The organism is Salinicola sp. RZ23 (genome assembly GCF_003206675.1).
Classification (GTDB): domain Bacteria; phylum Pseudomonadota; class Gammaproteobacteria; order Pseudomonadales; family Halomonadaceae; genus Salinicola; species Salinicola endophyticus.
On sequence record NZ_PZJK01000016.1, the window covers coordinates 1 to 45,097 of the forward strand.

General features: G+C 67.2%; 42 protein-coding genes, 1 pseudogene and 1 riboswitch. Of the genes and pseudogenes, 35 read left to right on the forward strand and 8 right to left on the reverse strand.

The window, feature by feature from the left end; all coding sequences use genetic code 11:
- Positions 1-237 precede the first annotated feature (237 nt).
- Positions 238-1,017 carry a DUF481 domain-containing protein gene (locus DOM67_RS16750; RefSeq protein WP_157958891.1) on the forward strand — a complete coding sequence of 260 codons (780 nt, stop codon included), beginning with the start codon at positions 238-240 and terminating at the stop codon, positions 1,015-1,017.
- 101 nt (positions 1,018-1,118) lie between these two features.
- On the opposite strand, the gene DOM67_RS16755 is transcribed toward DOM67_RS16750, so the two are convergent.
- Entirely contained in the window at positions 1,119-1,916 is a 798-nt protein-coding gene (locus tag DOM67_RS16755) for an SDR family oxidoreductase (RefSeq protein WP_110678028.1), read from the reverse strand.
- A 379-nt stretch (positions 1,917-2,295) separates the two neighbouring features.
- Between DOM67_RS16755 and DOM67_RS16760 the strand changes: the two genes are divergently transcribed.
- The 6 genes from DOM67_RS16760 (at position 2,296) to DOM67_RS16785 (ending at position 9,267) form a co-directional block, all read left to right on the forward strand.
- A complete protein-coding gene (locus DOM67_RS16760) occupies positions 2,296-4,362 on the forward strand; it encodes a TonB-dependent receptor (RefSeq protein WP_110678031.1) in 2,067 nt (688 codons plus the stop codon).
- Positions 4,363-4,475: 113 nt separating this feature from the next.
- Positions 4,476-4,655 (forward strand): hypothetical protein, encoded by a 180-nt coding sequence (locus tag DOM67_RS16765; protein ID WP_106418905.1) that lies wholly within the window; start codon positions 4,476-4,478, stop codon positions 4,653-4,655.
- Between the two features lie 152 nt (positions 4,656-4,807).
- Positions 4,808-5,497, forward strand: coding sequence for a Cupredoxin (locus DOM67_RS16770; RefSeq protein ID WP_110678098.1), 690 nt, complete (start codon positions 4,808-4,810; stop codon positions 5,495-5,497).
- On the forward strand, positions 5,498-7,918 hold the full coding sequence (locus DOM67_RS16775; protein WP_110678033.1) for an EAL domain-containing protein: 2,421 nt from the start codon (positions 5,498-5,500) through the stop codon (positions 7,916-7,918).
- A 19-nt stretch (positions 7,919-7,937) separates the two neighbouring features.
- On the forward strand, positions 7,938-8,807 hold the full coding sequence (locus tag DOM67_RS16780; RefSeq protein WP_110678035.1) for a DUF3034 family protein: 870 nt from the start codon (positions 7,938-7,940) through the stop codon (positions 8,805-8,807).
- A 13-nt stretch (positions 8,808-8,820) separates the two neighbouring features.
- The gene (locus DOM67_RS16785) at positions 8,821-9,267 is read left to right on the forward strand and encodes a group 1 truncated hemoglobin (RefSeq protein WP_110678036.1); all 447 of its coding nucleotides are present in this window, start codon (positions 8,821-8,823) and stop codon (positions 9,265-9,267) included.
- 118 nt (positions 9,268-9,385) lie between these two features.
- On the opposite strand, the gene serA is transcribed toward DOM67_RS16785, so the two are convergent.
- A complete protein-coding gene (gene serA / locus DOM67_RS16790; RefSeq protein ID WP_110678039.1) occupies positions 9,386-10,636 on the reverse strand; it encodes a phosphoglycerate dehydrogenase in 1,251 nt (416 codons plus the stop codon).
- A 430-nt stretch (positions 10,637-11,066) separates the two neighbouring features.
- Between serA and DOM67_RS16795 the strand changes: the two genes are divergently transcribed.
- From DOM67_RS16795 to DOM67_RS16815, 5 genes are all read left to right on the forward strand, one after another.
- Entirely contained in the window at positions 11,067-11,336 is a 270-nt protein-coding gene (locus DOM67_RS16795) for an exodeoxyribonuclease VII small subunit (RefSeq protein ID WP_110678041.1), read from the forward strand.
- Positions 11,326-12,228 (forward strand): farnesyl diphosphate synthase, encoded by a 903-nt coding sequence (locus DOM67_RS16800; protein WP_110678043.1) that lies wholly within the window; start codon positions 11,326-11,328, stop codon positions 12,226-12,228. Before DOM67_RS16795 ends, DOM67_RS16800 begins: the two co-directional genes overlap by 11 nt.
- Positions 12,229-12,246: 18 nt before the next feature.
- Entirely contained in the window at positions 12,247-14,265 is a 2,019-nt protein-coding gene (locus DOM67_RS16805) for a 1-deoxy-D-xylulose-5-phosphate synthase (RefSeq protein ID WP_110678045.1), read from the forward strand.
- A 10-nt stretch (positions 14,266-14,275) separates the two neighbouring features.
- On the forward strand, positions 14,276-15,052 hold the full coding sequence (gene djlA, locus DOM67_RS16810) for a co-chaperone DjlA (RefSeq protein WP_110678047.1): 777 nt from the start codon (positions 14,276-14,278) through the stop codon (positions 15,050-15,052).
- Positions 15,053-15,136: 84 nt separating this feature from the next.
- Positions 15,137-15,736 (forward strand): class I SAM-dependent methyltransferase, encoded by a 600-nt coding sequence (locus tag DOM67_RS16815; RefSeq protein ID WP_110678049.1) that lies wholly within the window; start codon positions 15,137-15,139, stop codon positions 15,734-15,736.
- Positions 15,737-15,746: 10 nt separating this feature from the next.
- Here DOM67_RS16815 and DOM67_RS16820 read toward each other — a convergent pair whose 3' ends face one another.
- The gene (locus tag DOM67_RS16820) at positions 15,747-16,331 is read right to left on the reverse strand and encodes a TetR/AcrR family transcriptional regulator (protein WP_110678051.1); all 585 of its coding nucleotides are present in this window, start codon (positions 16,329-16,331) and stop codon (positions 15,747-15,749) included.
- Positions 16,332-16,571: 240 nt separating this feature from the next.
- On the opposite strand from DOM67_RS16820, the gene DOM67_RS16825 reads away from it, so the two are divergent.
- From DOM67_RS16825 to DOM67_RS16870, 10 genes are all read left to right on the forward strand, one after another.
- A complete protein-coding gene (locus tag DOM67_RS16825) occupies positions 16,572-16,919 on the forward strand; it encodes an SMR family transporter (protein WP_110678053.1) in 348 nt (115 codons plus the stop codon).
- A complete protein-coding gene (locus DOM67_RS16830; RefSeq protein WP_110678055.1) occupies positions 16,916-17,251 on the forward strand; it encodes a multidrug efflux SMR transporter in 336 nt (111 codons plus the stop codon). The genes DOM67_RS16825 and DOM67_RS16830 overlap by 4 nt, the downstream gene beginning before the upstream one ends.
- Positions 17,252-17,476: 225 nt before the next feature.
- Positions 17,477-17,613, forward strand: a riboswitch (guanidine-I (ykkC/yxkD leader).
- A gap of 69 nt (positions 17,614-17,682) precedes the next feature.
- Positions 17,683-18,735 (forward strand): putative urea ABC transporter substrate-binding protein, encoded by a 1,053-nt coding sequence (locus tag DOM67_RS16835; RefSeq protein ID WP_110678057.1) that lies wholly within the window; start codon positions 17,683-17,685, stop codon positions 18,733-18,735.
- Positions 18,736-18,771: 36 nt separating this feature from the next.
- Positions 18,772-19,599: an ABC transporter permease gene (locus tag DOM67_RS16840; protein ID WP_110678059.1), complete on the forward strand. Its 828-nt coding sequence runs from the start codon at positions 18,772-18,774 to the stop codon at positions 19,597-19,599.
- Positions 19,596-20,417 carry an ATP-binding cassette domain-containing protein gene (locus DOM67_RS16845; RefSeq protein ID WP_110678061.1) on the forward strand — a complete coding sequence of 274 codons (822 nt, stop codon included), beginning with the start codon at positions 19,596-19,598 and terminating at the stop codon, positions 20,415-20,417. The genes DOM67_RS16840 and DOM67_RS16845 overlap by 4 nt, the downstream gene beginning before the upstream one ends.
- Entirely contained in the window at positions 20,414-21,148 is a 735-nt protein-coding gene (locus DOM67_RS16850) for an urea amidolyase associated protein UAAP1 (protein ID WP_110678063.1), read from the forward strand. Before DOM67_RS16845 ends, DOM67_RS16850 begins: the two co-directional genes overlap by 4 nt.
- A 14-nt stretch (positions 21,149-21,162) precedes the next feature.
- Positions 21,163-21,801 carry an urea amidolyase associated protein UAAP2 gene (locus DOM67_RS16855; RefSeq protein WP_110678065.1) on the forward strand — a complete coding sequence of 213 codons (639 nt, stop codon included), beginning with the start codon at positions 21,163-21,165 and terminating at the stop codon, positions 21,799-21,801.
- Positions 21,802-21,931: 130 nt separating this feature from the next.
- Entirely contained in the window at positions 21,932-25,549 is a 3,618-nt protein-coding gene (uca, locus tag DOM67_RS16860) for an urea carboxylase (protein ID WP_110678067.1), read from the forward strand.
- A complete protein-coding gene (gene atzF, locus DOM67_RS16865; RefSeq protein WP_110678070.1) occupies positions 25,546-27,363 on the forward strand; it encodes an allophanate hydrolase in 1,818 nt (605 codons plus the stop codon). The genes uca and atzF overlap by 4 nt, the downstream gene beginning before the upstream one ends.
- 148 nt (positions 27,364-27,511) lie before the next feature.
- Positions 27,512-28,012, forward strand: coding sequence for a YetF domain-containing protein (locus tag DOM67_RS16870; RefSeq protein ID WP_110678072.1), 501 nt, complete (start codon positions 27,512-27,514; stop codon positions 28,010-28,012).
- Between the two features lie 7 nt (positions 28,013-28,019).
- Here DOM67_RS16870 and DOM67_RS16875 read toward each other — a convergent pair whose 3' ends face one another.
- Positions 28,020-29,867, reverse strand: coding sequence for an ABC transporter ATP-binding protein (locus tag DOM67_RS16875; RefSeq protein WP_110678074.1), 1,848 nt, complete (start codon positions 29,865-29,867; stop codon positions 28,020-28,022).
- A 90-nt stretch (positions 29,868-29,957) separates the two neighbouring features.
- On the opposite strand from DOM67_RS16875, the pseudogene DOM67_RS16880 reads away from it, so the two are divergent.
- Positions 29,958-30,107 (forward strand): annotated as a pseudogene (locus tag DOM67_RS16880) (redox-sensitive transcriptional activator SoxR); the annotation flags it as partial.
- 68 nt (positions 30,108-30,175) lie between these two features.
- On the opposite strand, the gene DOM67_RS16885 reads toward DOM67_RS16880, so the two are convergent.
- The gene (locus DOM67_RS16885; RefSeq protein ID WP_110678100.1) at positions 30,176-30,661 is read right to left on the reverse strand and encodes a MarR family transcriptional regulator; all 486 of its coding nucleotides are present in this window, start codon (positions 30,659-30,661) and stop codon (positions 30,176-30,178) included.
- 109 nt (positions 30,662-30,770) lie between these two features.
- On the opposite strand from DOM67_RS16885, the gene DOM67_RS16890 reads away from it, so the two are divergent.
- Positions 30,771-31,658: an EamA family transporter gene (locus DOM67_RS16890; protein WP_110678076.1), complete on the forward strand. Its 888-nt coding sequence runs from the start codon at positions 30,771-30,773 to the stop codon at positions 31,656-31,658.
- Between the two features lie 192 nt (positions 31,659-31,850).
- Here the strand turns inward: DOM67_RS16890 and DOM67_RS16895 are convergent, their stop codons facing one another.
- Together DOM67_RS16895 and ribA are read right to left on the reverse strand one after the other, a co-directional pair.
- Positions 31,851-32,579: a hemolysin III family protein gene (locus DOM67_RS16895; protein ID WP_110678078.1), complete on the reverse strand. Its 729-nt coding sequence runs from the start codon at positions 32,577-32,579 to the stop codon at positions 31,851-31,853.
- Between the two features lie 138 nt (positions 32,580-32,717).
- Positions 32,718-33,353, reverse strand: a complete 636-nt coding sequence (ribA, locus tag DOM67_RS16900; RefSeq protein ID WP_110678080.1) for a GTP cyclohydrolase II — start codon at positions 33,351-33,353, stop codon at positions 32,718-32,720.
- A gap of 127 nt (positions 33,354-33,480) precedes the next feature.
- Here ribA and hemE point away from each other — a divergent pair, with 127 nt between their 5' ends.
- From hemE to DOM67_RS16950, 10 genes are all read left to right on the forward strand, one after another.
- Entirely contained in the window at positions 33,481-34,542 is a 1,062-nt protein-coding gene (gene hemE, locus DOM67_RS16905) for a uroporphyrinogen decarboxylase (protein ID WP_110678082.1), read from the forward strand.
- Positions 34,514-35,011 carry a DCC1-like thiol-disulfide oxidoreductase family protein gene (locus DOM67_RS16910; RefSeq protein WP_157958892.1) on the forward strand — a complete coding sequence of 166 codons (498 nt, stop codon included), beginning with the start codon at positions 34,514-34,516 and terminating at the stop codon, positions 35,009-35,011. The genes hemE and DOM67_RS16910 overlap by 29 nt, the downstream gene beginning before the upstream one ends.
- Complete coding sequence (locus DOM67_RS16915) at positions 35,008-35,403, forward strand: VanZ family protein (RefSeq protein WP_110678086.1); 396 nt, start codon at positions 35,008-35,010, stop codon at positions 35,401-35,403. The genes DOM67_RS16910 and DOM67_RS16915 overlap by 4 nt, the downstream gene beginning before the upstream one ends.
- A 384-nt stretch (positions 35,404-35,787) precedes the next feature.
- The gene (locus DOM67_RS16920) at positions 35,788-36,816 is read left to right on the forward strand and encodes an amino acid ABC transporter substrate-binding protein (RefSeq protein WP_110678088.1); all 1,029 of its coding nucleotides are present in this window, start codon (positions 35,788-35,790) and stop codon (positions 36,814-36,816) included.
- Positions 36,817-36,949: 133 nt separating this feature from the next.
- Positions 36,950-38,140: an amino acid ABC transporter permease gene (locus tag DOM67_RS16925; RefSeq protein ID WP_110678090.1), complete on the forward strand. Its 1,191-nt coding sequence runs from the start codon at positions 36,950-36,952 to the stop codon at positions 38,138-38,140.
- A gap of 28 nt (positions 38,141-38,168) precedes the next feature.
- Positions 38,169-39,251, forward strand: coding sequence for an amino acid ABC transporter permease (locus tag DOM67_RS16930; RefSeq protein ID WP_110678102.1), 1,083 nt, complete (start codon positions 38,169-38,171; stop codon positions 39,249-39,251).
- Positions 39,252-39,349: 98 nt separating this feature from the next.
- Positions 39,350-40,126, forward strand: a complete 777-nt coding sequence (locus tag DOM67_RS16935; RefSeq protein WP_280951075.1) for an amino acid ABC transporter ATP-binding protein — start codon at positions 39,350-39,352, stop codon at positions 40,124-40,126.
- A gap of 1 nt (position 40,127) precedes the next feature.
- A complete protein-coding gene (locus DOM67_RS16940; RefSeq protein WP_232825295.1) occupies positions 40,128-40,523 on the forward strand; it encodes a Rid family detoxifying hydrolase in 396 nt (131 codons plus the stop codon).
- Between the two features lie 183 nt (positions 40,524-40,706).
- A complete protein-coding gene (locus DOM67_RS16945) occupies positions 40,707-42,539 on the forward strand; it encodes a methyl-accepting chemotaxis protein (RefSeq protein WP_110678091.1) in 1,833 nt (610 codons plus the stop codon).
- 94 nt (positions 42,540-42,633) lie between these two features.
- Positions 42,634-43,056, forward strand: coding sequence for a host attachment protein (locus tag DOM67_RS16950; protein ID WP_110678093.1), 423 nt, complete (start codon positions 42,634-42,636; stop codon positions 43,054-43,056).
- Positions 43,057-43,189: 133 nt separating this feature from the next.
- Here DOM67_RS16950 and DOM67_RS16955 read toward each other — a convergent pair whose 3' ends face one another.
- Positions 43,190-44,116, reverse strand: coding sequence for a LysR family transcriptional regulator (locus tag DOM67_RS16955; RefSeq protein ID WP_035476357.1), 927 nt, complete (start codon positions 44,114-44,116; stop codon positions 43,190-43,192).
- A gap of 154 nt (positions 44,117-44,270) precedes the next feature.
- Here DOM67_RS16955 and DOM67_RS16960 point away from each other — a divergent pair, with 154 nt between their 5' ends.
- Entirely contained in the window at positions 44,271-45,047 is a 777-nt protein-coding gene (locus DOM67_RS16960) for a ferredoxin--NADP reductase (RefSeq protein ID WP_110678096.1), read from the forward strand.
- Positions 45,048-45,097: the final 50 nt, after the last annotated feature.

The following is a 45,097-nucleotide window of genomic DNA, read 5'->3' on the forward strand; positions in this document are numbered from 1 at the left end:
ATGAACCTTTTTTTTGCCCCAACGGCACTGCCGGCTCGCCACGACGCTCACGCTCGCCGACTTTTCGTAGGCCCCTGGGCGCTGTTGCACCTTCTAAAGCTTTGGTTGTCTATACCTCTCGTTTTCGCCTGTCCGCCCTCGCCGCCACCGGGCGAGCGCGGGTCGCGGCGATCTTCATGCCGGGCAGCCACGTGCCTGCCGGCATGAGCGTTCATGGCAGTCAGAAAGGAGGCGTACGTGATTCATCAAGGACGACCGAAGACGCGGAAGCGGGCTCGGCAGTGGCTGCTGGGCGCCGGGTTGCTGGCACTGGCCGGCGGCGCCCAGGCCCAGCTCGAGGATTTCGAGGCGCTGGGCAATCCGGCCGAGGCCGAGAACCCGTTCGAGGGGCAGGCCGAGCTGGGCTACAACAAGATCAGCGGCAACAGCCATAGTGAAAGCCTGCGCGCCGCCGCCGACATGACCTGGTTCGATGCGCCCTGGTCCTACAACCTCAAGCTGGGGGCCAAGAGCGCCAGCGACGAGGACGAGACCTCCGCCGAGGAGTACTTCGTTCAGGGGCGCACGCGCTACAACCTCTCCCGTGCCAACTACCTGTTCGGGCTGGCGCGCTGGGACAAGGATCGTTTCTCCGGCTACGACTCCCAGAGCACGCTGATCGGTGGCTACGGCCGCCAGATCCTGGAGGGGCCGCCGCATTCGCTCTCGGTCGAGGTCGGCCCCGGGGTACGTCACGACGAGTACACCGGTGACGGCAGTGACGACCTGGCGCTGTTCTACGCCGGGCTGGACTACGGCTGGCAGTTCTCCGAGAACTCGCGCTTCAGCCAGACCCTGGCCACCGAGTCGTCGCGGGAGAACATCATCGGGCGTTCCGAGACGGCGCTGATCGTGTCGATGAACGACGCCCTGGCGCTCAAGCTCTCCTACGAGGCCGATTTCAACGACAACCCGCCGCCGGGGGCCTCCAGCCAGACCGATACCACTACCGGAGTGTCGCTGGTCTATCACCTGTGAGCACCCGCACTGACATGTGAGCACCCGCACTGTCGGCATCGCCCGCGCTGGTGTGACCATCGGTGCGGGCTCTGGTGTCAGTGCTGGCTTCGGCTCCGGCGTCAGTTCTGGACCGACATCACCGCCCCGCCATCGACGCGCAGATTGCTGCCGTTGACGAAGGAGGCGTGGGGAGAGAGCAGCATGGCGATGATGTAGGCGACCTCGTCCGCTTCGCCGCGGCGCTTGGCGACGATGCCCGGGCGCTCCTCGTCGAGAAAGCTCTCCACCGCCTCGTCGAATGAGCAGTTCAGCGCTTCGGCGCGCTGGTGCATCATGCCGTCGGTCATCGGCGAGGCGATGAAGGCCGGTGCCACGGTGTTGCACAGCACCCCGTGCGCCGCTTCGCGGTAGGAGAGGTTCTTGATGAAGGCGCTCAGCGCGGCCTTGGCAGTGTTGTAGACCGCCTCCTCCCAGTAGGGCTGCACGGTGTTCTCCGAGGTGAGGCAGACGAAGCGCCCCCAGCCCTGCTCGCGCATGGCGGGGATGGTCGCCCGCGCCAGTCGCACGGCGGAGAAGAAGTCGATCTGCCATGCCTCTTCGTAATCGGCGTCCGTCAGTGTCAGCGGGTCGCCCTTGGCGCCGGTGATGCCGGCGGCGTGGACCACCATGTCGATATGGCCGAAGCGTTCGCGGCCGCGGGCGACGAGCGCGTCGACCTGCGCCTGATCGGTGACGTCGGCGGTGACGCAGAGCGTCGCGGCATCGAGGTCGGCGGCGGCTGCCTCGAGCGCCTCGGCGTCGATGTCGCTGAGGACGAGATTGACGCCCTCGGCGGCCAGCCGCCGCGCGGTCGCCAGACCGATACCGCCCTGGGCGCCGGTGACCAGGGCGGTCTTGCCGCTGATGGCGAGATCCATGCTATGCCTCCTTGCAGACGATTGAGATGCCGTCGCGCAGGCGACGACACCAGCTCTGTACGAAAACTGCCTGCGCTCGGCAATACGGTGTTAAAAATCGGCTCAAAATGCTCATTTACACCCCGTAAACTCCGCGTTTTCACCGATTTTTGCCTTGTCTTGCCTTCGCTCGCTGACTTTTCGTACAAACCCTAGAGCCTTGAGCATGGCCACGATTGGCGTGCGGCGCCAACCCGGCTTTGTCAGCCCGGACAGGCTGCGGCATAGTGGGCGCTTCTCGCCATCATCACCAGACAACCCCGCACAGCGGACGCCGCCAGGCATCGTCTGCAGGCCGCGCCGTCGTCGCGCCAGAACGGGGGATATCGCAGGGAACGCCATGACAATCCGAATTCTCTCCCCGGCGCTCGGCGCCGGGGTGCTGCTCGCGCCTTTGAGTGCGCTGGCCCAGGCCGGCAGTGCCGCGCCCATGGCTCAGCCGGTCATCGAGGTGACCGCGCCACGCCTGGCGCGGGAACTCTACGCGACGCCGGCGGCCGTCTCCGTGGTCGACCGCGAAGCGATCCAGCAGGGCCAGCAGCGGGTCAGGCTGGACGAGTCGCTCGATCTCGTCCCCGGCTTCTATCTGCAAAACCGCAACAACTTCGCCCAGGGGCAGCGTATCGCCATCCGCGGTTTCGGCGCGCGGGCGCCGTTCGGTGTGCGCGGTATCACCGTGATGGTCGACGGTATCCCCTATACGCTGCCCGACGGCCAGGCTCAGCTCGACGCCATCGATCTCGACAGCGCCGAACGCATCGAGGTGATCCGCGGGCCGGCCGCGGTGCAGTACGGCAATGCTGCCGGTGGGGTGATCAGCGTGACCACGGCGAATGGGCGCGACGATCCGGGTAGCCATATTCGTATGGAGGGGGGCAGTCACGGTTATCGCAAGTTCGCGGTGAGCAACGGCGGGGTCAATGGCCCCTGGTCGCACCATGTCAGCCTCTCCGCCCTCGACTATTCGGGCTACCGCGACCACAGTGCCACCGAGAAGTACCTGCTCAACGCCAAACTGCGCCGGGAGCTGGGCAGCGACCGTGCGCTCACCGCCATCGTCAATCTGCTCGACAATCCCGAGTCCGAGGATCCGGGCGGGCTGACCCGGGCGCAGGTGCATGCCGACCGCGATCAGGCCGGGGCCTTCACCGAGAAGTACGACACCGGCCAGAACGTCGATCAGCAGGTGTTCGGCCTGCAGTACGAGGATCTCTCGGCGGGGCCCGGCGCGCTCTATCTCAAGGGCTTCTATCTGCGCCGCGACTTCGAGCAGCAGCTGCCCTATCCCGGCGACAGCCTGATCGACTATCAGCGTGACTACTATGGCGGCAGCGCCGAGTATCACCAGACCGTGCACCTGGGGCAGATGCCGCTGCGCTATGTCGCCGGGGTCGATATCGCCCGCCAGCGCGATGATCGCGGACGCAAGAACGTCGCCTTCAGTGGCGCGGTCACCGGCACGGCGGCCGACGAGACGCAGACCGCAACCTCGCTGGGGACCTTCGTGCAGGGCGATCTCGATCTCGACGAGCGCTGGACGCTCTCCCTTGGCGGGCGCTACGACCGGGTCAGGATGAAGATCGACGACGCCTATATCGACTCCGCCAACGGTGACGGCGACGACAGCGGCGAGCGCACCTTCGATCAGTGGAGCGGCAGTGCCGGCATCAGCTATCGCTACCGTGCCAACCATCAGCTCTACGCCAACACCGGTACCGCCTACGAGACGCCGACCTTCTCCGAGTTCGCCAACCCCAGCGGGGCCGGCGGCTTCAATGGCGATATCGAGCCGCAGAAGGCGTGGAACCGCGAGCTGGGCGCGCGCGGCAGCTTCGCCAACGGCTTCGACTACGACGTCGCGCTGTTCTCGGTGCGGGTGCGCGACGAGCTGGTGCCCTACGAGGGTGAGTCCGGGCGCACCTTCTACCAGAACGCCGGCGACAGCGAGCGCGATGGCCTCGAGGTCGCGCTCGGCTGGCAGTTCACCCCCAGCTGGCGCCTCGACAGCGCCCTGACGCTGGCGCGCTACCACTTCGACCACTTCTCCGATACCCAGGGTCGCTACGACGGCAAGCGCATCCCCGGCCTGCCGCAGCAGACCTGGGTCAACCGCCTGGGCTGGCAGGGGGTAGGCAAGCGTTTCGCCAGCATCGAGACCCAGTACGTGGGCGATATGGTGGCGGACAACGCCGGCGAGGTAACGGTCGGCGACTACTGGCTGGTCAATCTGCGCGGTGGCGACGGCTGGCATCTCGGCGGCGATACCTGGCTGAAGACCTATGTCGGTATCCGCAATCTGTTCGCGGTGGAGCACTATGCCAACGTGCGCATCAACGCCAGCAATGCGCGCTACTTCGAGCCAGCGCCGGGCCGAACGGTCTATGCTGGTATAGGTCTGGACTTCTAGGCTTTGTCCGAAAACGGCCTGTGCTCGCCGGCTGTTCGTACACCCCCTAGGCATCAAGCATAACGACACCGGGCTACCCGAGGGGTGCCCGACGGGATCACGAGGAACCTAACATGCGTCATCTGCTCTCTTTTGCCCTGGCTGCGCTGCTGCTGTCACTGCTGGCCGGCTGTACCGTCAACACTTACGCCGATGGCCAGCGCGAGGTCCAGCCCGGCGTGCCCCAGGACGGCCCCACCGCCAATCCGGCGGATGCCACGCGGGGTCAGGAGGGGAGTGGCGAGCTGCCCTGATGAGCGCTGGAGTCTAAGTCAAGTTTGGGGCCGGGCGGCCGATATCGTGCTATGTATCTGCCACCCCTTGAGGCGAGCGGTGCGCGGAGCGTGATCGGCGGTTGGTCGCGCTCGCCGCTCGCCGCGCGCCGCCGCCGAGCGAGAGCGCCGAGATGTGCCTGACCTCTTCCCACCGATGGACCCTGAGCGCGCCGCTGGCGTCGCTGATGCTGCTGGCGTGGGCGACCCCCGCGGCCAGCGCGCAGCTACAGATCACCGATGTCGCCACCGGCACGCCGCTCGGCGACGCGGTGGTCGAGGTCTATGCGCCATCCACGGCGGGCTCGGTCAGCGCCGCCGACCATTACCAGATCGTGCAGCGCCAGGCCACGTTCATCCCGCACGTACTGCTGGTGCCGGTGGGTGCCGAGGTCAGCTTTCCCAATCGTGACACCACGCGCCATCACGTCTACTCCTTCTCGCCGGTGCACCCGTTCAGCCTCGATCTCTATCTTCAGGAGACGCCGCCGCCGGAGCGCTTCGACCACGCCGGCGTGGTCGTGCTCGGTTGCAATATCCATGATGCGATGGAAGCGTTCATCGTGGTCAGCGATGCGCCCTATCGCACGCTCACAGGTGACGATGGTCGCGCCGTCTTCGATCTGCCGCCGGGCCAGCATCGGCTGCGCGTGTGGCACCCCCGCCTGGAGGATACGCATCTCGAGTGGTGGGAGGGGGAGATCGTGGCCGGTCAGTCCCGCGAGGTGGCGCTCACCCTCGCGGCGAGTCTGCCCCCGGTACCCGCGCCCTCGGCGCTGCAGCAGCGCTTCCAGCGCGCGCTCGAACAGACGCAGGCCAACTGAGTGTCGTTTCGCCGACGCTTGCTGCTGATCATGCTGGCGGTGATGGCCGTGGCCCAGCTGGTCGCCGCCATCGCCACCCTGGGCACGATCCATCGCGACATCATGCAGAAGGGGGGGCGCGAGCTGGAGGTGGGGCTCGGGGTGATGCGCCAACTGCTCGACGAGCGCGGCAAGCAGCTGCGCAACAGCGTCGGCATCCTGACCTCGGACTTCGGCTTCAAGAGCGCGATCGCCTCTCTGGACCTGAACACGCTGGCCAGCGTGCTGGCCAATCAGGGCGAACGGGTGGGAGCCGATATGGCGCTGCTGGCGGCGCCGGATGGCACCATCGTGGCCAGCAGCCACCATGCCCCGGGTACGCCGATGCCATTCCCGCGACTGTGGCAGCAGGTGCGCCAGTCCGGCGAGGCGACCGGCGTGGTGCTGCAGGACCAGCGCCCCTATCAGTTCGTCATGCTGCCGGTGCGGGCGCCCAATCTGATCGGCTGGGTCGGCATGGGGTTCCTGCTCGACACGCCGCTGGCCGAGGAGATTGCCCAGTTGACCCGGCTGCAGGTCAGTTTTCTGGTGAGTGATGCAGAGCCGGCATCCGGTGCGTCGGGCGAACGTGCTGCGGGCTATGTCGCCGGCGCGCTGGCGCAGGCGCCGCCCGAGGCGGTGAGCGCGCTGCGCGTGGATCTGACGCGGGGTGACTATCTGCATCACAGCGGCGTCGACGCCAGGCTGGACGCCCTGGTGCTCGCCTCGCCGCTGATGGTCTCTGGGATCACCCCCGGTGCCGGTCAGGGCAAGGTGCCGGGTCAAGGCCAGGGCCAGGTCTATGCGGTGGTGGAGCACCCTCGTGCGGATCTGCTGGTGGTGTTCCAGGCACTCGGCTGGCGGCTGGCAACGATCTTTGCGCTGACCCTGGCGCTGACCGCGCTGGTGGCCGCCTTCAGCGCCCGCGGCATGTCGCAGCCGCTGATCCAGCTGGCCCGGGTCGCCCAGCGTATCGGACGCGGCGAGCGGGTCACCGAGGTGCCGACCGGCAGCGGCGGCGAGATCGGGCTGCTCGGCCGCACGCTGGTGGCGATGCAGAACGATATCGAGACCCGCGAGCGGCAGCAGCGTCATCAGACGCGGCACGATCAACTCACTGCGCTGGCCAACCGCCACTCGGCGCAGCAGGACATTGCCGAAGCGGTCGCGGCGGGGCAGCCGTTCACGCTGCTGCGGCTATCGATCTACGGCTTCCGCCATATCAACGACACCTTCGGCTACGCCGTCGGCGACCAGGCGTTGCGCCAGTTGGCGAAGCGCCTCGCCAGCTGCCCGGCACCGGTGCATCACGCCTACCGCCTGGGCGGCGACGAGTTCCTGCTGCTGGTCGACTCAGCGGCCGTCGATGCCCGCTGGCTGGCATCGCTGCGCGAGGGGTTGGCGCGGCCGATCGAGCTCGACCACTCGCCGCTGCGCCTGCAGCTCGTCTATGGCGAGGTCAATTTCCCTGAACACGGGCGTGAGGCGCCGCTGCTGCTGCGCCGGGCCGAGATCGCCATGGCCATGGCCAAGCAGCAGCGGCTCGGCTATCTGCGCTACGTGGAGGGGCAGGATGAGAAGCGCCTGCGCGAGATGACGCTGGTACGCGATCTGCAACTGGCGGCCGAGCGCGGGCAGCTGAGCATGGTCTACCAGCCCAAGATCGCCGCCGCCGACGGGGCGCTGGTCGAGCTCGAGGCGCTGATGCGCTGGCAGCATCCGGAGTTCGGTTTCATCCCGCCGGACGAGTTCATCACCCTGGCCGAGAGCGCCGGCCTCATGTCCCAACTGACCGGCTGGATGCTGACCACGGTGTGCCGGCAACTGGCCGCCTGGGAGGCCGAGGAGGGGCTGTGTCTGGCCGTGGCGGTGAATCTGTCGGCGCAGGATGTGATCGATCCGGCCCTGCCGCAGCAGCTCGCGCAGGTACTGGCGACCCACGGCCTGGAACCGGCCCGGCTGGGGCTGGAGGTGACCGAGAGTGCGATCATGTCCGATCCGGAGACATCCCGCCGGGTGCTGGCCGACCTGTCGCAGCGCGGTGCCAGCACCGCGATCGACGATTTCGGCACCGGCTACTCCTCGCTGGCCCAGCTCAAGCGGCTGGCGGTACGCCAGCTCAAGATCGACAAATCCTTCATTCTCAAGCTCGAGCAGCAGTCCGACGACCGCATCATCGTGCACTCGACGATCGAACTCGGTCACAACCTGGGGCTCGAGGTGGTCGCCGAGGGCGTCGAGACCGAGGCCGCGCGGGCGCTGCTGGTCGAGCTCGGCTGCGATTATCTGCAGGGCTATGGCATCTCGCGCCCTTTACCCGCGGCCGCCGTGGTCGGGTGGATCGCTGCCTATACCCCCGGCGTGCGCCAACCCCTGCGGGCCACCCCGGAGTCGACACCATGATCCTGCGAGGCACCGTCTGATGGCGAGACGCATATCCCGCTGGGGCCGGCGCCTGGCCCTGGGTGCCGCTGCGCTGCTGGCCGCCGACGCGCTGGTCACCCCGGTACAGGCGGGGAGCCGCCTGCTGGGCACCGGCGGCGTGACCCAGATCGAGGGCGCCGCCGGTGGCGGGCTATCACCCTGGGGCGTGCTCGCCGGTACCGCCAGCGATACCGAGGTGGCGGTGACCGTGGCCGCCAGCGAGGCGTGGCTGGACGACTACGGCCTGCGCGTGCGCGGGGTGGGGGTCAACTGGCACGACCGGGTGGAGCTCTCCTACGCCCGCCAGCGGCTGGCGCTCGACACCCTGGGCGGCGTGCTGGCGCAGGATATCTATGGGGTCAAGCTGCGCCTGTTCGGCGACCCGCTCTACCACCCCTGGGGTAGCTGGAGTCTCGGCGTGCAGCACAAGCGGCTCGATCAGGGGCAGGCGCTGGCGCGGGCCGTGGGCGCCAAGTCGACCCAGGGCAACGATCTCTATCTGGCCGGCAGCAAGCTGTTCTTCGACGCGGTGGCCGGACGCAACCTGCTGGCCAACCTGACGCTGCGCTCGACCCGCGCCAATCAGGGTGGGCTGCTCGGCTTCGGTGGCGATCGCGACAGCGGCCGTTCGCTGGTGGCCGAGGGCTCACTGGGGCTGTTCCTGACCCCGGCCTGGGTGGTCGGGGTGGAGTATCGACAGAAGCCGGACAATCTCGGCTTTGCCCAGGAGCAGGCGTGGCAGGACCTGTTCACCGCACTGTTCCTGACTCGCCACCTCTCGCTGACCGGTGCCTGGCTCGATCTTGGTGATATCGCCGGGCTCGAGAACCAGCGTGGCGGCTATCTGTCGCTGCAACTGGCGCTTTGACGGGGGGCTTGTGATGTATCCGATCTTGACGCGTGGGTACCTGGCCGCGCTACTGCTGGCGTGGGCCCTGAGCGGCTGTGCCGGGGCGAAGCCGCAGCCCGCGCCGACCCTCTATCAGCAACTCGGCGGCGAGCAGGGCATTCACGCCATCGTCGAGGACTTCGCCTATCGTCTCGCCGATGACCCCGAGCTGGTGGGTTTCTTCGCCAACACCAATATCGACTACTTCGTCGGCTCTCTGGCGGACTACCTGTGCGTGGTCAGCGATGGGCCCTGCGTCTACCAGGGCGCGCCGATGGACAAGGCGCACCAGCACATGGGCATTCATGAGGCCGACTTCAACCGCCTGGTCGATGCGCTCCAGGCGACGCTGCTCGCCCAGCCGATCTCCGCGTCGGCGCGCAACCAGTTGCTGAAACGGCTGGCGGCGCAGCACGCCGCGGTGATGCGCTATCAGTGAGGTGTCGGTCAGAGGCACCAAGGCCCGCGCCGGGTGGCGCGGGCCTTGATGGGTAGAGATCGACCTGGCAGTGCGCGCGCCTCGACCCTGTGGCCGGGCTCAGGCGCGATAGTCGGGCTCAGGTGCGGTAGTCGGTCTCTGAGTAGAGCACGCGCAGGCGCACGGTGTGGTTGACCTGCTTGAGCGCGTCGAGCGCCTGCGGGCCGTAGGCCTTGTCGACGTCGATCACCACGTAGCCGACCTTGTCGTTGGTCTGCAGGAACTGGCCGGCGATGTTGATGCCGTTCTCCGACAGCACGCGGTTGATCTCGGAGAGCACGCCGGGCACGTTCTCGTGGATGTGCAGCAGGCGGTGCTTGTCCGGGTGCGAGGGCAGCGCCACCTCGGGGAAGTTGACCGAGGTGATGGTGGTGCCGTTGTCGGAGTAGGTGACCAGCTTCTCGGCCACTTCGATGCCGATGTTCTCCTGCGCTTCCAGGGTCGAGCCCCCGATGTGTGGGGTCAGGATCACGTTCTCCAGACCGCGCAGCGGCGAGACGAACTCCTCGCTGGTGCCCTTGGGTTCGACCGGGAAGACGTCGATCGCCGCGCCCAGCAGCTTGCCGCTCTGGAGCGCTTGTGCCAGCGGCTCGATCTCGACCACCGAACCGCGCGAGGCGTTGATCAGAATGCCGCCCTGCTTCATCAGCGCGATCTGCTCGGCGCCGATCATCCAGCGGGTGGCGGGCAGGTCGGGCACGTGCAGGCTGACCACGTCGGCGCGCGCCAGCAGCTCCTCGAGGCTACCCACCTGGCGGGCATTGCCCAGCGCCAGCTTGGTGACCACGTCGTAGTAGATCACGTCGAGGCCGAGGGACTCGGCGAGCACGGAGAGCTGTGCGCCGATGCTGCCGTAGCCGACGATCCCCAGGGTCTTGCCGCGCGCCTCGTGGGAGTTCTTGGCCGACTTGAGCCAGCCACCCTGATGGGCGCGGGCGTTCTTCTCCGGGATGCCGCGCAGCAGCATGATGGTCTCGGCCAGCACCAGCTCGGCGACCGAGCGGGTGTTGGAGAAGGGCGCGTTGAACACCGGGATCGCGCGCGCCAGGGCGGCGTCGAGATCGACCTGGTTGGTGCCGATGCAGAAACAGCCCACCGCGGTGAGCTTCTCGGCGGCGGCGAAGACGCGCTCGGTGAGCTGCGTGCGCGAGCGGATGCCGATGAAGTGGACGTCACGGATCTTGTCGATCAGCTCGTCTTCGCTGAGCGACGTCGAGAGCGTTTCGATGTTGGTGTAGCCCGCATTGAGCAGCGAATCCACGGCGGACTGATGAATGCCCTCGAGCAGCAGAAACTTGATCTTGCTCTTGTCCAGAGACGTCTTGGCCATTGGGGGATCAACCTTTCTTCATCGGCTTGTCGCGAGCGCGTCGCGGTGATGGGAAATCCGTCGGCAGGCGCGGGCGTCGCGCGAGCTCACACACTGTCGGGAGGCCGCCGCCGGCGGGCGCATAGCGTAACACAGACGTCGCGGGTGAGGATGAAAATGACGCACGCAGACATGAATGCCGTGCAATCGTGACAGCATTGTGGCACGCGCCGGGGCCTGTGCCTCCGCGCCGACTCAACCTGTGCCCCTGCGGCGAACAAAATGGGCAAGCAGCGCGACGATTTCACCCCGAGGGCAGACGACCCCCGGGGGCGGCGGTGTATACTCGAAGACCGTTTTCGCTTGGTGCCGGTGGCTTCGCCGCCGCGCCCTCGACCCGGCTCCCGCTCGCGCCCGCGCGAGGCACTGGGAGCGACGCTATGAGTGCACCATGTCTGACAAGATGGCCGAACAGGACGTTCCCCAGGACTTCGCCACCACGCTGACCCAGCTGGAGCGGCTGGTGGCGCAGCTCGAATCCGGCGAACTGACGCTGGAAGCCTCACTGGCCGCCTTCGAGCGCGGTATCCGTCTGACCCGCGATGCCCAGAGCCGCCTCGATGGCGCCGAGCTCAAGGTGCAGGCCCTGCTCGAACAGGCCGACGGCACGCTGCAGTCGGTGCCGTTCGAGACCACCGGAGAGCCACCGCATGCCCCCTGAGACCGTGCTCGAGCAGGTGCCGCCGGAAGCCGCCGTCGCCGCCGCACGAGCGCGCAGCGAACAGGTGCTCGCGGCCTGGCTGGAGCGCTCGCCGGGGGTGTCGGCGGCGCTCGACGAGGCGCTGCGCTACAGCGTGCTCGGCAGCGGCAAGCGGCTGCGCCCGGTGCTGGTCTACCTCGCCGGCCAGGCGCTGGGGGCGCAGCCCGTGGCTCTCGATCCCGCCGCCGCCGCGCTGGAGATGATCCACGCCTACTCGCTGGTCCACGACGATTTGCCGGCGATGGACGACGACGATCTGCGTCGCGGCCGGCCTACGGTGCACCGCGCCTTCGACGAGCCGCTGGCGATTCTCGCCGGCGATGCGCTGCAGACGCTGGCCTTCGAGGTGCTCGCCTCCCGCGAGCACCCGCGCCTCGCCGCGCTCGTCACCACCCTGGCCCAGGCCGCCGGCCGTGACGGCATGGCGGCGGGGCAAGCGATCGATCTCGCTGCGGTGGGTACGCCGCTCGATCTCGCGGCGCTCCAGGCGATGCACCAGCACAAGACCGGCGCGCTGATCCGCGCCGGGGTGCGTCTGGGGGCGCTGGTGGCGGTGGCCGAGAGCGACCCGCGGGTGGCGGCGCTCGACCGCTACGCCGCCGCCATCGGCCTGGCGTTCCAGATCCACGACGACGTGCTCGACGTCACCGGTGATACCCAGACCCTGGGCAAGACCTCGGGCGCCGATGCGCACCGCGACAAGCCGACCTATCCTGCGCTGCTGGGGCTGGAGCGCGCCCAGGCACGGGCCCGCGAGCTCCTCGATGAAGCCCTCGCGGCGCTGGCGCCGCTGGGTGACGCGGGCGCGCCGCTGGCGTGGCTGGCCCGTTTCATGATCGATCGCGATCACTGACCGGTAACGACCTATTCTATGAAGCTGTTCGACGAGATCCCCACGCAGCGCCCGCTGACGCCGCTGCTAGACACGCTCGATGCGCCGGAGGGGCTGCGCCAGATGACGCTGGCGCAGCTGCGCCAGGTCGCCGACGAGCTGCGTGCCTACCTGCTCTACAGCGTCGGTGTCAGCGGCGGCCATTTCGGCGCCGGGCTCGGCGTGGTCGAACTTACGGTGGCGCTGCACCGCGCGCTGCAGACCCCCCACGACCGGCTGGTGTGGGACGTCGGCCACCAGGCCTATCCGCACAAGGTGCTCACCGGCCGCCGCGATGCCCTCACCGGCATCCGTCAGTACGGCGGTCTGGCGGCCTTCCCGCGGCGCGAGGAGTCGCCCTACGACACCTTCGGCGTGGGCCACTCGAGCACCTCGATCTCGGCCGCGCTGGGCATGGCGCTGAGCGCCCGCGCCAAGGGCGAGAAGCGCCGCGCCTGCGCGGTGATCGGTGACGGTGCGCTGACCGCCGGCATGGCCTTCGAGGCGCTGGCGCACGCCGGCCACGTCAAGGCCAACCTGCTGGTGGTGCTCAACGACAACGAGATGTCGATCTCCGAGAACGTCGGCGGCATGGCCAGCTACCTGACCCGCATTCTCACCAGCAAGCCCTATGCGGCGGTGCGCGAGAACGGCAAGCGGGTACTCTCGCATCTGCCCGGCGCGCTGGAGCTGGCGCGGCGCACCGAGGAGCACGTCAAGGGCATGATCAGCCCGGCGACGCTGTTCGAGGAGATGGGTTTTCACTACATCGGCCCCATCGACGGCCACGATCTGGCCGCGCTCAACCAGGCGCTGGAGGCGCTGCGCGACCAGGAGGGGCCGCAGTTCCTGCACGTACGCACGCGCAAGGGTCGCGGCTTCCGGCCCGCTGAGGCCGACCCGATCGGCTTCCACGCCATCACCAAGCTCGAGCGCAAGCCGCCGGCGCCGCCGCGGGTCGATGCCGAGCGCGCGCCCGCTGCGGCAGCGCCGACGTCCCAGGCCAAACCCGACGATTCATTGCCCCCGAAGCCGCGCAGCGAAGATGTGTTGCGCCCGAAGCCGCGCAGCGAAGAGATGTTGTGCCCGAAGCCGCGCAAGTACTGCAACGTCTTCGGCGACTGGCTGTGCGACATGGCAGCGGCGGACACGCGCCTGATCGGTATCACGCCGGCGATGCGCGAGGGCTCCGATCTGATCCGGTTCTCGCAGACCTACCCCGAGCGCTACTACGATGTGGCGATCGCCGAGCAGCACGCGGTGACGCTGGCCGCCGGCATGGCCTGCGAGGCAATGAAGCCGGTGGTGGCGATCTACTCGACCTTCCTGCAGCGCGGCTATGACCAGCTGGTGCACGACGTCGCGGTGCAGCACCTCGATGTCACCTTCGCCATCGACCGGGCCGGACTGGTGGGCGAGGATGGCCCGACCCACCATGGGGCGCTGGATCTCTCCTATCTGCGCTGTGTGCCCGGCCTGGTGGTTCTCGCGCCGGCGGACGAAGCCGAATGCCGCGCCATGCTCACCACCGCCTATCACCATTCCGGCCCGGCGGCGGTGCGCTATCCCCGAGGGACCGGCCCCGGCAGCGAGCTGCCTCAGGATCTCGAGGCGCAGGTGCCGATCGGCCGCGCGCAGACCCGGCGCGAAGGCGAGCGCGTGGCGCTGCTCGCCTTCGGCAGCCTGAACACACCGGCGGCCGAGGTCGCCGAGCGGCTCGGGGCGACGCATCTCAACATGCGTTCGGTCAAGCCGCTGGATCGCGAGGCCATCGTCGCCGCGGCGCAGACCCACGAGCTGCTGGTCACGCTGGAGGAGAACGTGGTCGCCGGCGGCGCCGGCAGCGGCGTCAACGAGCTGCTGGCGGCGGAGGGGCTGACACCGGCGGTGCTCAATCTGGGCATCCCCGATGCCTTCGTCGAGCATGGCAAGCCGGCCGAGCTGCTGCGCGACTGCGGGCTGGACGCCGCCGGCATCGAGGCGGCGATCCGCGCCCGCCTGAACGTCAACGACAACTGATAGGACTTCCATGTCTATTGCCATTCTGATCGGCGCCTTCATCGGCTACCTCGCTGGCAAGCTGCCGGGTCTCTTGATCGGGGCCGGGATCGGCTGGTGGATCAGCCGCAAGCTGCGCCAATCCGTGGTGGGGCGGGTGGTGGGCATCCAGCACCAGTTTCTCGAATCCACCTTCGCGGTGATGGGCTGCATCTGCAAGGCCGATGGCCATGTCACCCGCGACGAGATCCGCACCGCCGAGATGCTGTTCGATCGTCTGCACCTCAATGGCGAGATGCGCGAGCGGGCCAAGGCGGCGTTCAACCGTGGCAAGGGTTCCGATTTCGATCTCGACGCCGAGGTCGCCACCATTCGCCGGGTCACCGGCGGCCAGCGCGCACTGCTGCAGGTGTTCCTGCAGGTGCAGCTGGCGGCGATCGCCGCCGACGGCCAGATGCACGAAGCCGAGCACACCATGCTGTTGCGCGTGGCCCGCGGCCTGGGCTTCTCGGAGGCCGAGATCCAGCAGATCGAGGCGATGCTGCGCGGTGGCCCGAACCAGGCCGGTGGCAGCCAGGCGAGCAGCGGCCAGACCCTGGAGGACGCCTATCGTGTGCTGGGGATCTCCGAGGAGGCCAGCGACGCCGAGGTCAAGCGCGCCTACCGCAAGCTGATGAGCGAGAACCACCCCGACAAGCTGGCCGGCAAGGGGCTGCCGGAGAGCATGCGCGAGATGGCCAAGGAGCGTACCGCCGAGATCAGCAACGCCTACGAGCTGATCCGCAAGCAGCGCGAGAGCCGCGCCTGACGCCGCCCGCCGCGGCCGGCATCGACGCCGCGCCCCGGCTTGGATAGGATCGAGCCGGATCGTCGCGGCCACAGGACGTCCTGCATGCCAGGGAAAGCCGGTTTCTATCGCACCACCGCCAGACTGCTCGGCGCCATCGACCGACGCGGCCTGGTCCTGCGCTACCGCTACGGCGATCGCCGCCTGCTCGAGGAGTGCGTGTTGCCAGCGCTCGATGCCGATCCGGCGGTGGTGTCTGTGCTGCTGGTCGGCTGTGCCTGGTACACCCGCCACTACCCCGCGCTGCTGCCCTCGGCCGAGGTGATCACCATGGAGATCGATCCGGCCAAGGCGGTCTTCGGCGGGGCGCGCCATATCGTCGCCGACATGGCCCATGTGGATGCGCATATCGCCCCCGCCTCGCTGGACGCGGTGATCTGCAACGGCGTGCTGGGCTGGGGGCTCGACCATCCGGCGGCGATCGAGGCCGCCTTTGCCGGCGCCAGCCGCTGCCTGCGTCCGGGCGGGCTGTTCCTGCTCGGCTGGAACGACATCGCCCCGCGCAACGCCTGCCCGCCGGATACCATCGCGGCGCTCGACGGCCTGGCCACCGCCGATATCCCCGGCCTGCGTACCCACTCGGTGGTGGCCCAGGCACGCAACCGGCACTGCTATCAGGCCTGGCGCAAACCGCTGCCGGCCTGAGTAGTGCCATTCAGCCTGCGCGCACGCCGCGCCAGAAGACCTGCCACACGCCCTCGAAGCGTCGCGCCAGCGCGGCCTTGTCGTACATGAAGGTTTCCGACAGCAGCCCGTCCACCAGGCAGTAGAAAGCGGCGATGAAGGCCGCTTCGTCCAGTGCCGGGTGCAGGGCGGCATCCGCCTGGCCGGCGCTGAAGATCTCGCCCAGACGCTGGTCGAGGCGCTGTTCGGCGCGGGCGCTGAGCGCCCGCGCCTCGACGCTGAGCTCCTGGGGCGGAAAGAGCAGGAAGCGCTTGTAGAACACCCCCTGATGCTCGCGGTAGGAGATGGTGCAGCAGCACTCGACCAGGTGGCGCAGGCGCTGCTCGAAGGGCGCCTGGCGCTGGCTGGCCAGGCTCTCCGCCACCAGCGCCAGGATGGCGTTCTCGGCGTCGTCGGCGAGCTCGAGGAAGAGGGCGGCCTTGCTCTCGAAATGGTTGTAGATCGAGGGCTTCTTGATACCCGCCTCGGCGGCGATCTGGGCCAGGCTGACGCCTTCGTAGCCGTGACGGGCGAAGCGCGACAGGGCGATCTGCTTGAGATGGCTGCGGGTGTCCAAGCGGCACTCCTGGGCGAGCGGCGGGAAAAGCGAGAGCTTGCCAGAGTCAGTAGGCGTGAATAAACTAACGACCGTTAGTTAGTAGTGTCTGCCATGAGTACAGAAAGGTCTATCGCGAACGTAGAAAGATCTGCCGTGAACACAGAAAGGTCTGTCGCGCGTTCGTCAGGCCTGTCGCCAGGCAGCAAGGTCGGTAGCAAGGGCCATCGGCCCATGGAGCAGGAGAGGGGAGACGTCAGCATGAGCCGCACAAGCCAATGTCGAGTTCCCCGGGCAGCCGTGCGCTGGGGCATCCTGCCGCTGGCCGGTCTCGCCGAGGTGGGCTGGGCCGCCGGGCTCAAGCACGCCGACAGCGTGATCGAGTGGGGGCTCACGGCCGGACTGGCGGTGGCCAGCCTGTGGCTGGCCTCACGGGCGGTGCGCTATCTGCCCACCAGCACCGTCTATACCGTCTTCGTCGGCATGGGCGCGGCGGGCACCGTGATCGCCGACTGGCTGCTGTTCGGGGTGGCCTTCCAGTGGCCGGTGCTGGGCTGTCTGGTGCTGCTGATGGTGGGCGTGATCGGACTGCAGCGAGTGAGCGCATGAACCTGGACATCACCACCTGGCACTGGCTGGCGCTGCTCGCCTCCGGCGCCTGCGAGATCGTCGGCGTGAGCGGCTTCGCACGTCTGCACCGCGGCCAGCGCGCCAGCGGCATCGCGCTGCTCGGCGTGGGTTTCGGCTGCTCCCTGGGGCTTTTGTCGATCGCCATGCGCTCGATCGACATGGGCATCGCCTACGCCGTCTTCACCGGTATCGGCACCCTCGGCAGCACGCTGATGGGCATGTGGCTTTGGGGCGAATCCCGCCGGCCGCTGCGGCTCGCTTTCGTCGGCCTGATCGTGGTGGCGGTTGTCGGGCTGAAACTGGCGAGCTAGGCGCCCGGGGTGATGCACCGGATTGATGCGTTTGTCGTTGGCGGCGTGCCACCCTGGCGCATCGGCGCCACGCGCAGACAGCGACGCGGCCTGCCCCTGACAGCTAGTCCCATGTTAATGAATGATTATTCGTTTCTGGCCGGGTTCTTGCTTGAGCATGATGCAGCAAGAGAACGAACTGGGAGTGATCGGTAGCACTCGCTACCGTGGATGAACAATTCGGTTTCAATGGGTGGCTAGGGTTCCGGTCGTGAGGGAGTCGCGCACGATGGCTGGTCCGAGAGCTACCGACCTGATGTAGACCGAGCCTGTCGAAGGGCGCGGTGGATCAGGTTACACGGCGGGACAAAAGCCCGGGAGGATCAGGTGCAGCTTGCTGCTACCGATACTCCCAGCGCTTTGTCCATCACCGCCGTCGGAGACTCGAATCCATGACCCTACGCCACGCCCTCCTGAGCTTGCTCACCGCCGCCTCGCTGGCTGCGACCCCTGCCGCTTTCGCGCAGTCGCGCGATCACTTCTCGATCTGCTGGTCGATCTATGCCGGCTGGATGCCCTGGGGCTATGCCGACACCCAAGGCATCGTCGACAAATGGGCCCACAAGTACGGTATCGACATCGATGTGGTGCAGGTCAACGACTACATCGAATCGGTCAATCAGTACACCGCCGGCAATGTCGACGGCTGTGCGATGACCAACATGGATGCCCTGACCCTGCCCGCCGCCAGCGGCGTCGACTCCACCGCGCTGATCGTCAATGACTACTCCGACGGCAACGATGGCGTCGTGCTCAAGGGCAGCGACGACCTCGCCGACATCAAGGGCCGCAAGGTCAATCTGGTGCAGTTCAGCGTCTCGCACTATCTGCTGGCGCGGGCGCTGGAGAGCGTCGGGCTGAGCGAGCGCGACATCGAGACCGTCAACACCACGGATGCCGACATCGTCTCGATCTTCCCCCATGACGATGTCGAGGCGGTGGTGACCTGGAACCCCCAGCTGAGCGCGATCGAGCAGCTCGACGACGCCCATCTGGTCTACAGCTCGCACCAGATCCCTCGTGAAATCCTCGATCTGATGGTGGTCAATACCGACACCCTGAAGGCCAACCCCGATTTCGGCCGGGCTCTGGTCGGTGCCTGGTACGAGGTGATGCAGAAGATGGCGGCGGGCGACGAGGCGGCGCTGGCGCAGATGGCCGAGGCCGCCGGCACCGATCTTGCCGGTTATCGCCATCAGCTCGCCGCGACCCACCTGTATACCGACCCCGTCGAAGCGGCGTCGCTGCTGCGCGGCCAGGCGCTGCTGGAGACCATGCGGCGCGTCGCCGAATTCAGCTTCAAGCACGGCCTGCTGGGCGAGATGGCGCCCAACCCCGGCTTCGTCGGCATTCAGAACCCCAGCGGGGTGTTCGGCAATGCGGACAACATCAAGCTGCGTTTCGACCCGACCTATACGGAAGCCTACGCCGCCTCGCAGAAGTGAGCGACGCCACGCCATCGACCTGACGAGGCTCCGTTCATGAAACGACTCATCAACATCCGGCCGTCGCGCGGCGGCCGCTGGCTGCTGGGGGCGTTACCCTTCGTGCTGCTGGGGCTGGTCTACCTCGGCCTCTCCCGGGCCAGGCTCGCCGCCAACCCCAACGAGCGCCTGCTGCCGGCGCCCAGCACCATGCTGGAGACCTTTCACCAGCTGGCGACCGAGGCCAGTGTGCGCACCGGCACCATTCCACTGTGGGGCGATACCCTGGCGAGTCTTGAGCGGCTGGGGCTCGGGGTCGCCATCAGCGCCCTGATCGGGCTGACGATCGGGCTGCTGACGGGCGGCCTGCCGCTGCTGCGGGCCAAGCTGTCGCCGCTGGTCACGGTGCTCTCGCTGGTGCCGCCGATGGCCATTCTGCCGGTGCTGTTCATCGCCTTCGGCACCGGCGAGATGGCCAAGGTGGCGCTGATCGTCATCGGTGTCACGCCGTTTCTGATTCGCGATCTGCAGAGCCATGCGCTGCGCCTGCCGGATGAACAGCTGATCAAGGCGCAGACCCTGGGCGCCAACTCCTGGCAGGTCCTGCTGCGGGTACTGCTGCCCCAGCTCACGCCGCGCCTGCTCGCCTCGACCCGACTGGCGCTGGGCAGCGCCTGGCTGTTCCTGATCGCCGCCGAAGCGATCGCCGCCCAGGATGGGCTGGGCTATCGCATCTTTCTGGTGCGCCGCTATCTGGCCATGGATGTGATCCTGCCCTACGTGGCCTGGATCACGCTGCTGGCGTTCCTCCTCGACCGCGCCCTGGCACGGGTCTCGCAGCGCGCCTTCCCCTGGTATCACGCCGAGGAGGGCGATGCGTCATGAGTCAGACAGAGAGACAGCCCGCGCTGCTGGAAGCGCAGCACCTGGAGAAGCGCTACGGCGATCAGCTGGTGCTCGAGCGCTTGAGCTTCCGCGTCGAGCGCGGTGAGTTCGTCACCCTGGTCGGCGCGTCCGGCTGCGGCAAGACCACCTTCCTCAAGCTGCTGCTGGGCACCGAGCGCATCTCGCGCGGTAGCCTGCGTCTGGATGGCCGCCCGCTGCCCGACGAACCCGGCCCGGATCGCGGGGTGGTGTTCCAGAAGTATTCGGTGTTCCCGCACCTCAGCGTGCTCGGCAACGTGACCATGGCCGAGGAGCTCGCCCGTTCGCCGCTGCTGGGCAAGCTCTACGGCGCGGCCCGCCGACGGGCCCGCGACAACGCCGTCGCCAGGCTCACCGAGGTGGGATTGGCAGGCGCGCTGGAGAAGTACCCGCACGAGCTCTCCGGTGGCATGCAGCAGCGTCTGGCCATCGCCCAGGCGCTGATGATGAAGCCGCGCATCCTGCTCCTCGACGAGCCCTTCGGCGCGCTGGACCCCGGTATCCGCCAGGACATGCACGGCCTGATCACGCGGCTGTGGCGTGAGCAGCAGCTGACCATCTTCATGATCACCCACGACGTCAAGGAGGCGTTCGCGCTGGGCACCCGGCTCTGGGTGTTCGACAAGGTTCGCCACGACCCCCAGGCACCCAACGCCTATGGCGCCACTATCACCTACGACCTGCCGGTCGGGGCGCAGCAGCGCCCTCCCGAGGCGCTCGTCGAGCGTCTCGATGCCACCGGCCGCTTTCACCCGACCTCCCAGGAGACGCTGACATGAGTACGCACTCCGGCGACGACGCGCGCTATACCACGCACCTGCCCGGCGGCCACCACTGGTCGCTGCGCCTGCGCCGCGGCACCACGCTGACACTGACGGCCCGCGAGGTCGACACCAACGTCGGTCTGCTCTGCTACAACCCCGAGAATCTGCTCGAACGCCTCAATCTGCCGGATACGCTGAAGGCCCAGCACACCTTCAAGCTGACCCGCGGCCACTGCCTCTACTCCGACATGGGGCGCATCTTCGCCTCGATCGTCGCCGACGACCTGGGCTGGCACGACAGCGTCGGCGGCAACCTGATGCCGCACCATCTGCTCGCCAAGGGTTGGCAGGCGGTCAGCTATCAACAGGCGCACAACGCCTGGACCCGCAGCGGCTACGACAGCTTCCTGGTCGAGCTGGCCAAGTACGGCCTCGGTCGGCGCGACATGGCTGCCAACCTCAACCTGTTCTCGAAGGTGGAGAGTGATGCCCAGGGGCGCCTGCGCTATGTCCCGGGGCACTGTCAGCCCGGTGCCAGCGTCACCCTGCGCCTGGAGATGGACACCCTGGTGATCCTGCACACCTGCCCGCACCCGCTCGATCCCAGCTCCGACTATCCGCACCGCGTGGTGGAGATCGCGCTGGGGACCGCGCCGGCGCCCACCGAGGAGGACATCTGCTACCGCTCGCGGCCGGAGAACGCCCGTGGCTTCGCCAACAACCGCCTCTATCACCTCGGCCTGTAAGGGAGCACCGCGACATGATCATCGAGAGTAATCAGCGCCCCGAGAACGCCGTCAGCCGCACCACGGTCGAGGCCGGCGATCACTACATCGGCATCGTCCGGTCCGGCCAGACCCTGCGTCTGCTCGACCTGGAGGGCAACCAGGCCGCGGACACGCTGTTCTTCAACGCCCACGACACCGCCGAGCGCTACAGCGCCATGGACACCCTGCGCGAGCAGGGCGAGGTCTACCTGAGCGCCGGCTCGAAGCTGCGCTCCAACGAGGGCCGGGTACTGCTGACCATCACCGCCGACACCTGCGGTCGTCACGACACCCTGGGTGGCGCCTGTGCCAGCGAGAGCAACACCGTGCGCTACGACCTGGAAAAGCGCCACATGCACTCATGCCGCGACAACTGGATGCAGGCGATTGCCGATCATCCCGAATACGGTCTGACCAAGCGCGACATTACCCACAATATCAATTTCTTCATGAACGTCCCGGTGACCGAAGAGGGGGGGCTGACCTTCGAGGATGGCATCTCGGCGCCGGGCAAGTACGTGGAGATGGTCGCCGAGATGGACGTGGTGGTGCTGATCTCCAACTGCCCGCAGCTCAACAACCCGTGCAATGGGTATGACCCGACGCCGATCGAGCTGCTGATCTGGGATTAGCGAGACCGACCTGTCTGGCCAGCCTTCGCGACGACTCGCCAGCCTCGCAGGCAGCGTCATTGGTCATGGAGACGACTCCATGACGACCCCAGTCCTGGCGGGACGGCCCGCCGAGTCATGGACCGATGTCATGTTCCGTAAAGTTCTGATCGCCAATCGCGGGGCCATCGCCGCGCGTATTCAGCGCACGCTCGTGCGCCTGGGTATCGGCTCGGTGGTGGTCTATGCCGAAGCCGACCGCGACGCGCCCTATGTGTTCGCCGCCGACGAGGCCTACTCCCTCGGTGAGGGCGGCGCCGCCGATACCTATCTCGCCATCGACAAGCTGATCGATATCGCTCGGCGCAGTGGCGCCGAGGCAGTGCACCCCGGTTACGGCTTTCTCTCCGAGAACACCCCTTTCATCCAGGCCTGCGAGGCGGCCGGGCTGGTCTTTCTCGGCCCCACCCCCGAGCAGATTCGCGACTTCGGCCTGAAGCACGAGGCGAGGGCGCTGGCCGAACGCGCCGGGGTGCCGCTGGTGCCCGGCTCCGGGCTGCTCGACGATCTCGATGCGGCCCGGCGGGAGGCCGCCCGCATCGGCTACCCGGTGATGCTCAAGTCCACCGCCGGCGGCGGCGGCATCGGCATGCAGGTGTGCGCCGATGCCAGCGAACTCGAACGCGCCTTCGACTCGGTACGTGGCCTCGGTGAGCGCAACTTTGGCGATGCCGGCGTCTTCGTCGAGGCCTACATCGCCCGGGCGCGGCATCTGGAGGTCCAGCTGTTCGGCGACGGCCAGGGCCAGGTGGTCGCCCTCGGTGAGCGCGACTGCTCCACCCAGCGCCGCCATCAGAAGGTGATCGAGGAGTGCCCGGCACCCGATCTGCCCCAGGCCGTGCGGCGTGAACTGCACGCCACCGCCGTGCGCCTGGGCGAGGCCGTCGCCTATCGCAACGCCGGCACCGTGGAGTTCATCTACGATGCCGAGCGCGAGCGCTTCTATTTCCTCGAGGTCAACACCCGCCTGCAGGTCGAGCACGGCGTCACCGAGGCCGTCTGGGGCGTCGATCTCGTCGAGTGGATGATCCGCCTCGGCGCCGGAGAGCTGGCGCCGCTCGAGACGCTGGTTCAAGCACTCGAGCCGCGCGGCCATGCCATCCAGGCACGTCTCTACGCCGAGGACCCGAGCCACGATTTTCGGCCCAGCGCCGGTCTGCTCACCGAGGTCGCCTTCCCCGAGGCGCCGGGGCTGCGCATCGACCACGCCATCGAGGCGGGGCTGGAGATCTCGGCGCTGTTCGATCCGATGCTGGCCAAGGTGATCGTCCACGCCGAGGATCGCGACAGCGCCCGCACGCGCCTGGCCGACGCCCTGGCGGGTGCCAGCGTCTACGGTTTCGAGACCAACCGTACCTGGCTGTCCCATGTGCTGCGGGATGCCCGCTTCCGTGATGCCGAGCTGCACACCCGCTGGCTGGCCGATCTCGCCTGGGCGCCGCCGGCCATCGAGGTGCTCACTGCCGGCACGCTGACCACGATTCAGGACTACCCCGGACGCCAGGGCCACTGGGATGTGGGGGTCCCCCCCTCGGGGCCCTTCGACGACTGGTCGTTTCGTCTCGGTAACCGCCTGCTCGACAACCCGGCCGATGCGGCGGGGCTGGAGATCACCCTGACCGGCCCGTCACTGCGCTTCCACCGTGCCACCCAGATCGCGCTCACCGGCTGCGAGCTGCCCGCCGATCTCGACGGTGAGTCGGTGGCCTTCTGGCAGGTGCTGGAGATCCCCGCCGGCGCTACCCTGACCCTGGGCAAGGCGCGTGCCGGCGCGCGTGCCTACCTGCTGGTACGCGGCGGCATCGACTGCCCGCGCTATCTCGGCTCGCGCAGCACCTTCACCCTGGGCCAGTTCGGCGGCCATGCAGGCCGCGCGCTGCGTAGCGGCGACATGCTGGCCCTGCCCGAGCTGGCGCCCACCGCGCCGCGCATTCTGCCTGAAGCACTCAGACCCTGCTTCGGCGGCGCCGACGCCCCGGTGCGCGAGATTGCCGTGCTCTATGGCCCGCACGGGGCGCCGGACTTCTTCACCGAGGCGGATATCGACACGCTCTTCGCCCACGAGTGGGAGGTGCACTACAACTCCAGCCGAACCGGGGTACGCCTGATCGGCCCGCGCCCCGAGTGGGCGCGGGCCGACGGCGGCGAGGCCGGGCTGCACCCGTCGAACATCCATGACAACGCCTACGCCTTCGGCACCATCGACTTCACCGGCGACATGCCGGTGATCCTCGGCCCGGACGGCCCCTCGCTGGGGGGCTTCGTCTGCCCGGCGACGGTGGTGCGCGCCGAGCGCTGGAAACTCGGACAGCTCACCGCCGGTGATCGTGTTCGCTTCGTGCCGGTGGATCTGGCCACTGCCCGCGCCCTCGAGGCGCGCCAGCAGGCCCAGCTGGCAACGCTGAACGGCGGCGACAGCGTGGCCTTGACCGCGCAGCGCGGCAGCCCGGTGCTGCGCGAGGTGGCGGCCGCCAGTGCCGGCGAACGACTCGTCTACCGGCGCGCCGGCGATGACTTCCTGCTGGTCGAGTTCGGCGCCATGGAGCTCGACATCGCGCTGCGCTTCCGCGCCCACGCCTGGATGCTGTGGCTGCGCGACAACCCGCTGCCCGGCCTGCGGGAACTCACTCCGGGCATCCGCTCGCTGCAGATTCACTACGAGCCCGACGAACTCCACCTGGGTGAGCTGCTGGCGCATCTCGAACGGGCCGAGGGGGCGCTGCGTGATGTGGCGTCGCTGGAAGTCGAAGCGCGCACCGTGAACCTGCCGCTCTCCTGGGACGACCCCGCCTGTCAGGAAGCGATCGACAAGTACCAGCGCAGCGTGCGTCCGGACGCGCCCTGGTGTCCCAGCAACCTGGAGTTCATCCGCCGCATCAACGCGCTCGACAGCATCGAGCAGGTCCGCGAGATCGTCTTCGACGCCCGCTATCTGGTGATGGGGCTGGGCGACGTCTATCTCGGCGCCCCGGTGGCCACCCCGCTCGATCCGGCCCAGCGCCTGGTCACCACCAAGTACAACCCGGCGCGCACCTGGACGGCGGAGAACTCGGTGGGGATCGGCGGGGCCTACCTGTGCGTCTATGGCATGGAGGGCCCCGGCGGCTATCAGTTCGTCGGGCGCACCCTGCAGATGTGGAACCGCTATCGTCGCACCGAGCACTTCGACAACCCCTGGCTGCTGCGCTTCTTCGATCAGCTGCGCTTCTTCGAGGTCAGCCATGAGGAGTTGCTGCGCATCCGCCGTGACTTCCCCCACGGGCGCTATCCGCTCGAGATCGAGCGCACGCGTTTCCGGCTCGCCGACTACCAGGCCGAGATCGACGCCCATGCCGAGCGCATCGACCGCTTCCGCGAACGCCGCGAGGCCGCTTTCCAGCAGGAGATGGCCGCCTGGCGCGCCAACGGCCAGTTCACCTTCGAGGACCAGACGCCGGAGGCCGGCGAAGCGACAGAGCTCGACGGCGACGAGTCGGGTGTCGACAGCCCGGTCACCGGCAGTCTGTGGAAGCTGATGGTCGACGTCGGCGATGTCGTGACGCCCGGCCAGGTCGTCGCCCTGGTCGAATCGATGAAGATGGAGGTCGAGATCACCGCCCGCGAGGCGGGCACGGTGACCCGCCTACCGCTGGGTGAGGGCGGCGCCGTCGCCCCGGGCCAGCCGATCGTGATTCTCGAACAGAGCGCCCACCAGGAGACCTCGGCATGAGTGCCATCGACATGACCCTCACCGCGCTGCTGGCGCGCTATCGTGCCCATGCACTGACCCCGCGGGAGCTGATCGCCGAGCTGCTGGCGGATGCCGAGGCGCGCGCCGCCGATCCCGCCTGGATCACACGGCTGTCGCGCGAGCAGCTCGAGCCCTATCTGCTGCGCCTGGATGACGCCGATCCGGCCGACCTGCCGCTCTATGGCATCCCCTTCGCGATCAAGGACAACATCGATCTCGCCGGGGTACCCACCACGGCGGGCTGCCCGGCCTACGCCTATACGCCCGCGGCGTCGGCCTTCGTCGTGCAGCGCCTGATCGAGGCCGGTGCCATTCCGCTGGGCAAGACCAACCTCGATCAGTTCGCCACCGGATTGGTCGGCGAGCGAGCCCCGGACGACTACGGCGTGCCCGCCAACGCTTTCGCCGCCGAGCGCATCCCCGGCGGCTCTAGCAGCGGCTCGGCGGTCGTCACCGCCCAGGGCCAGGTGAGCTTCGCCCTGGGCACCGATACCGCCGGCTCCGGGCGCGTCCCGGCCTGTTTCCACAATCTGTTCGGGGTCAAGCCGACGCTGGGGCTGCTGAGCACCGCCGGCGTGGTGCCGGCCTGCGCCACTCTGGATACCATCAGCCTGTTCGCGCTGAGCGCCGACGATGCCCATGCGGTGCTGAACGTGGCCTCTGCGTACGATCCCGACTGTGCCTGGTCGCGGCGTCACGACTTCGCCGTGGTCGGTCAGACCTACGGTGCGGCGCCTGCGCGCTTTCGCTTCGGCGTACCCCTCGCCTCACAGTGGCACACCGACGCCGACTACAGCGCCGGCATGCGCCAGGCCATCGCTGAGCTCGAGTCATTGGGAGGCGAAAAGGTCGAGCTGGACTGCGCGCCGCTACTCGCCGCCGCGCGTCTGCTTTACGAGGGCCCCTGGGTCGCCGAGCGCTACCAGGCGGTGCGCGAGTGGATCGAGACGCGTCCCGAGGTGCTGCACCCGGTGACCCGCCGGGTGATCGAGGGCGGTGGCGAGCCGCGGGCGGTGGACGCCTTCGCCGCCCGCTACCAGCTCGCCGAGTACAAGCGTCAGGCCGATGTCCTGCTCGCCGGGGTCGACGTCATGCTCGCACCGACCACCGTGACCCATCCGACCAAGGCCGAGGTGGCCGCGGCGCCCATCGCCGTCAACTCGCAGCTGGGTACCTGGACCAACTTCATGAACCTGCTCGACTACAGCGCCCTGGCCGTGCCCACCGGTTTCACCGAGAGTGGCCTGCCGTTTGGCGTCACGCTGTTCGGGCCGGCCTTTGCCGATCTCTCGCTGCTGAGCCTGGGGCGTGCGCTGGAGCGACGTCTCGAGCTGCCGCTGGGCGCCACCGGTCTCGCGCGGGTGCCTACCCCGGCGCTGCCCGAGGCCCGTGACGGCAGCCTAGCGCTGGTGGTGTGCGGTGCGCATCTCGACGGTCTGGCGCTCAATCATCAGCTCAGGCAGCGGGGCGCGGTGAAGGTCGCCACGACCCGCTCCAGCCCGCGCTATCGGCTCTATGCGCTGGCCGGCGGTCCGCCGGCACGCCCGGCCATGGTGCGCGATGACGTCGATGGCGCCGCCATCGAGGTGGAGGTCTGGCGCCTGCCGATCGCCAGCGTCGGCAGTTTTCTCGCCGGCATTCCCGCGCCGCTGGGGCTGGGGCAGGTCGAGCTGGAGGACGGTACCTGGCACTGCGGCTTCATCGCCGCCGCCGGGGCCCTGGAGCATGACGGGCCGGCCGAGGACGTGACCCGCTTCGGCGGATGGCGAGGGTGGCTCGCCGCGACGGATTGAGCGTTGGCGGCGGGCGTAGCGGAGAGAAAGGGGAAGCTGCCGACCCGGAGGGAAAGGGGGATAAGAGCGCGAGAGGCGGTGCGGCAGTTAGCGCGGGCCCGACCCAGGACCTAGGCTGAGGGGATATCGTCTTCAGCGGAGCGCGCTCTTGTCCCCCATCGCCCATACCCTCATCGTCGGCTTTCTGAGCTTCGTCGCGCTGGTCGTGATCATCCGTCTCTCCGGCAAGCGCACGCTGTCGAAGTGGAACGCCTTCGACTTCGTGATCACCATCGCCCTGGGCTCGACCCTCTCCACGGCGCTGATCACGCCGACAGTGTCGCTGGCGCAGAGCGTGGTGGCGTTCGTGCTGATCGTCGCGCTGCAGTTCGTGATCACCTTCACCTCGGTGCGCTCGAAGCGGGTCGAGAACCTGGTCAAGTCGCGCCCGACCCTGCTGCTCTACGAGGGTGCTCTGCGCCAGGCGGCGATGGCCCGCGAGCGGGTGGTGGCGGTGGAGATCCTGGCCGCGCTGCGTGAGCACGGCATCGCCGACGTCGAGAGCGTTCACGCCGTGGTGCTGGAGACCGACGGCACCTTCAGCGTGATCCCCGACGCCGGGACCAGCGATTCGGCGCTGGCCGGCGTCGAGGGCGTGCCGTCGCGCTGAGCGCCGTTCACACGCTGGCGTCGAGGGCCTCGCTCTCCAGAAAGCCGCCGGACTGGCGCTGCCACAGCCGCGCGTAGAGGCCGTTGGCGCGGATCAGCTCGGCGTGGCTGCCCTGTTCGACGATGTGCCCCTGTTCCATCACCACCAGCCGGTCCATGGCGGCGATGGTGGAGAGGCGGTGGGCGATGGCGATCACCGTCTTGCCCTGCATCAGCCGGTCCAGATTCTCCTGAATGGCGGCCTCGACGTCGGAGTCCAGCGCCGAGGTCGCCTCGTCGAGAATCAGGATCGGGGCGTCCTTGAGCATCACCCGGGCGATCGCCAGGCGCTGACGCTGGCCGCCGGAGAGCTTGACCCCGCGCTCGCCGACATGGGCATCGAAGCCGGCGCGACCCTGGATGTCGCGCAGCCCCTCGATGAATTCCGCCACGTGGGCCTCGCGGGCGGCGCGCCAGGCCATCTCGTCACTGGCGTCCGGGCGGCCGTAGAGCAGGTTGTCGCGCACCGAGCGGTGCAGCAGCGAGGTGTCCTGGGTGACCATGCCGATCTTGGCGCGCAGGCTCTCCTGGGTGACCGCGGCGATGTCCTGGCCGTCGATGCGGATGGCCCCATCCTCCAGCTCGTAGAAGCGCAGCAGCAGGTTGACCAGGGTCGACTTGCCCGCGCCGGAGGGGCCGATCAGGCCGATCTTCTCCCCCGGACGAATGGTCAGCGCCAGATCGTCGATCACGCCGCTGCCCTTGCCGTAGTGGAAGCGGATATGGTCGAACACGATCTCGCCACGGGCGACCTCGAGTGAAGGGGCGTCATCGCGATCCTCGATCTGGTGCGGCAGCGACAGCGTCGCCATGCCGTCCTGCACCGTACCGATATTCTCGAACAGCCCCGAGACCTCCCACATGATCCACTGCGACATGCCCCACAGGCGCATCACCAGCCCCAGTGCCACGGCGACCGCGCCCACGCTCACCGCCTCGTCGAGCCACAGCGCCAGTGCAAGCCAGCCGATGCTGAACAGCAGTAGCGCGTTGAGCAGGTAGAGCAGCCCGTAGAGGCCGGTGACCAGCCGCATCTGGCGGTAGACCGTGACCAGGAAGCCGGCCATGCCCTCGCGGGCGAAGGCCGCCTCGCGGCTGGCGTGGGAGAACAGCTTGACCGTCTGGATGTTGCTGTAGCTGTCGACGATGCGTCCGGTCATGCGCGAGCGGGCGTCGGCCTGGGATTTCGATACCCGGCCCATGATCGGCACGAACACCTTCAGCAGCACCAGATAGCCACCCAGCCACACCACCAGCGGCACGGCCAGGCGCCAGTCGGCGTTGCCCACCAGCAGCAGCGTGCCCAGGAAGTAGACGATCACGTAGTTGAGCACGTCGAACAGCTTGATCACGCACTCGCGCACCGCCAGCGAGGTCTGCATCACCTTGGTCGCGATGCGCCCGGCGAACTCGTCCTGATAGAACCCCATCGACTGGCGCAGCAGATAGCGGTGGGCCTGCCAGCGGATGCGCATGGGGTAGTTGCCCATCATCGTCTGCTGCTGGAACAGCGAGTGCAGCCACACCATGCCCGGTAGCCCCACCAGTACCACCAGGGCCATTCCCGCGAGCTTCCAGCCCTGATCGGCGAGGAAGGTGGCGCGATTCTGATCGGCGAGCCAGTCGACGATATTGCCGAGGAAGCCGAACATCCACACCTCGACCCCGGCGATCAGCGCCATCAGCGTGGTCGCCGCCAGCAGATAGGGCCAGGCGCCGCGGGTGTAGTGCAGGCAGAAGGCGACCAGGGTATCGGGCGGGCGCTGCGGCTCCGCCGGCGGGAAGGGATCGAGACGTTTTTCGAACCAGCGGAACATGGCAATCCTGCAGTGTCTTGGGAGAGAGGGCGACGGCCGGCTGGGCAGCGCGTGGCGCTGGTCGGCTCGAATCTGGAAGCATAGTACGCCCTGGACGAGCGCATCGATCAGCTCACCCTGCTGCGTGATCAGCTCGATGGCTGTATCGGCTGCGGCTGCCTGTCGCTGTCGCAGTGCCCGCTACGCAACCCCGGCGACGTGCTCGGCGCCGACGGTGAGGGCGCGCAGCGGTTGGGGTAGGGCGATGTCCGCGTGGCTCGCGTGAAGAGATATTCGCGTCGCGCCGGGACAGCGAGACCGGGGCAGTATCACGACTCGAAACAGGCCAGCCACTTACCTAGCAGGCGGTCCAGCTCCGCACGCTCGTCGTCGGATAGGCATCGAGTCATGGCGTGCTGATTGTCGACGTGGCTGTCCACGGCCTCATCGATCAGTTCAAGTCCCTGTGGCGTCAATCGAATCTGGAATCCGCGGCCATCTTCGGGGTTGCGAATGCGCTCCACGTAACCGGGTTTGACCAGGCGATCGATGCGATGGGTCATGGTGCCGGAGGTGACCATGGTCCAAGCGATCAGTGTCGACGGTGTCAGCGTATAGGGACTCCCGGCGCGGCGCAGCGTCGCCAGCACGTCGAAATCCGCGGGGGTCAGGCCGTGCTCGGCCAGTACCGCCTCCGTACGTTGGGAGAGATGTTGCGTCAGGCGCTTCAGGCGGCCCAGTAGGCCCATGGGCACGACATCGAGATCGGGCCGCTCGGCGTGCCACTGACGCAGAATGTGATCGACTTGGTCCATGTCGCGTAGCATCGGACGTTTTTATCTTGACGTCAAACAATAACGATGTATCTTGACGTCAAGCTATATTGTTTGATGTCAAACTAATTAGAGTACAGGGAGAGAGACGATGCGAGAGGCGTGGACGTTGGCCGGTGCAGCGCTGGCGCCGGCGATCTGGGGTTCGACCTATCTGGTGACCACCGAGCTGTTGCCGCCGGGTTTTCCGCTGATGGCGGGGGTGTTGCGTGCCCTGCCCGCCGGCTTATTGCTGCTGCTCTGTGTCAGGCGTCTGCCGCCTTGGTCGTGGGTCGGACGACTGTTGCTGCTGGGTGGTTTGAACTTCGCCGTCTTCTGGGCGCTGCTATTCGTGGCCGCCTATCGGCTTCCCGGAGGGATCGCCGCCACGCTGGGTGCGACGCAGCCGCTGATGGTGCTGGTGCTATCGCAATGGCTACTGGGCGCGCCCTGGCGCGGTGCGAGCGTCATCGCGGCATTGGCTGGGCTGTTCGGGGTTGCGCTACTGCTGATCGAGCCGGACATGCAGCTGGATAGTACCGGAGTGGTGGCCGCACTGGGGGCTGCCGGTTCGATGGCGCTGGGTAGCGTGCTGACCAAACGTTGGCGGCCGCCCGTCTCGGCGCTCACCTTTACCGCCTGGCAACTGGTTGCCGGTGGACTCTTGCTACTACCGGTCGCACTACTGCTGGAGCCCGGCTTTCCTGCGCCGTCCTGGCGTAATGTCGCGGGCTACCTCTGGTTGGGGGGAGCGGGGGCTGCCCTGACTTACTGGCTGTGGTTTCGCGGTATCGAGACATTCGGCCCCGCGCGGGTCTCGGCCCTGGGCTTTCTGAGTCCTCTCAGTGCTGTGCTGTTGGGCTGGCTATGGCTGGATCAAAGCCTCTCCGCCCTGCAGCTTTTCGGTACCGGTGTCGTATTGCTCAGCGTCTGGGGCAGTCAGCGCGTGGCGCGTTCGGCGCGCGCATCCCAGGGGGTAAGCGGGGGGAGTCACGCATGAAGATCGTGCCCGGTGAGCGAACCGGGAACTCTGTGCTGGGACGGAGTCGGTTGGTGAGGGATGCCCAAGGGCGGTCACGCATCTCGGTCGAAGATGATGCGGTTGCCATGCTCGACCTGGTCGCTGCTCCAGGGCCTTGGCAGGCCCTGCTGGCAGTGGGCTGGGAATGACGCTCACCACCCTGGCGCCGGATCACGTCTCGAACGGCAGCACCGCGGTGTAGATGGCGAGGAAGTGGCAGACGCTGCCGCCGATCACGAACAGGTGCCAGATGGCGTGGTGAAAGGGAATCACGCGCAGGGCGTAGAACAGCACGCCGACCGTGTAGGTGATGCCGCCGGCGACGAGTAGCGCAAGGCCGGTGGTGGGCAACTGGGTGGTGAGACTGTCGGCGGCGATCACGATCAGCCAGCCCATGATCAGGTAGATAAAGACCCGCAGCAGATTGAAGCGTTGGGGCCAGATCAGGCGCAGGGCGATCCCGCCCAGGGCCAGCCCCCAGATCACGCCGAACAGCGCCCAGCCCATCGGCCCGCGCAGGTTGACCAGCAGAAAGGGGGTGTAGGTGCCGGCGATGAGCAGATAGATGGCGCAGTGGTCGAAGGTCTGGAAGACACGCTTCAGGCGCTGGCTGCGAAAACCGTGGTAGAGGGTCGAAACGGTGTAGAGCAGCAGCAGGCAGCTGCCGTAGAGCGAGACGCTGACGATCTTCCACGGGTCGACCTCGGCGGCGATGCTGGCCAGCACGATCAGTACGATCATGCCGGCGAGGCTCAGCGCCGCGCCGATCCCGTGGCTGATGCTGTGCAGCCACTCCTCCAGCCGGGTGTACTCCTCCTCGCCCGAGGTCTGGGGAGGCGAGACTTGTGCCGGGGGCGTGTCTTGAGAGTGCGAGAGATGGCGTGAGTCGGAGTCGAGCATGATGGCTGAGCCTCCTGCGGAGGTGAGGCAGGATCGAGAGCGGGGATACCGTTTGGACCGGCACGCCGGGCCAGTGTTCAGTCTCCCGTCTCATGATGACGCAACGATGACGTCGCCGGAAGGCCCGGCGATGCCGATTCAGGCGTCGCGCTCGATGTCGACGTCGCTGGCGGGGGTGAAGTCGTCGAGCGCCATCATGTGGCCGAGCTTGCCGACCTTGGTGGTCAGGTAGTGCTCGTTGAAGGGGTTGCGCCCGGTGGTGATCGCAAGACGCTCGTGAATGCGCACGCCATCGCGGCTGAGTGCTTCGACCTTGCGCGGATTGTTGGTCATCAGACGCAGCGCGGGGATGCCGAGATGTTCGAGCATCGGGACGCAGATGTCGTAGCGGCGCTGATCGGCACCGAAGCCGAGACGCTCGTTGGCTTCCACGGTGTCGGCGCCGGCGTCCTGCAGGGCATAGGCGCGGATCTTGTTGAGCAGGCCGATGCCGCGGCCCTCCTGGCGCAGGTAGAGCAGCGCGCCGCGCCCCTCGTCGGCGATGCGCTTGAGCGCTTCCTGCAGCTGATAGCCGCAGTCGCAGCGCATCGAGAACAGGGCGTCACCGGTCAGACACTCGGAGTGGACGCGGGCCAGCACCGGCTCCGGCGTGGTGACGTCGCCAAGGGTGAGCACGACGTGCTCCTTGCCGGTGGACTCTTCCTGGAAGCCGTGCAGCGTGAAGGTCGCCCAGGGTGTGGGCAGCTGCGATGCGGCGATGAAACGGATCGACACGATGACCTCGCGATACGGGCCCTGCGGTTAAGGTGCGGGCTCACCCCTGACGTTGAGGGGCAGCATTATATCAGGCTTGCGCGTCTATCCGTTACACTGCTGGCAAATCTCCCGTGCGAAGAGCGCTATGACACTGCAAAACGATCGCCTGCTGCGGGCCCTGGCTCGCCAACCGGTTGACCGCACACCGGTCTGGATGATGCGCCAGGCCGGCCGCTATCTGCCGGAGTACCGCGCGACCCGCGCCGAGGCCGGTAGTTTCATGGATCTGTGCCGCAACGCCGAGATGGCCTGCGAGGTGACGCTGCAGCCGCTGGCGCGCTATCCGCTCGATGCCGCGATCCTGTTCTCCGATATCCTCACCATTCCCGACGCCATGGGCCTGGGGCTCTATTTCGAGACCGGTGAGGGGCCCAAGTTCCGCCATCCGGTGCGGACCGCCGCCGAGGTCGCCGCGCTGAGTGCGCCGGATGCCGAGCACGATCTCGACTACGTGATGAACGCGGTGCGCACCATTCGCCGCGAGCTCAACGGCCGGGTGCCGCTGATCGGCTTCTCCGGCAGCCCCTGGACCCTGGCGACCTACATGGTCGAGGGCGGCTCGAGCAAGGATTTCCGCCATATCAAGGCGATGCTCTACGGTGACCCGCAGACCCTGCACACTCTGCTGGGCCTGCTCGCCACGGCGGTGACCGACTATCTCAACGCCCAGATCCGTGCCGGCGCCCAGGTGGTGCAGATCTTCGACACCTGGGGCGGGGCGCTGTCGACCCCGGCCTATGAGGCGTTCTCGTTGGCCTACATGCGGCGCATCGTCGGCGGGCTGATCCGCGAGCACGATGGCCGCCGGGTGCCGGTGATCCTGTTCACCAAGAACGGTGGGCAGTGGCTGGAGTCGATCGCCGACAGCGGCTGCGACGCCGTCGGCCTCGACTGGACCACCGAGCTCGGCGACGCGCGGCGGCGGGTCGGCGAGCGCGTGGCGCTGCAGGGTAACCTCGACCCCAACGTGCTGTTTGCACCGCCCGAACAGATCGGCACCGAGGTCAAGCGGGTGCTGGAGAGCTTCGGCCACGGTCCGGGGCATGTGTTCAATCTGGGCCACGGTATCAGCCAGTTCACCAACCCCGATCACGTCACCGCCTTCTTCGACGCGCTGCATGAATCGAGCCCGGCCTATCACCGCTGAGGCGGTCGATGACGGCGTCGACGGCCTGCTGCTGTTCGATGCCGAGTGCCCGTTCTGCCGGCGCGCGGTGCGCTGGCTGCTGGCGCATGAACGCGAGTCTGGCGCCGGCCTGGTGCTGAGTGGGCTCGATACCGCGCTGGGGCGGCGCGTGGGGCACCACTTCGGGCGTGATCTCGAACGCTGCGACACGATCCGGTATGTCACCGGCGGTGAGCTTCACGAGGAGAGCGAGGCGCTGTGGCGGTTAGGGAGCCGGCTCCGCTCGGGCTGGCGGCTGCTGGCATGGCTGCGCTGGGTGCCGGCGCCGCTGCGCAACGCCGTCTATCGCGGGATCGGGCGCTATCGTCGGCGTCTGGCACCGGACAACGACGCGCGGCTGGAGGACGACCCGCGCTGGCGCGAACGGCTCGATGCCACGCTCTGCACGCGGCTGGGGCTACCGTCCACGCTTTGCGAGGTCAGCCGATGACACGACAACGCCGCGGCGCCTGGCGCAGGTTGGCCCTGCTGGCCGTGATGGCCTGGGCTATCGGGGTGGCCTGGGGCAGCCTGACGCCGGGGGCCGAGATGCCGCGATACCTGCCGTGGGACAAGTTCAATCACGTCGTCGGCTACGCCGGACTGACCCTGTGGCTGGGACTCGCCGTACGGCGCTGGGCCTGGGCACGCGCCTGGATGATCGCGCTCGTATTCGGCATCGTCATCGAGTATCTGCAGCTGTGGGTCCCTGGCCGCGCCGGCGGCGATTGGGAGGATATCCTGGCCAATGCGCTGGGGGCCACAGTGGCCGCGCTGCTCGGCGCGAGGATACGCCGCTGTCGTCGGCGACGCGCTGCCGCGGCCAGTACCGGCGCGCCCTGAGGCGCTTCCCCGTCGTCTATGCCAGGCACGTGGTAGCGCTGCCCCTGCCGCCTGTACTCTCTGCGCAGGCGTTGATCGACGTCTTCTTATCCATTGGTGGCATCGTCGCCATCACCGGTGGCTCGATTCAACGCTAGTGCCATCCCTCGACGCCTTCTTTTGGTGCGCAACGCTATCCCGCGCACGCTTTTGAAACAGAATGTTGCCCGTGTTTTCGCAGTTTGCGTCATGCCGAGAGTGTAGGTAGAGATCGTAAGCGTCCTAGGCGAGCGTTGAATCCAGGATTTTCAGGCGCTAGCGCGAAAGTGGAACGGACTTTGCTAATTTGTTTTGGGCATGCTTCGACATGCACTTAAATGACAACGCAAGGGAGTGGATTCCACCATGCGCCACAAGAACAAAAGCCTGTCTCTTCTCTCCGCTGCCGCATTGACGGCACTGGCGACGTCCCAGGCTCAGGCTGCCACCTTGGATAACGTGAAAAGCAACGGCGAGTTCAAGTGCGGCGTCAGCACGGGGCTCACCGGTTTCTCCTCTCCCGATGAGAACGGCAAGTGGACCGGCATCGATGTCGAAGTGTGCCGTGCCGTCGCCGCCGCCGTGCTGGGTGATCCGACCAAGGTGGTGTTCTCGCCGCTGACCGCCAAGGAGCGCTTTACCGCGCTGCAGTCGGGCGAGATCGATGTGCTCTCGCGCAACACCACCTGGACCGCTACCCGCGACAACTCGCTGGGGCTCAACTTCACCGGGGTCAACTTCTACGATGGCCAGGGCTTCCTGGTGCGCAAGGATCTCGGCATCAAGAGCGCCAAGGAGCTGGACGGCGCTTCCATCTGCGTACAGGCGGGTACCACCACCGAACTCAACATGGCCGACTACTTCAAGGCCAACGACATGCAGTTCCAGCAGGTCGCCTTCGATACCTCCGACCAGACCGCCCAGGGCTTCGACAGCGGGCGCTGTGACGTGCTCACCTCCGACTCCTCGCAGCTGGCGGCACTGCGCCTGCAGCTGGCCGACCCCAGCAGCGTCGAGATCCTGCCCGAGCGTATCTCCAAGGAGCCGCTGGGTCCGGTGGTGCGCCAGGGTGACGACCAGTGGTTCGACATCGTCAAGTGGACCCTGTTCGCGATGCTCGACGCCGAAGAGCTGGGGGTGACCAGCCAGAACGTCGATCAGATGCGCGACAACCCGCCCAATCCGGACATCGCCCGCCTGCTGGGCAAGGATGGCAACTACGGCGAGCAGATGGGTATCAGCAACGACTGGGCCTACAACATCGTCAAGATGGTGGGCAACTACGGTGAAGTGTTCGACCGCACCGTGGGCAAGGACTCGCCGATGGGGCTCGAGCGTGGCATCAACGCCTTGTGGAACCAGGGCGGTATCCAGTACGCACCGCCGATTCGCTGAGTGCGCGACGCCGCCCGCCGGCTGCCCGAGAGGGCGCTGGCGGCGCGGCTAGCTGGCGTTTCCTGACGTCGTCTCCCGGCCTGTGTGCCGGGAGCCGTTGCCGCTCACCGCTCGAGTAGAGACACGACTTCTCATGCTGCGTCCATCCACCTCGCTGCCACGCCGAGGGCAGGGGCCGCTGTGGCGGAATCCCACCGTTCGTGCGCTGATCGTCCAGGCCGTGCTGTTTCTGATCCTGGCCGGTTTCATCGGTTATCTCGTCCACAACACCCTCAACAACCTGGAATCCCGCGGTATCCAGACCGGCTTCGGTTTCCTCGAAGGGCGTGCAGGCTTCTCGATCCCGCAAACGCTGATCGACTACACCAGCGACTCCAGTTACGGCACCACCTTCGTCGTCGGCCTGCTCAACACCCTGCTGGTCTCGGCCCTGGGCATTGTCGCCGCGACCCTGATCGGTTTCGCGGTCGGCATCGCTCGGCTGTCGACCAACTGGCTGCTGGCGCGGCTGGCCACCATCTACGTCGAGATCTTCCGCAACATCCCGCTGCTGGTGCAGATTCTGTTCTGGTACTACGCGGTACTGCGGGCACTGCCCTCGCCGCGCGACAGCATGTCGCTGTTCGATCTGTTCTTCTTCAACGTGCGTGGGGTGGTGATGCCCGACCCGCAGCCGCTGCCGGGGTTCTCCGCCACGCTCTGGGCGCTGCTGATCGCAGTGGTCGCCACGCTGCTCTTCGCGCGCTTCGCCAAGCGCCGACAGATGGCCACCGGCCAGGCGCTGCCGGTCTACTGGATCGGGGCGGCCATCGTCATCGGCCTGCCGCTGATCGTGTTCCTGGCCAGCGGCGCCCCGCTGGCGTGGACCCTCCCCGAACTCAGGGGCTTCAACTTCCGCGGCGGGATCAACATCCTGCCCGAGCTGGTGGCACTGTGGCTGGCGCTGTCGATCTACACCGCGGCGTTCATCGCCGAGATCGTGCGCTCCGGCATCCTCTCGGTCTCCCACGGCCAGACCGAAGCGGCGCGCTCGCTGAGCCTGCCCGGTGGCATCACTCTGCGCAAGATCGTGATTCCGCAGGCGATGCGGGTGATCGTGCCGCAGATGACCAGCCAGTATCTCAACCTGATCAAGAACTCGTCGCTGGCCACGGCGATCGGCTATCCCGATCTGGTGGCGGTCTTCGCCGGTACCACCCTGAACCAGACCGGGCAGGCGATCGAGATCATCGCCATGACCATGGCGGTCTATCTGGTGATCAGCCTGACGGTGTCGTTCCTGATGAACCTCTACAACGCCCGCACGCTGCTGAAGGAGCGATGAGATGCGTGAATCGACATTTCGCACTCAGATGATCGAGGCGCGCGAGGCCCCGGATCAGCGCCGCGGGATCAGCGGCTGGCTGCGCGCCAACCTGTTCAACGGGCCGCTCAACAGCGTGGTCTCGGTGGTGGTGATCGGCCTGCTGGCGTGGATCCTGTGGCCATTCTTGAAGTGGGCGGTGGTCGATGCCAACTTCCTCGGCTCGACCCGCGCGGACTGCACCGGCAGCGGCGCCTGCTGGGTGTTCATCTCGGCCCGCTTCGAGTCGATCATCTATGGCTTTTACCCGGCCGCCGAGCGCTGGCGGGTGGATATCGTGTTCGCCTTGATGGCGGTGCTGGTGGCGTGGCTGGCGATCCCGCGGCTGCCCAAGAAGCGCCTGGTCGGCCTGTTTACGCTGATCGGCTTTCCGATCATCGCCTGGTTCCTGCTGCTGGGCGGCCACTTCGGCCTGCCCGAGGTGCCCACCCGCGCCTGGGGCGGGCTGATGCTGACCCTGACCGTGGCCACGGTGGGCATCGTCGGCTCGCTGCCGCTGGGGGTGATCCTGGCCCTGGGGCGGCGCTCCAAGATGCCGTTCGTCAAGAGCGTGTGCGTCATCTTCATCGAGTTCTGGCGCGGTGTGCCGCTGATCACGGTGCTGTTCATGGCTTCGGTGATGCTGCCGCTGTTCGTGCCCGGCAACGTCGAGTTCGACAAGCTGCTGCGGGCGCTGATCGGCATCATGTTCTTCTGGAGCGCCTACATGGCCGAGGTGGTCCGCGGTGGGCTGCAGGCGATCGGCAAGGGACAGAACGAGGCCGGGCAGGCGCTGGGTCTGGGCTACTGGCAGCGGATGGGGCTGATCATCCTGCCGCAGGCGTTGAAGCTGGTGATCCCGGGGATCGTCAACACCTTCATCGCGCTGTTCAAGGACACCTCGCTGGTGCTGATCATCGGGCTGTTCGATCTGCTGGCGATCATCCGCGCCGGGCTCACCGATTCCAACTGGCTGGGCTTCTCCACCGAGGGCTATGTATTCGCGGCGCTGGTGTTCTGGATCTTCTGTTTCAGCATGTCGCGCTACAGCCAGTACATCGAGCGGCGCCTCAATACCAGCTATCGGCGCTGAGCCCGCCAGCGGCCAGCACCTGGAACGTGACGCCCCGGGCCGCCGAGTGCCGCCCGGGGCATGGGCGAGACAATGACAATGAAGGCAGGAATCAAGCCATGAGTGAAGCGCAAGCGGTCGCGGGTTCGGCCTCCGGCGACGAGCCGATGATCCAGATCGAGCATCTCAACAAGTGGTACGGCAGCTTCCACGTGCTGCGCGACATCGACCTGACCGTTGCTCGGGGCGAGCGCATCGTCATCTGCGGCCCCTCGGGCTCGGGCAAGTCGACCATGATCCGCTGCATCAACCATCTGGAGGAGCATCAGCAGGGCTCGATCGCGGTCAACGGCATCCCCATGAACCACGACATCAAGCGGATCGAGCAGATCCGGCGCAATGTCGGCATGGTGTTCCAGCACTTCAACCTGTTCCCGCACCTGACAGTGCTGGAGAACTGCTGCCTGGCGCAGATCTGGGTACAGAAGAAGCCGCGCGCGGAAGCCGAGAAGACCGCCATGGAGTACCTCGAACGGGTGCAGATCGCCAACCAGGCGCGCAAGTACCCGGGGCAGCTCTCCGGCGGTCAGCAGCAGCGCGTGGCGATCGCCCGGGCGCTCTGCATGCGCCCGGAGGTGATGCTGTTCGACGAGCCCACTTCGGCGCTCGACCCGGAGATGATCAAGGAGGTGCTCGATGTCATGATCGAGCTCGCCCACGAGGGCATGACCATGCTCTGCGTGACCCACGAGATGGGCTTCGCCAAGACCGTGGCCGACCGGGTGATCTTCATGGACCAGGGCCAGATCATCGAGGAGGCGCCGCCGGAGACCTTCTTCAACCATCCCCGCTCGGAGCGTACGCAGCTGTTCCTGAGCCAGATCCTGGGGCACTGACATGGGCATCGACAAACGCATGGTCGCCGGCGCGCCGCAGCCGATCGCGCCCTTTTCCCACGCCTGTCGGGTGAATGACCTGGTGTTCATCACCGGGCAGATGCCGACGGTGCCGGAGACCAACGAGATGCTGCTGGGAACCTTCACCGAGCAGACCCACCGCGTGATGCAGAATCTGGCGATCGTGCTGGAAGCGGTGGGCAGCAGCTTCGAGCACGTGGTCCAGAGCCGGGTCTTCATCACCAACATGGGGCACTTCGACGAGGTCAACGGCATCTACGCCAGCTACTTCGAGGCGCCGCTACCGACGCGTACCTGCATCGGTGTGACCGGGCTCGCCGGGGGCGCTGACGTCGAGGTCGACATGATCGCCTGGATCCCGCCCGCCGCGAGCTGAAGACGCCACCGTGGGCGCCCGCTGCAGCCGCGGCCGCCGCAGCGGGCCCGCGCACGGCGATGTCTTGAGGCTATGACGCGCGCCGGCTGCGTGGCGCGGAATCCACCAGCATCAAGTTCGTTTCCGAGAGGCCGATGATAGTTGAGCCGAACTTCTCAACGGACTCTCCCAACGGACCTTAGCATGCTGAAATCCTTCAAGATTCGTATCATGGCCGGCTGTCTGGCGATGATCCTGGTTGCGCTTGCGGCTACCGGCGGTATCAGCTACTGGCTGGTCAGCCGTCACCAGCAGTCGGTCAATCAGGATCTGCTCGAATCGGTAGCCAAGGGGCATCGCGATGCAATTGCCGCCTGGGCGGCATCGAAGCGCAAGCTGATCGAGGCGGTGGCGCCGGCGGTGGGCGGCGACACCCTGATTCCCGCACTGCAGCAGACCGCCAGCGCCGGCGGTTTCAGTCAGGTCTATCTGGGCACGCCGGACAAGCGTCTGATCACCAACGATGGCTGGGAGCCGCCGGCGGACTACGATCCGACCCAGCGGCCCTGGTACCGCAAGACGGTGGCGGCGGGGCAGACCACCGCCAGTGATCCCTATCTCGATATGGTGACGAACAAGCTGGTCGTCGCCTTCGCCACCCCGATCCTGCGTGACGGCAAGCTGCTGGGCGTGGCCGGTGCCGACGTGCCCCTCGACGAGGTGCAGGAGAACGTGCTCTCGATCCAGCCCACGCCCAAGAGCTTTGCCTTCCTGGCCGATGCCGACGGCACCATCGTCGCCTACCGCGATGCCGCGCTGAGCCTGAAGCCGGCGAACGAGATCGATCCCGGGCTCGATGCGGCGAAGCTCAAGGCCTTGACCCGGAGTCCGCTACCGACGCCGAGCGTGATCGACGGGCGCACGGTGCTGCTCTACGCGGTCGAGGTGCCCGGTACGAGCTGGCGCCTGGTGATCGCGCTGGATCGCGCCGAGGCCAATGCTGGCGCCAGTAGCCTGTTCAAGACCACCCTGGTGTCGCTGCTGGTGGCGGCGCTGATCGTCTCGCTGCTGCTGTGGCTGCTGGTGTCGCCGGGCTTTCGCCGGCTCGAGGCGGCGCGCGACGCCATGGCCGACATTGCTGACGGTGACGGTGATCTGAGCCGCCGGCTGGTGATCGAGGGTCGCGACGAGATCGCCCAGATCGCGATGGCGTTCAACGCCTTCGCCGGCAAGATCTCCGAGGTGCTGAGCCAGGTCAACGTCACCAGCCAGTCGGTGCGCCAGGCCTCCGAGGAGATCGCCCGCGCCAGTCAGGATCTGTCGCGCCAGACCGAGACCGCGGCGAGCCACCTGCAGGAGACCTCCACGGCCATGGAGCAGATTTCCGGCACGGTGGAGAACACCGCCAATGCCGCCAGCGAGACCGACCAGCTGGCCCGTGATGCCAGCGAGCGTGCCGTACGTGGCGGCGAGGTGGTGGGGCGTGCGGTGGAGACCATCGAGCAGCTCAACGGGCGCACCGAAGAGATTGCCGATATCGTGCGGCTGATCGAGGAGATCGCGTTCCAGACCAATCTGCTCGCCCTCAACGCCTCCGTGGAGGCCGCGCGCGCCGGCGAGCAAGGTCGCGGCTTCGCGGTGGTCGCCGGTGAGGTACGCCAGCTGGCGAGCCGCTCTGCCACCGCCGCCACCGAGATCAAGACGCTGATCGGGACCTCGGTGGCGCAGACCCGCGAAGGCACCGAGCTGATGCGCTCCGCCGGCGACAGCATGAGCGCGATCGTCGATGCCATTTCGCGCGTGGCGGCGACGCTCTCCGAGATCAACGTTGCCGCCCAGGAGCAGAGCCAGGGGGTGGGGCAGGTCAATCAGGCGGTGGGCGAGCTCGACCAGATGACCCAGCAGAATGCGGCCATGGTGGCGCAGTCCACCGCCGCCGCCGAGCAGCTCCACGATCAGGCGACCCAGCTGGCAGCGATCGTCGGCGGTTTCAAGCTCGACGCCGACAGCGCGCGGCCGGCGCTGAGCCATGCTTGAGCGTAGCGCCATTCTCGACCACGCTTAGAGCGTGCTATCCACGGGCATGTGTTACCCACGGACATGCCCTATCCACGGAAAAGGAGAATGGCTCATGGACAAGGTCTACGTGGTGGTCGCCGATGCGGCGCGTGCCCGCATCTTCGCCCGCGAGGCGCGGGTCATGCGCGAGATCGAGACGCTGACGCATCCGGAGTCGCAGCTGCACACCGGTGACTTGCGCACCGGTGGCAAGGGTGAGTCGACTTCGGGGCCGAGCCGGCGCCAGACCGGCAACGAGGACGCCACCTCGGAGAAGCAGGCGATGTTCTTCGCCAAGGAGGTGGCGAGCTACCTGCGCGATGCGCGTACCCAGGGCAAGGCCGACGAGCTGGTGCTGATCGCCGCGCCGCAGTTCCTGGGACAGCTTCGCGACAAGCTCGACAAGCCCACCCTCGAGATGGTCACCCAGTCCATCGACAAGGATCTCTCCAAGGCCAGCGAGGCGGATATCGCCGCACAGCTCGGCTGGCACTGAGACCCGCCCACGTCTGGGGTCTCGAACACCCCAGGTGGTGACGATACGCGGATGGCGTCTGGCGCCATCCGCGTTTCTGTTTTCTGTATTCCGGTGGCGGCCCCGCCCCGCAGGTCCGCTTCGCCTGCCGAGGTCACGGCACCGGCGGCAGGTCTATCTCGTCGCTGCGTCGGGCGTCGGCGGTCATCTCGCGACATAGCCTGAGAAACTCGCGCATCGCCGTGGTGAGATACTTGTGGCGATGCCAGATGAAGGCGAAGCTGCGCGTCAGGTCGAGCTCCGGTGTTGCGATGGGTACCAGGCTGCCGCGGCGGAAGGCGTCGCGCAGCGCCAGCCGCGAGACGCAGCCGATGCCCAGCCCCGACTCCACTGCGCGCTTGATCCCTTCGGTATGCTCCAGCTCCAGCAGGATGTCGAAGCGGCCACGCCGGTGGCGCATGGCGTGCTCCAGGGTGCGCCGCGTGCCCGATCCCACCTCGCGCATGATCCACGATTCACGCAGCAGGCGCTCGATATCGGCGCTGCCCTCGGCGGCCAGCGGATGGCGGGGGGAGCAGAACACGGTCAGATCGTCATCGATCCACGGCTGAATGACGATATCGTCGTGCTGACAGTCACCCTCGATCAGGCCCAGGTCGAGCTCGTGCAGGGCGATCCGCTCGACGATCGAGGCGGTATTGCGCACCTGCAGGCGTACCCGGCTCTCGGGATAGCGCTGCATGAAGTCGCTGATCAGCAGGGTGGCCAGGTAGTTGCCGATGGTCAGTGTGGCACCGACCTCCAGCGAGCCGATGCCGCGCTGGCCCTTGAGCAGCTCCTCGATCTCTTCGCCACGGTCGAGCAGCGCCACCGCCTTGGGCAGCAGCTGGAAGCCCAGGGCGTTGAGCTTGAGCCGCTTGCCGATGCGGTCGAGCAACTGGCAGTCGAACTGGCGCTCCAGCTCGGCCAGTGCGGCGCTGGTCGCCGACTGGGACAGCGCCAGGGTCTCGGCCGCCCGCGAGACGCTCTGATGCTGGGCGATGGCGACGAACACCTCGAGCTGACGCAGGGTGTAGCGCATGGCGGGCTCCTATATCGATAGGCTCGATAAACCTTATCCAAACAATCCACTTAACAGAATAGCATCCGCTTCTTATAGTCTCGGCATCTACTCAGGTCATCCACTTATTCTTTTTCGATCTGTTCTATTCTCGATCCGTTCAAAGGAGCCTTTCATGAGCAAGTTCGCGCTGGAAGAAGTCCTCAGCGTTCATCACTGGAACGACACCCTGTTCAGCTTCCGCACCACCCGCGATCGCGGTCTGCGCTTCAAGAACGGTCAGTTCGTGATGATCGGACTGGAAGTGGAAGGCAAGCCGCTGGTGCGCGCCTACTCCATTGCCAGCCCCAACTACGAGGATCACCTCGAGTTCTTCAGCATCAAGGTGCCCGATGGCCCGCTCACCTCGCGCCTGCAGCACCTGCAGGTCGGTGACCAGGTCATGGTCAGCCGCAAGCCCACCGGCACGCTGGTGTGCGACGACCTGCTGCCGGGGCGCAACCTCTACATGCTCTCCACCGGGACCGGGCTGGCACCCTTCATGAGCCTGATCCAGGACCCGGAGGTCTACGAGCGCTTCGAGAAGGTGGTGCTGATTCACGGTGTGCGTCACGTGAGCGAGCTCGCCTATGCCGATTTCATCGGCAAGGAGTTACCGGCACACGAGTATCTGGGCGAAGAGATCAGCGAAAAGCTGGTCTACTACCCCACGGTGACCCGCGAGGATTTCCACACCACCGGACGCCTGACCGATCATATCCGCAGCGGCAAGCTGTTTGCAGATACCGGCCTGCCGCCGCTGGATCCCAAGCAGGATCGCGCCATGATCTGCGGCAGCCCGGCGATGCTCGACGAGACCAGCGACCTGCTCGACGAGCTGGGCTTCTCCATCTCGCCGCGCATGGGCGAGCCGGGGGATTACGTGATCGAGCGCGCCTTCGTCGAGAAGTGATCTCACCCCGGGCATGACCGCTCGGGGCACGCAATGCAGCGCAAAAAAAG

Excerpts from the sequence above, each read along its gene's own strand:
- DOM67_RS16755 (WP_110678028.1), bottom strand. The coding sequence starts at position 1,916 with ATGGATCTCGCCATCAGCGGCAAGACCGCCCTGGTCACCGGCGCCCAG.
- DOM67_RS16760 (WP_110678031.1), top strand. The coding sequence starts at position 2,296 with ATGACAATCCGAATTCTCTCCCCGGCGCTCGGCGCCGGGGTGCTGCTC.
- DOM67_RS16765 (WP_106418905.1), top strand. The coding sequence starts at position 4,476 with ATGCGTCATCTGCTCTCTTTTGCCCTGGCTGCGCTGCTGCTGTCACTG.
- DOM67_RS16770 (WP_110678098.1), top strand. The coding sequence starts at position 4,808 with ATGTGCCTGACCTCTTCCCACCGATGGACCCTGAGCGCGCCGCTGGCG.
- DOM67_RS16780 (WP_110678035.1), top strand. The coding sequence starts at position 7,938 with ATGGCGAGACGCATATCCCGCTGGGGCCGGCGCCTGGCCCTGGGTGCC.
- DOM67_RS16785 (WP_110678036.1), top strand. The coding sequence starts at position 8,821 with ATGTATCCGATCTTGACGCGTGGGTACCTGGCCGCGCTACTGCTGGCG.
- serA (WP_110678039.1), bottom strand. The coding sequence starts at position 10,636 with ATGGCCAAGACGTCTCTGGACAAGAGCAAGATCAAGTTTCTGCTGCTC.
- DOM67_RS16795 (WP_110678041.1), top strand. The coding sequence starts at position 11,067 with ATGTCTGACAAGATGGCCGAACAGGACGTTCCCCAGGACTTCGCCACC.
- DOM67_RS16800 (WP_110678043.1), top strand. The coding sequence starts at position 11,326 with ATGCCCCCTGAGACCGTGCTCGAGCAGGTGCCGCCGGAAGCCGCCGTC.
- DOM67_RS16805 (WP_110678045.1), top strand. The coding sequence starts at position 12,247 with ATGAAGCTGTTCGACGAGATCCCCACGCAGCGCCCGCTGACGCCGCTG.
- djlA (WP_110678047.1), top strand. The coding sequence starts at position 14,276 with ATGTCTATTGCCATTCTGATCGGCGCCTTCATCGGCTACCTCGCTGGC.
- DOM67_RS16815 (WP_110678049.1), top strand. The coding sequence starts at position 15,137 with ATGCCAGGGAAAGCCGGTTTCTATCGCACCACCGCCAGACTGCTCGGC.
- DOM67_RS16825 (WP_110678053.1), top strand. The coding sequence starts at position 16,572 with ATGAGCCGCACAAGCCAATGTCGAGTTCCCCGGGCAGCCGTGCGCTGG.
- DOM67_RS16830 (WP_110678055.1), top strand. The coding sequence starts at position 16,916 with ATGAACCTGGACATCACCACCTGGCACTGGCTGGCGCTGCTCGCCTCC.
- DOM67_RS16835 (WP_110678057.1), top strand. The coding sequence starts at position 17,683 with ATGACCCTACGCCACGCCCTCCTGAGCTTGCTCACCGCCGCCTCGCTG.
- DOM67_RS16840 (WP_110678059.1), top strand. The coding sequence starts at position 18,772 with ATGAAACGACTCATCAACATCCGGCCGTCGCGCGGCGGCCGCTGGCTG.
- DOM67_RS16845 (WP_110678061.1), top strand. The coding sequence starts at position 19,596 with ATGAGTCAGACAGAGAGACAGCCCGCGCTGCTGGAAGCGCAGCACCTG.
- DOM67_RS16850 (WP_110678063.1), top strand. The coding sequence starts at position 20,414 with ATGAGTACGCACTCCGGCGACGACGCGCGCTATACCACGCACCTGCCC.
- DOM67_RS16855 (WP_110678065.1), top strand. The coding sequence starts at position 21,163 with ATGATCATCGAGAGTAATCAGCGCCCCGAGAACGCCGTCAGCCGCACC.
- uca (WP_110678067.1), top strand. The coding sequence starts at position 21,932 with ATGTTCCGTAAAGTTCTGATCGCCAATCGCGGGGCCATCGCCGCGCGT.
- atzF (WP_110678070.1), top strand. The coding sequence starts at position 25,546 with ATGAGTGCCATCGACATGACCCTCACCGCGCTGCTGGCGCGCTATCGT.
- DOM67_RS16875 (WP_110678074.1), bottom strand. The coding sequence starts at position 29,867 with ATGTTCCGCTGGTTCGAAAAACGTCTCGATCCCTTCCCGCCGGCGGAG.
- DOM67_RS16885 (WP_110678100.1), bottom strand. The coding sequence starts at position 30,661 with ATGGACCAAGTCGATCACATTCTGCGTCAGTGGCACGCCGAGCGGCCC.
- DOM67_RS16890 (WP_110678076.1), top strand. The coding sequence starts at position 30,771 with ATGCGAGAGGCGTGGACGTTGGCCGGTGCAGCGCTGGCGCCGGCGATC.
- DOM67_RS16895 (WP_110678078.1), bottom strand. The coding sequence starts at position 32,579 with ATGCTCGACTCCGACTCACGCCATCTCTCGCACTCTCAAGACACGCCC.
- hemE (WP_110678082.1), top strand. The coding sequence starts at position 33,481 with ATGACACTGCAAAACGATCGCCTGCTGCGGGCCCTGGCTCGCCAACCG.
- DOM67_RS16910 (WP_157958892.1), top strand. The coding sequence starts at position 34,514 with ATGAATCGAGCCCGGCCTATCACCGCTGAGGCGGTCGATGACGGCGTC.
- DOM67_RS16915 (WP_110678086.1), top strand. The coding sequence starts at position 35,008 with ATGACACGACAACGCCGCGGCGCCTGGCGCAGGTTGGCCCTGCTGGCC.
- DOM67_RS16920 (WP_110678088.1), top strand. The coding sequence starts at position 35,788 with ATGCGCCACAAGAACAAAAGCCTGTCTCTTCTCTCCGCTGCCGCATTG.
- DOM67_RS16925 (WP_110678090.1), top strand. The coding sequence starts at position 36,950 with ATGCTGCGTCCATCCACCTCGCTGCCACGCCGAGGGCAGGGGCCGCTG.
- DOM67_RS16930 (WP_110678102.1), top strand. The coding sequence starts at position 38,169 with ATGATCGAGGCGCGCGAGGCCCCGGATCAGCGCCGCGGGATCAGCGGC.
- DOM67_RS16935 (WP_280951075.1), top strand. The coding sequence starts at position 39,350 with ATGAGTGAAGCGCAAGCGGTCGCGGGTTCGGCCTCCGGCGACGAGCCG.
- DOM67_RS16940 (WP_232825295.1), top strand. The coding sequence starts at position 40,128 with ATGGGCATCGACAAACGCATGGTCGCCGGCGCGCCGCAGCCGATCGCG.
- DOM67_RS16945 (WP_110678091.1), top strand. The coding sequence starts at position 40,707 with ATGCTGAAATCCTTCAAGATTCGTATCATGGCCGGCTGTCTGGCGATG.
- DOM67_RS16950 (WP_110678093.1), top strand. The coding sequence starts at position 42,634 with ATGGACAAGGTCTACGTGGTGGTCGCCGATGCGGCGCGTGCCCGCATC.
- DOM67_RS16955 (WP_035476357.1), bottom strand. The coding sequence starts at position 44,116 with ATGCGCTACACCCTGCGTCAGCTCGAGGTGTTCGTCGCCATCGCCCAG.
- DOM67_RS16960 (WP_110678096.1), top strand. The coding sequence starts at position 44,271 with ATGAGCAAGTTCGCGCTGGAAGAAGTCCTCAGCGTTCATCACTGGAAC.